General features: G+C 39.1%; 52 protein-coding genes (2 of these 52 running past the window's edge). 30 read left to right on the top strand and 22 right to left on the bottom strand.

From position 1 onward, the window contains the following. Window positions 1–891, bottom strand: the 5' portion of a protein-coding gene (locus C9J48_RS11615; RefSeq protein ID WP_006229612.1) for a chemotaxis protein CheV. 72 nt of this gene lie to the left of the window's left edge; 891 of the gene's 963 nt are visible here — the first part of the coding sequence; it begins with the start codon at window positions 889–891; the stop codon falls past the left edge of the window. Between the two features lie 403 nt (window positions 892–1,294). On the opposite strand from C9J48_RS11615, the gene fdhF reads away from it, so the two are divergent. Together fdhF and C9J48_RS11605 are read left to right on the top strand one after the other, a co-directional pair. After that, entirely contained in the window at window positions 1,295–5,452 is a 4,158-nt protein-coding gene (gene fdhF, locus C9J48_RS11610; RefSeq protein WP_006229613.1) for a formate dehydrogenase subunit alpha, read from the top strand. 501 nt (window positions 5,453–5,953) lie between these two features. Continuing rightward, a complete protein-coding gene (locus C9J48_RS11605; RefSeq protein ID WP_107281127.1) occupies window positions 5,954–6,325 on the top strand; it encodes an NADH:ubiquinone oxidoreductase in 372 nt (123 codons plus the stop codon). Window positions 6,326–6,407: 82 nt separating this feature from the next. Here the strand turns inward: C9J48_RS11605 and nagA are convergent, their stop codons facing one another. Both nagA and C9J48_RS11595 read right to left on the bottom strand, forming a co-directional pair. Then, entirely contained in the window at window positions 6,408–7,544 is a 1,137-nt protein-coding gene (gene nagA / locus C9J48_RS11600) for an N-acetylglucosamine-6-phosphate deacetylase (protein WP_107281126.1), read from the bottom strand. A gap of 334 nt (window positions 7,545–7,878) precedes the next feature. Then, window positions 7,879–8,766 (bottom strand): LysR family transcriptional regulator, encoded by an 888-nt coding sequence (locus tag C9J48_RS11595; RefSeq protein WP_006229616.1) that lies wholly within the window; start codon window positions 8,764–8,766, stop codon window positions 7,879–7,881. 99 nt (window positions 8,767–8,865) lie between these two features. On the opposite strand from C9J48_RS11595, the gene C9J48_RS11590 reads away from it, so the two are divergent. Together C9J48_RS11590 and C9J48_RS11585 are read left to right on the top strand one after the other, a co-directional pair. Next, window positions 8,866–10,263 carry an MDR family MFS transporter gene (locus tag C9J48_RS11590; RefSeq protein WP_006229617.1) on the top strand — a complete coding sequence of 466 codons (1,398 nt, stop codon included), beginning with the start codon at window positions 8,866–8,868 and terminating at the stop codon, window positions 10,261–10,263. 194 nt (window positions 10,264–10,457) lie between these two features. Then, window positions 10,458–11,228, top strand: coding sequence for a DmsC/YnfH family molybdoenzyme membrane anchor subunit (locus C9J48_RS11585; RefSeq protein WP_006229618.1), 771 nt, complete (start codon window positions 10,458–10,460; stop codon window positions 11,226–11,228). Window positions 11,229–11,313: 85 nt separating this feature from the next. On the opposite strand, the gene C9J48_RS11580 is transcribed toward C9J48_RS11585, so the two are convergent. Continuing rightward, a complete protein-coding gene (locus tag C9J48_RS11580; protein WP_006229619.1) occupies window positions 11,314–11,853 on the bottom strand; it encodes a hydrolase in 540 nt (179 codons plus the stop codon). A gap of 280 nt (window positions 11,854–12,133) precedes the next feature. On the opposite strand from C9J48_RS11580, the gene C9J48_RS11575 reads away from it, so the two are divergent. From C9J48_RS11575 to C9J48_RS11565, 3 genes are all read left to right on the top strand, one after another. Then, window positions 12,134–13,081 carry a LysR family transcriptional regulator gene (locus C9J48_RS11575; RefSeq protein ID WP_006229620.1) on the top strand — a complete coding sequence of 316 codons (948 nt, stop codon included), beginning with the start codon at window positions 12,134–12,136 and terminating at the stop codon, window positions 13,079–13,081. A gap of 182 nt (window positions 13,082–13,263) precedes the next feature. Further along, window positions 13,264–14,373 (top strand): NAD/NADP-dependent octopine/nopaline dehydrogenase family protein, encoded by a 1,110-nt coding sequence (locus C9J48_RS11570; RefSeq protein WP_006229621.1) that lies wholly within the window; start codon window positions 13,264–13,266, stop codon window positions 14,371–14,373. 63 nt (window positions 14,374–14,436) lie between these two features. Further along, window positions 14,437–15,843, top strand: coding sequence for a YfcC family protein (locus C9J48_RS11565; RefSeq protein WP_006229622.1), 1,407 nt, complete (start codon window positions 14,437–14,439; stop codon window positions 15,841–15,843). Window positions 15,844–15,968: 125 nt separating this feature from the next. On the opposite strand, the gene C9J48_RS11560 is transcribed toward C9J48_RS11565, so the two are convergent. The 3 genes from C9J48_RS11560 to C9J48_RS11550 all read right to left on the bottom strand — a co-directional run bounded on the left by C9J48_RS11560 (window position 15,969) and on the right by C9J48_RS11550 (window position 18,986). Beyond that, window positions 15,969–17,489 carry a PhnE/PtxC family ABC transporter permease gene (locus C9J48_RS11560; protein WP_006229623.1) on the bottom strand — a complete coding sequence of 507 codons (1,521 nt, stop codon included), beginning with the start codon at window positions 17,487–17,489 and terminating at the stop codon, window positions 15,969–15,971. Between the two features lie 109 nt (window positions 17,490–17,598). Then, entirely contained in the window at window positions 17,599–18,138 is a 540-nt protein-coding gene (locus C9J48_RS28355) for an ATP-binding cassette domain-containing protein (protein WP_006229625.1), read from the bottom strand. After that, window positions 18,138–18,986: a putative selenate ABC transporter substrate-binding protein gene (locus tag C9J48_RS11550; protein WP_006229626.1), complete on the bottom strand. Its 849-nt coding sequence runs from the start codon at window positions 18,984–18,986 to the stop codon at window positions 18,138–18,140. The genes C9J48_RS28355 and C9J48_RS11550 overlap by 1 nt, the downstream gene beginning before the upstream one ends. A gap of 176 nt (window positions 18,987–19,162) precedes the next feature. Between C9J48_RS11550 and cyaB the strand changes: the two genes are divergently transcribed. Continuing rightward, window positions 19,163–19,711 (top strand): class IV adenylate cyclase, encoded by a 549-nt coding sequence (gene cyaB / locus C9J48_RS11545; protein WP_006229627.1) that lies wholly within the window; start codon window positions 19,163–19,165, stop codon window positions 19,709–19,711. Window positions 19,712–19,817: 106 nt separating this feature from the next. Here the strand turns inward: cyaB and C9J48_RS11540 are convergent, their stop codons facing one another. Further along, window positions 19,818–20,924, bottom strand: coding sequence for a M20/M25/M40 family metallo-hydrolase (locus C9J48_RS11540; protein ID WP_006229628.1), 1,107 nt, complete (start codon window positions 20,922–20,924; stop codon window positions 19,818–19,820). A gap of 142 nt (window positions 20,925–21,066) precedes the next feature. Continuing rightward, the gene (locus tag C9J48_RS11535) at window positions 21,067–21,399 is read right to left on the bottom strand and encodes a DUF3392 domain-containing protein (RefSeq protein ID WP_006229629.1); all 333 of its coding nucleotides are present in this window, start codon (window positions 21,397–21,399) and stop codon (window positions 21,067–21,069) included. Between the two features lie 194 nt (window positions 21,400–21,593). On the opposite strand from C9J48_RS11535, the gene arfB reads away from it, so the two are divergent. The 6 genes from arfB (at window position 21,594) to C9J48_RS11505 (ending at window position 25,831) form a co-directional block, all read left to right on the top strand. Continuing rightward, window positions 21,594–22,007, top strand: coding sequence for an alternative ribosome rescue aminoacyl-tRNA hydrolase ArfB (arfB, locus tag C9J48_RS11530; RefSeq protein WP_006229630.1), 414 nt, complete (start codon window positions 21,594–21,596; stop codon window positions 22,005–22,007). A gap of 150 nt (window positions 22,008–22,157) precedes the next feature. Further along, on the top strand, window positions 22,158–22,607 hold the full coding sequence (locus tag C9J48_RS11525; protein ID WP_006229631.1) for a hypothetical protein: 450 nt from the start codon (window positions 22,158–22,160) through the stop codon (window positions 22,605–22,607). A gap of 98 nt (window positions 22,608–22,705) precedes the next feature. Continuing rightward, a complete protein-coding gene (locus tag C9J48_RS11520) occupies window positions 22,706–23,590 on the top strand; it encodes an aspartoacylase (protein WP_006229632.1) in 885 nt (294 codons plus the stop codon). A gap of 112 nt (window positions 23,591–23,702) precedes the next feature. Next, a complete protein-coding gene (locus C9J48_RS11515; RefSeq protein WP_006229633.1) occupies window positions 23,703–24,455 on the top strand; it encodes a PhzF family phenazine biosynthesis protein in 753 nt (250 codons plus the stop codon). Between the two features lie 60 nt (window positions 24,456–24,515). Continuing rightward, a complete protein-coding gene (locus C9J48_RS11510) occupies window positions 24,516–24,950 on the top strand; it encodes a VOC family protein (RefSeq protein ID WP_006229634.1) in 435 nt (144 codons plus the stop codon). Beyond that, window positions 24,944–25,831, top strand: coding sequence for a DMT family transporter (locus C9J48_RS11505; protein WP_107281123.1), 888 nt, complete (start codon window positions 24,944–24,946; stop codon window positions 25,829–25,831). The genes C9J48_RS11510 and C9J48_RS11505 overlap by 7 nt, the downstream gene beginning before the upstream one ends. A 37-nt stretch (window positions 25,832–25,868) precedes the next feature. On the opposite strand, the gene C9J48_RS11500 is transcribed toward C9J48_RS11505, so the two are convergent. Continuing rightward, complete coding sequence (locus tag C9J48_RS11500; protein ID WP_006229636.1) at window positions 25,869–26,186, bottom strand: DOPA 4,5-dioxygenase family protein; 318 nt, start codon at window positions 26,184–26,186, stop codon at window positions 25,869–25,871. A 207-nt stretch (window positions 26,187–26,393) separates the two neighbouring features. Between C9J48_RS11500 and C9J48_RS11495 the strand changes: the two genes are divergently transcribed. Further along, on the top strand, window positions 26,394–27,668 hold the full coding sequence (locus tag C9J48_RS11495) for a lipopolysaccharide biosynthesis protein (protein ID WP_006229637.1): 1,275 nt from the start codon (window positions 26,394–26,396) through the stop codon (window positions 27,666–27,668). A 336-nt stretch (window positions 27,669–28,004) separates the two neighbouring features. Here the strand turns inward: C9J48_RS11495 and C9J48_RS11490 are convergent, their stop codons facing one another. From C9J48_RS11490 to C9J48_RS11480, 3 genes are all read right to left on the bottom strand, one after another. Beyond that, the gene (locus C9J48_RS11490; RefSeq protein WP_036802664.1) at window positions 28,005–28,676 is read right to left on the bottom strand and encodes a hypothetical protein; all 672 of its coding nucleotides are present in this window, start codon (window positions 28,674–28,676) and stop codon (window positions 28,005–28,007) included. 320 nt (window positions 28,677–28,996) lie between these two features. Then, window positions 28,997–29,509 carry a hypothetical protein gene (locus tag C9J48_RS11485; RefSeq protein WP_006229640.1) on the bottom strand — a complete coding sequence of 171 codons (513 nt, stop codon included), beginning with the start codon at window positions 29,507–29,509 and terminating at the stop codon, window positions 28,997–28,999. A 93-nt stretch (window positions 29,510–29,602) separates the two neighbouring features. After that, window positions 29,603–30,298 carry a nitroreductase family protein gene (locus C9J48_RS11480; RefSeq protein ID WP_036803007.1) on the bottom strand — a complete coding sequence of 232 codons (696 nt, stop codon included), beginning with the start codon at window positions 30,296–30,298 and terminating at the stop codon, window positions 29,603–29,605. A 545-nt stretch (window positions 30,299–30,843) separates the two neighbouring features. Between C9J48_RS11480 and C9J48_RS11475 the strand changes: the two genes are divergently transcribed. Then, on the top strand, window positions 30,844–31,542 hold the full coding sequence (locus C9J48_RS11475) for a hypothetical protein (RefSeq protein WP_242610804.1): 699 nt from the start codon (window positions 30,844–30,846) through the stop codon (window positions 31,540–31,542). A gap of 230 nt (window positions 31,543–31,772) precedes the next feature. Here C9J48_RS11475 and sgrT read toward each other — a convergent pair whose 3' ends face one another. After that, window positions 31,773–31,925: a glucose uptake inhibitor SgrT gene (gene sgrT, locus C9J48_RS27895; protein ID WP_006229643.1), complete on the bottom strand. Its 153-nt coding sequence runs from the start codon at window positions 31,923–31,925 to the stop codon at window positions 31,773–31,775. A 92-nt stretch (window positions 31,926–32,017) separates the two neighbouring features. Here sgrT and sgrR point away from each other — a divergent pair, with 92 nt between their 5' ends. Further along, a complete protein-coding gene (gene sgrR, locus C9J48_RS11470; protein WP_006229644.1) occupies window positions 32,018–33,718 on the top strand; it encodes an HTH-type transcriptional regulator SgrR in 1,701 nt (566 codons plus the stop codon). A 19-nt stretch (window positions 33,719–33,737) separates the two neighbouring features. On the opposite strand, the gene C9J48_RS11465 is transcribed toward sgrR, so the two are convergent. Beyond that, window positions 33,738–34,340, bottom strand: coding sequence for a protein-tyrosine phosphatase family protein (locus tag C9J48_RS11465; protein WP_006229645.1), 603 nt, complete (start codon window positions 34,338–34,340; stop codon window positions 33,738–33,740). 269 nt (window positions 34,341–34,609) lie between these two features. Between C9J48_RS11465 and C9J48_RS28240 the strand changes: the two genes are divergently transcribed. Next, window positions 34,610–34,741 carry a hypothetical protein gene (locus C9J48_RS28240; RefSeq protein WP_006229646.1) on the top strand — a complete coding sequence of 44 codons (132 nt, stop codon included), beginning with the start codon at window positions 34,610–34,612 and terminating at the stop codon, window positions 34,739–34,741. A 97-nt stretch (window positions 34,742–34,838) separates the two neighbouring features. Here C9J48_RS28240 and C9J48_RS11460 read toward each other — a convergent pair whose 3' ends face one another. Further along, window positions 34,839–36,038, bottom strand: coding sequence for a D-alanyl-D-alanine carboxypeptidase family protein (locus C9J48_RS11460; RefSeq protein ID WP_006229647.1), 1,200 nt, complete (start codon window positions 36,036–36,038; stop codon window positions 34,839–34,841). An 89-nt stretch (window positions 36,039–36,127) separates the two neighbouring features. Then, window positions 36,128–36,586: a hypothetical protein gene (locus C9J48_RS11455; protein WP_006229648.1), complete on the bottom strand. Its 459-nt coding sequence runs from the start codon at window positions 36,584–36,586 to the stop codon at window positions 36,128–36,130. A gap of 247 nt (window positions 36,587–36,833) precedes the next feature. Between C9J48_RS11455 and nhaD the strand changes: the two genes are divergently transcribed. Then, complete coding sequence (nhaD, locus tag C9J48_RS11450; RefSeq protein ID WP_006229649.1) at window positions 36,834–38,264, top strand: sodium:proton antiporter NhaD; 1,431 nt, start codon at window positions 36,834–36,836, stop codon at window positions 38,262–38,264. Window positions 38,265–38,495: 231 nt separating this feature from the next. Continuing rightward, entirely contained in the window at window positions 38,496–39,143 is a 648-nt protein-coding gene (locus C9J48_RS11445) for a hypothetical protein (protein WP_006229650.1), read from the top strand. 55 nt (window positions 39,144–39,198) lie between these two features. Here the strand turns inward: C9J48_RS11445 and ltaE are convergent, their stop codons facing one another. Continuing rightward, window positions 39,199–40,206 carry a low-specificity L-threonine aldolase gene (ltaE, locus tag C9J48_RS11440; RefSeq protein WP_006229651.1) on the bottom strand — a complete coding sequence of 336 codons (1,008 nt, stop codon included), beginning with the start codon at window positions 40,204–40,206 and terminating at the stop codon, window positions 39,199–39,201. 220 nt (window positions 40,207–40,426) lie between these two features. On the opposite strand from ltaE, the gene C9J48_RS11435 reads away from it, so the two are divergent. Both C9J48_RS11435 and C9J48_RS11430 read left to right on the top strand, forming a co-directional pair. Continuing rightward, window positions 40,427–40,729: a hypothetical protein gene (locus C9J48_RS11435; protein ID WP_006229652.1), complete on the top strand. Its 303-nt coding sequence runs from the start codon at window positions 40,427–40,429 to the stop codon at window positions 40,727–40,729. A gap of 422 nt (window positions 40,730–41,151) precedes the next feature. Then, on the top strand, window positions 41,152–41,991 hold the full coding sequence (locus tag C9J48_RS11430) for an isopenicillin N synthase family dioxygenase (RefSeq protein ID WP_006229653.1): 840 nt from the start codon (window positions 41,152–41,154) through the stop codon (window positions 41,989–41,991). Between the two features lie 99 nt (window positions 41,992–42,090). Here C9J48_RS11430 and C9J48_RS11425 read toward each other — a convergent pair whose 3' ends face one another. Together C9J48_RS11425 and C9J48_RS11420 are read right to left on the bottom strand one after the other, a co-directional pair. Further along, window positions 42,091–43,497: an amidohydrolase gene (locus C9J48_RS11425; protein ID WP_006229654.1), complete on the bottom strand. Its 1,407-nt coding sequence runs from the start codon at window positions 43,495–43,497 to the stop codon at window positions 42,091–42,093. Window positions 43,498–43,702: 205 nt separating this feature from the next. Then, entirely contained in the window at window positions 43,703–45,040 is a 1,338-nt protein-coding gene (locus C9J48_RS11420) for an MATE family efflux transporter (RefSeq protein ID WP_006229655.1), read from the bottom strand. A 447-nt stretch (window positions 45,041–45,487) separates the two neighbouring features. Between C9J48_RS11420 and C9J48_RS11415 the strand changes: the two genes are divergently transcribed. The 5 genes from C9J48_RS11415 (at window position 45,488) to C9J48_RS11395 (ending at window position 51,076) form a co-directional block, all read left to right on the top strand. Further along, the gene (locus tag C9J48_RS11415) at window positions 45,488–46,174 is read left to right on the top strand and encodes a VC0807 family protein (protein ID WP_006229656.1); all 687 of its coding nucleotides are present in this window, start codon (window positions 45,488–45,490) and stop codon (window positions 46,172–46,174) included. 305 nt (window positions 46,175–46,479) lie between these two features. After that, window positions 46,480–46,935: a hypothetical protein gene (locus C9J48_RS11410; RefSeq protein ID WP_006229657.1), complete on the top strand. Its 456-nt coding sequence runs from the start codon at window positions 46,480–46,482 to the stop codon at window positions 46,933–46,935. 94 nt (window positions 46,936–47,029) lie between these two features. Next, on the top strand, window positions 47,030–47,464 hold the full coding sequence (trxC, locus tag C9J48_RS11405; protein ID WP_006229658.1) for a thioredoxin TrxC: 435 nt from the start codon (window positions 47,030–47,032) through the stop codon (window positions 47,462–47,464). A 164-nt stretch (window positions 47,465–47,628) separates the two neighbouring features. After that, window positions 47,629–48,543 (top strand): cation diffusion facilitator family transporter, encoded by a 915-nt coding sequence (locus tag C9J48_RS11400; RefSeq protein ID WP_006229659.1) that lies wholly within the window; start codon window positions 47,629–47,631, stop codon window positions 48,541–48,543. A gap of 991 nt (window positions 48,544–49,534) precedes the next feature. Next, window positions 49,535–51,076, top strand: a complete 1,542-nt coding sequence (locus C9J48_RS11395; protein ID WP_006229661.1) for an EAL domain-containing protein — start codon at window positions 49,535–49,537, stop codon at window positions 51,074–51,076. 286 nt (window positions 51,077–51,362) lie between these two features. On the opposite strand, the gene nagZ is transcribed toward C9J48_RS11395, so the two are convergent. After that, a complete protein-coding gene (gene nagZ / locus C9J48_RS11390) occupies window positions 51,363–52,367 on the bottom strand; it encodes a beta-N-acetylhexosaminidase (protein ID WP_006229662.1) in 1,005 nt (334 codons plus the stop codon). Window positions 52,368–52,763: 396 nt separating this feature from the next. On the opposite strand from nagZ, the gene C9J48_RS11385 reads away from it, so the two are divergent. Then, window positions 52,764–53,249 carry a DUF1097 domain-containing protein gene (locus tag C9J48_RS11385; protein WP_006229663.1) on the top strand — a complete coding sequence of 162 codons (486 nt, stop codon included), beginning with the start codon at window positions 52,764–52,766 and terminating at the stop codon, window positions 53,247–53,249. A gap of 118 nt (window positions 53,250–53,367) precedes the next feature. On the opposite strand, the gene C9J48_RS11380 is transcribed toward C9J48_RS11385, so the two are convergent. Continuing rightward, window positions 53,368–54,303 (bottom strand): precorrin-2 dehydrogenase/sirohydrochlorin ferrochelatase family protein, encoded by a 936-nt coding sequence (locus C9J48_RS11380; protein ID WP_006229664.1) that lies wholly within the window; start codon window positions 54,301–54,303, stop codon window positions 53,368–53,370. A 286-nt stretch (window positions 54,304–54,589) separates the two neighbouring features. On the opposite strand from C9J48_RS11380, the gene C9J48_RS11375 reads away from it, so the two are divergent. Beyond that, complete coding sequence (locus C9J48_RS11375) at window positions 54,590–55,714, top strand: efflux RND transporter periplasmic adaptor subunit (protein WP_006229665.1); 1,125 nt, start codon at window positions 54,590–54,592, stop codon at window positions 55,712–55,714. Further along, window positions 55,714–57,671 carry the 5' portion of an efflux RND transporter permease subunit gene (locus C9J48_RS11370; RefSeq protein WP_006229666.1) on the top strand. It continues 1,198 nt past the right edge of the window, so 1,958 of the gene's 3,156 nt are visible here — the first part of the coding sequence; it begins with the start codon at window positions 55,714–55,716; the stop codon falls past the right edge of the window. The genes C9J48_RS11375 and C9J48_RS11370 overlap by 1 nt, the downstream gene beginning before the upstream one ends.

Raw genomic sequence — 57,671 nt, 5'->3', positions numbered from 1 at the left:
AGGCTGAAATTTAGAGATAAACCGATTACAACCGACTTTTTCAACCATGGCCTCATTGAAGCTGCCACTCAGCGATGTATTCAGTGCGATAAATAAATCACTCATGCGTGGGTCATTACGCACTTCATGTGTCAGTTTATAGCCGTCCATTTCTGGCATCTCTGCGTCGGTGAACATCATAAGAATTTCGTCTGTGATTGTTTTACCTTCATCACACCAACCTTTTAATAAGGTTAGGGCTTTCATACCGTCGTTAGCTTCGATGACTTCAATACCCAGTTGAGACAAGGTATCGCGAATTTGACCACGAGCAGTTGATGAGTCATCAACAATCAAAATCTTACGACCATGAAGTTGATTTACAATAGTTTGATCTAAGACTTCATCCGATATTTGGATGTTGTAATCGATGATTTCAGCTAGCACTTTTTCGACATCCAAAATACTCACTAAACGTTGCATACCATCACGTTCAATTTTAGTGATCGCTGTTAGGTAATTATTTGGTCCTACTTGTTCTGGTGGTGCTTGAATATCTTTCCATGTCATATTAACAATGTTCATTACCTGACCGACAAGAAATGCCTGAATAGTACGGTTGTACTCAGTAATAATGATATTGCACTCGTTATTCTTTTCCATACCACGCATGCCTATTGCACTGCGTAGATCTATAACAGGAATAGATGTACCTCGAATATTGGCGACACCACACACGCTGGGATGTGACCCAGGTAAAATATTCAAATGAGGAAGTTTAACGACTTCTTTTACCTTGAAGACGTTGATAGCAAAAAATTGAGACGTATTAAGTTGAAAGATTAAAAGCTCAAGTCGGTTTTGGCCAACAAGTTGAGTGCGTTGATCAACTGAATCTAAAATATTGGCCATAGTCTGCTTTAATCCAAATAATTATCAAATTTATCAGTAAATTATAAAGTAGCGATTAGGTAAAAGTCACGTTCTAAGTACAAAAATATGAATCGTTTATTTTTTATTACATTCGTTAATAAAGAAAACAGCTTTAAGCGAGAGATAGCTCTCATTCTGGTAAATATTCAAAATATAAAAGCCGACAGTGTTCCAAATCAAAGAATTTTATTCTGCTTTTGATACGTTGGGGGAATAAGTAAAAATTGATGATTTTTCACCCGTCATCCTTGAGCTACTGCCATTCGTAAATACGAACAGTAATAAATGTTCGGTCATTACTATAGTACATATCAATTTGATAAATATGATTACGGTCAATGATTAATTAGATGCAGTGCCGAGAACCATAAAGAGGCAATCAATGATAAATGTCACAATAGATGGACAAATATTCCCCGTAAATGCGCAACAAACCCTACTTGACGCTGCAGCTGACTGTAATATTGAGATACCGTCACTTTGTGGCCTTAATAAAAATGGCGAGAAAGTGCCTTGTGAACTTTGTGTCGTCGATGTGGCAGGACAGGGTATTCAACGTGCCTGTGAAATTTTACCCGTTGAAAACATGATTGTGACCACTGTTTCTGAAGAACTGTCTTCACTACGTCAAACCGCGCTAAACCGTATTCTTTCTGATCACTATGCTGATTGTGAAGCGCCGTGCCAAACAGCATGTCCTGCTGGTGTAGATATTCAATCTTATCTTTACCATATTTCTCAAGATGATCATGCTAAAGCAGTAGAAGTGATTAAACGAACACTGCCTATGCCGTTATCCATTGGTCGTGTTTGCCCTGCATTTTGTGAAACTGAATGCCGTCGTGGGTTAGTCGATGAGCCAATCGCTATTCGTCAACTTAAACGACATGCCGCCGATATTGATCTTGCTGCACAAGAGAATTATGTACCACCAAAGAAAATATCAAAAGGTATGTCGATTGCTGTAGTCGGTAGTGGCCCCGGTGGTTTAACGTGTGGCTATTATCTAACAAACGAAGGTTACGATGTAACGGTATTTGAATCGATGCCTGAAGCGGGTGGCTGGTTACGTTACGGTATACCTGAATACCGATTGCCAAAGGCGATTTTGGCTAAAGAAATTGAACTAATGTGCCGAAATGGCATGCATGTGTTGACATCTAAGAAGTTAGGCGATGATTTTACACTCACGCAACTCACTGAAGATTATGATGCGGTATGCTTAGCAGTTGGTGCTTCGCAAGCCGTAGAAATGAATTATACCGGCAGTGACCTTAATGGCTGCTATCTAGGTGTCGATTACCTAAAAGATTACGTCACTGAAGGTCGTTATATTACAGGTAAAAAAGTAGCCGTTATTGGTGGTGGTAATACTGCTATTGACTGTGCACGAACAGCTGTACGTGACGGTGCCGATACCACGCTTATTTACCGTCGTACACGTGATGAAATGCCTGCTGAAGATTATGAAATCGAAGAAGCTGAGCATGAAGGTGTTAAATTTCACTTTTTAACAAACCCTGTTGAAAATATTGCTGACGCGAATGGTCACGTTTGTGACGTTAAGCTAGAAAAAATGGCACTGGGTGAGGCTGATGCATCTGGTCGTCGTCGACCGGAACCGACAGGTCAATACTTTACCGAAGCGTTTGATACCGTTATTGCTGCTGTTTCGCAAAAGCCTGATTTAAGCTTCATGGATAAAGAAGAATTAGACCTGCCATTAACGCGCTGGAATACTCAAGATGCTAATCCGAATACCATGCACTCTGGTTTAGGAAATGTATTCAGTATTGGTGATTTCCGTCGTGGCCCCGCAACAGCCATTGAGGCGGTTGCAGATGGACGTATTGCTGCAGAGGCGATTGATCGCTTCTTCGACGGTGATATGGAAAACATTCCAGTTAAGCTTTTTAATTCTCAAAAAGAGCGCAAGTTAAAGCAGGTTGCTCCTGAGCAGTTTGTAGAGATTAAAAAAGTAATGCGTTCTGTAATGCCAGAGTTGAGCACGAAAGAGCGAGAGTTAAGCTTTAGTGAAGTTGAAACGGGTTTTAACAATGACGAAGCAATGCGCGAAGCGGCACGTTGTTTAGAATGTGGTTGCCAAGCAAATACCGATTGTAAGTTACGTGACTATGCGACCGAATATGATGTGGCTGAAACTGAATTAACCAATGAGAGTTGCCAAAAATTCCATGTAGATGATAGCTCTGAATTCATCGTATTCGACGCTAACCGTTGCATTAGTTGTGGTCAGTGCGTTGAAGCCTGTAATGAAAAAGCGGTGCACGGTACATTGAGTTTCGCTAAGAATGCTGATGGTTCAAGCGCAAGTCGCCCTGAATGCCGACCTGGTTTCGATAAAGGTTACAGCATGGGTGATTCGAACTGTGTGCAATGCGGGGCATGTGTTCAAGTGTGCCCCACTGGCGCACTGGTCGATAAGCGAGATAAGTCGCAAGGTCGAATCGAAATGCTGAAGCCGGTTGAGACGATTTGTACCTATTGCGGTGTGGGTTGTAAGCTGACGATGTATGTCGATGAATCATTAAATCAGATTCGTTATGTGCAAGGCGTAAAAGACTCGCCAGTAAACCAAGGAATGTTATGTGTTAAAGGACGCTTTGGTTTTGATTTTGTAAATAGCAAAGAGCGTTTAACAACCCCGTTAATTCGTAAAAATGGTGAATTGCAGCCAGCTAGTTGGGAAGAGGCTATCTCGTTAGTTGCAGACAAATTCAATGCGATTAAAGCAGAAAGAGGCGGTAATGCGTTAGCGGGTTTCTCGTCGGCTAAAACCACCAACGAAGATAACTTTGCATTCCAAAAGTTTATTCGTCGTGAATTAGAAACGAATAATGTCGATCACTGTGCGCGTTTGTGTCATGCATCCACAGTTACAGGGTTAGAAGCGTCAATTGGTAGTGGCGCAATGACCAATGACATTCCAAGCATTAAATTCTCTGATGTGGTGTTTATCATTGGCTCTGATACGACATCGGCTCACCCGATCATTGCATCACATATCAAGCAAGCGATTCGCACGGGTAAAACACGCTTAATTGTGGCAGATCCTAAGCGTATTGATATTGCTGAACATTCTGAATTGTATGTTGCACATCGCCCAGGTACCGATGTGATGCTAATGAACGGTATCATGCAGCAAATCATCAAAAACGGCTGGCATGACCAAACGTATATTAATGAGCGAACAGAAGGCTTTGAAGCATTAAAAGCAGAAGTCATGCTCGATAGCTATGCCCCAGATAAAGTTGAATTGATCACGGGCGTGAAAGCGCAAGACGTTATCAAAATGGCGCAGATGATTGGTACAGCTAATCGTACTGCAGTGTATTACTCGATGGGTATTACGCAGCATACAACGGGCCATGATAATGTACGCTCTGTAGCTAACTTGCAGATGTTGTGCGGAAACATTGGTATTGAAGGTGGTGGTATTAACCCATTACGTGGTCAATCTAATGTACAAGGTGCTTGTGATATGGGGGCACTACCAAACAACTTCCCTGGTTACCAGAAAGTACATGTGCCAGAAATTCATGCCAAGTTTGCCAAAGCATGGAATAAACCCAACTTACCGAAAGAGGATGGGTTAACCCTAACCGAGATTATCGATGCAGCATGTCATGATCAGGTGAAAGGTTTATATGTAATGGGTGAAAATCCAGTTCTGAGTGATCCTAACCAAGCGCATGTACTAGAAGGCTTAGAGAAATTAGATTTCTTAGTGGTACAAGATATTTTCTTAACTGAAACTGCGCAATATGCGGATGTCGTTTTACCGTCATGTTCTTTCGCCGAAAAAGCCGGTCATTTCACGAATACTGAACGCCGTGTTCAACGTATTACTCCTGCGGTTAATCCTCCAGGTGAAGCGAAGGAAGATTGGTGGATTATTCAAAGCATTGCAAATGCAATGGGGAGTGATTGGGCGTATCAATCGGTAAAAGACATTACTGAAGAGATCACCCAATTAACGCCACAATATGCGGGCATTCACTGGGATCGTGTCGGTAGAGATGGTCTTCAATGGCCGTGTAACGACAACGCACCTGACGGTACGCGTGTTATGCATACCTCTCAATTTACCCGTGGAAAAGGGGAGATGGCTGCTATCCCATTCCGTTACGCGGCTGAGTTACCTGATGCAGAATATCCACTTATTTTGACAACAGGCCGTTTATTAGAACAATTCCACACTGGCACCATGACAAGAAAAACCCGAGGGTTGGATAACTTGGCTGGACCTCGTGCAATGATTTCGGTTGTTGATGCAGAGCGTCTGGGTGTACGTAATGGTGAGATGCTAAAAGTGTCGACACGTCGTGGCAGTATTGAAACTCCCGCATTTGTTACCAAGCGTATGCAAGAAGGTGTGGTATTTGTACCGTTCCATTTTGCTGAAGCGCCTGCAAACCGTTTAACGACGACAGCAACGGATCCTCATGCGAAGATCCCTGAGTTCAAAGTGGCAGCGGTTAAAATTGAAAAGGTACGTGTGTCAGTAGAAATCTGCTGATGCTGTGAATTTGTAGCTGTTAAATCATTCAATTTATAAATGAATGGTTTAGCATTACAGAAAGACTGAGAATCTGAAACCATCAATAGCACCTGTTATTGATGGTTTTTTTATATGTAATACATGAATAGTACGTTTTTTGTTCTGTTGAATGTGAAAACTTAAATTCCATATTTAATAGCGTAATGAAGATAATTTCACACACTATAAAAGTGCGTAAAGGAATAAAAGAACAGTCTATTAGAGTTTTTAAATCTAAAAGCTTACTTTGTAACTATTTCTTACAATTAACGTTGAGATTAACAATTTGGCAACAGTTGATAGTTAAGTGTCCATATTGCAGGTGGTTATAATGTTACAGGATGTAAAATTGTGAAAAATTAAGTAATTAAGGGTAACGGCCTTCATGGTGGCTAGTATGAAAATGAACCAGAAAGTGGGAAAATACCCCTGTCAACGCGGTTTTATCTTGAAGGGATGCTTTCTATTAATGAGGTTGTTATGAAATTTGGTTTTATTCTGCTTTTATCAATTGTAGCTGGTGTACTTTCAGGTGAGCATTTCCATTCATTCATGGTTGGCTTTGGAATTGCGGCAGTCGCTGTGGGCACAGGCTACTGGTTAGCTTTTCGCTCGACACGTTATCCTCAATTAGCGGCTTTACTTCTTTTAATGGGAGTGGCGGCGAAAATGGGCGTGACAGTGGTAGGTGTGATGTGGAGCCTTGAAGCAAACTTGATCAATTCACCGTTTGTATTTTCTTTATCGTACTTATTCTTCTCGATTGTTGCGACTTACTTGTATTTTACACTTCGTGAATTCCAAATGAATCGTACTGCTAAAATGAATGTATTGGAAACTCAGGCAGCATAATTAGTTATAATAATATTCCATAGAAAAGGGGCTGATTAACTATCAGCCCCTTTTTTGTGTTTGCTCGTATTTCGTCGTGAGATTAGCGAGAAGTAAAGTCGTGTTGTTTACCCATCTGAATAACATGCTGTACTTGATTATCATCAGTTAGCAATGTGATATTCGCTTTATAGCCCGCCTTTAACTGACCGTATTCGTGGTCAAGTTTTAATGCTTTTGCAGGGTAGAGGTTAGCCATTCGCAATGCTTCATCACGCGTAAGCCCAACATGATCAATAAGGTTTCTTACACCTTCAATCATGGTAATTGCAGCACCTGCGATAGTACCGTCTGCATAATGGCATTTACCACCTGTCACGTAAGCCGTTGTGCCTGCCATGTCATATTCAGTTAAGTCTGTGCCTGCTGGATTAACAGCATCTGTTACCATAAACAGCTTTTCACCCATCAGTTGGTGGGCAATGCGAACAGAAGCGTATGAAGAGTGAATTCCATCAACAATGATGCCAGCATGTGGCTTTTTATCGAAAACATAACCGACTGTACCTGGTTCACGTGAACCAAGTGGCGTCATCGCATTATATAAATGCGTCGCCATTGTGATGCCATCTTTTTCAGCAAGTTCTTCATATGTTGAGTTAGTGTGACCAAGTGACACTGTAATGCCTGCTTGTGTCAGAATATCGATAACGTGCTGTGAGGTGTTTTCTGGTGCTAGTGTAATCACACTAATTTTATCTGCATTATCAGCAAGGTAATGCGCTGTTATTTCGTCAAGTTCACGAATTAAGTGTTCTTGGTGAGCACCCTTTTTAGCTTTATTAATAAAGGGACCTTCAAGATGTAGACCCAATACGCCTTCTTTGCTTGGCTCATTAATATCAGCAACCATATCAATAGCTTGCTTCATTGATTTAGCTTGGCTAGTAATAAGGGTTGGTAAATACTGCGTCGTACCGCTTTTAAGGTTGGTTGCGTTCATTACATCAAGTGTTTCTTTTCTGATGTCCGTATTAAGTAATACGCCGCCACAACCATTTAATTGGATATCAATAAAGCCAGCTGTTGCTAATAAGCCATTAGCATTGAAGGTTGTTGCAGGTAACTCTGCGTCTTTCATCGGAACGATAGACGTTATAGTGTCTTGATCAATGATAATCGCTTGGTCTAGAAGGGTCGTGTGACCATCAAAAACATTAACATGCGTTAGTGCAAACATAAGTATCTCGTTATTATCCGCTAGTAACTGCCTTCTGCTTATTGTGTATAAACGCAATAACTCAGTTGCAGAGATATGCTGAAGATGAACTCCGCATAATTATAGTTAAAGATGGGATTGCATTGTTACAACAGCACGCCCGCTCAAATTTGTTAGATTTAAGATTTAATCTTAATTCTCGATAGAAAATAAGATATATGAAAAAGGGCGCTGTAGTCAATAATACGAGTTGATTTAAAGGCATATATTTAGCTTTATATCAAATTACTGGTTCTAAAATGTCACATTGCGTATGTTTAATGAGCAATCATGCTCGTTAGCTTTTTGTTTGTTTCTATAGTGACTCAAAAGGTTTCCAATGCTCAAAAATAAAGTCGATCAGTGCTTGAGTGCGTTCTGACAGTAGCTTTCTTTGTGGATATAGCAGTGCAACGTCAGATCCTTCCATTTGCCAGTCAGGAAATAATTGAATCAACTCGCCATTCTCAAAGGATTTTTTTGTATACCATTCAGGAAGGCGTGCAATGCCCAACCCTGCAACGGCAGCACGATGGATAGTGTCTAGCTCGTCAGATTGAATGCGTGCATTTGGGATGAACTTTACACTTTCGCCACTAATATGGTTGAACACCCATCGTTGCTGAGGGCTTGGTGATAACAGGTCGTAACGTACTAATTGGTTAGGGTGGGTTAGGTCTGGTTTATCATTTAGATAGTCAGGGGTCGTACATATTACTGATGGGTTATGTGATAAACGTTTTGCGACCCAATCGGAAGCAGGCTGATGACCAAAGCGTAAGGCAATATCAATATCACCGCGAAGATGGTAATTATTTTGATTTCCTAACTGGAAGCGTATTTGTACTTTAGGGTGTAGCTTTGCAAACTCTAGGGCTAAGGGGCCAATTTGGTGCTTGAGTGGAATAATGGGAGCATTGATAACAATAACGCCAGAAAAGTCTTCTTTTTCTTTATCGACGCTTTCAAGTCGAAGGTGAATATCATCAAATACCGTCGAAAATTGCTGAACAAGTAGCTGCCCATCTTTCGTTAAACTCATGTCTTTTGCATGGCGCACTAATAACTTGCGGCCAGTATCGGTCTCAAGTTGTTGTATTCTTCTGCTTAGCGTACTGGTCGGAATGGCTCTTTGTCTGGCGGCTGATGCGAAACTTCCTGCTTTTACGACGGTAAGGAAAAGGTCTAAATCATCCAGTTTCATTTAAGATCCCATTTATGAAATGATGAGGTTCATTATATCCTGTTTTCGTAACGGCAAACTTGTTTTATTTTAGGCTCCGTTTTAGTTATGGGGGAATGTATGTCACCTAAAACAATTTTTACCAGCGTAGCACTTGTTATTGCATTGGGTTCATTAGAAAAAAGTATTGTTACCACACCTTTGCCTATTATTGGGGCGGAATTAAATGCAGGGCAGGCACTCACATGGGTGATTACGGCTTATCTACTTGCAGCGACGGCTGTTTTGCCTGTTTATGGCAAATTAAGTGATATTTTTGGACGCGTAAAAATGCTGAACATCAGTATTTTACTGTTTATTCTTGGCTCTGTTGCTTGTGCATTATCGCAAGACTTAACACAGTTAATTGCCTCACGGGTATTACAAGGCATTGGTGGTGGTGGTTTAATTGCCTTAGCATTCACTGTGATCGCAGATAGTATTCCTGCCCGTGAAGTAGGGAAATACCAAGGCTATATTTCAATCGTTTATGCTGTATCCAGTATTGCAGGACCTTTGTTAGGTGGGTATTTTTCTGAGCAGTTATCATGGCGTTGGATTTTCTGGATCAATATTCCATTAGGCGCTATTGCGGTATGGATGATAAACAAAAACCTAAGGCACCTAAGTGTTAAACGCGCATCAAAGTTTGATTGGAAGGGCGCAGGTTTATTAATGACAGCAACCACATTGTTATTGTTATTAATATCACCAGAAGCCAGCCTTGATGCAACGATTGCCAGCATTGCGTTATTTACCGTTATGTTGCTATTAGTGTGGGTTGAACGAAAAGCGGCAGACCCTATTTTACCAGTAAGATTGGTATCGTTACCGGGCTATGTTATTAGCGTGCTTTTGATTTTATGTTCCCAGTTATTGATGTTTGCAGTATTGGTTTACCTTCCGCTTCAAATGCAATGGCAAAAAGGGATGACAGCGTCAGGCAGTGGCCTGTTGATGATGATCTTTATGTTTAGCATCACAACAGGTGCCTATTTTGGTGGTAAGCAAATTGCTAGAAAAGGTTACTATAAGCGCTTTGTTGTTGTCGGATTTTTACTCTCGGCAATTGCGTTATGGCTATTACACTTTGACCTGTATTTATCAGCGGCATTGGCGGCGGCAGGACTTGGCTTAGGGCTTACTCTGCCTGCATTAAGTGTCGTTGTTCAAAACGTATTACCAGCAGAAGATCGTGGTATAGGTATGTCATTGTTTGGCTTTGGGCGAGAACTTGGTGGCGCTATTGGTGTCGCGATTTGTGCCACTATATTTCACAGTCAGGTGCCAGTAGTCGTTGCTGAAGGTAGCGAGAATACACTTGCTCATTTTGACCCAGAGGCGCTAGCACAGGGTTTTAGTATGACTTATGCCGGTATGGCTGTTGTTGCTGTTATTGCCTTTTTGCTCGCTGTGTTTGCAATGAAAGGGCAAGCGTTATCATCAGACATAAAACCACATGCAGTAAAAGACAAATAGCCTAACAGTTGATGATTTGTATGTTGCAGCATAACGGCTAATCACTCATGTCTTAAGGCATGAGTGTTATTCTCGCATCTCTTATCATAATCAGGCAGAATGCTTGGCTTTATTTCTAGTACTCATTTTCAATGTATGCAGTCTTAATGTGTATATTGTAATGATCTGCCTATTGCACAATGACGAGGTGTGTCATGTATTGGTCTGATTGGCCGTTTCTCTTATCTAGCGCGTTAACACAATTAACAATAGGCGCCTTTATTGTGTTGGCATTTGTCATTCTTAGCGGAAAGTTATGCTTTGGGCAAAGCGATCGTGTACATAAAACTATGCCTGTGTTTTGGCTTCTGTTATTCGTTGCTTTAACATTACGTGAAGCAAGCTTAATGGTAGACCAAGTTTACTCAGTCTATACGTTTGGCACTGAAGTACTCATGGTAACGGTATTTTTTATACTAGCCAATGTGTATTGGTTTGCTGAAAAAAACTTATTTAGCTCTGATCGATTCAGATCTCTGCTATTGATTGTGGCATTAGTGAGTGGTTTGGCTTATTTAGCACATGGTTTAATTGTAAGAACTGAGCAATGGTTAATTGCCAGTCATTTCATTGCCACGACATTGTGCGGCGGAACGCTGTTTGCTCATACCTTGTTGGTGAAGGCTGAACATAAAGTTGAAGAGGTTAATCGCTATCTTCCTATTACTGGTGCTGTGATTGCGGTGATTTGCTTACTAACAGGGTTGCCGCAAGTGGGGGAGCTAGCAGCACGTGTCGACAGCCACAGTGAGTTAGGTCCATTTATTGCACAGGTTATGAGTTTAGGCTTGTTATTAGCAGCAGTGGGTGTATGGCTAATGCCGTTACTAACGCGTAGTAAACCTGTGTTAGGTATCATGACTTTTGCACTTACCTTAATGCTATTATCATCATATTTAGCAGCTGTAGGTTATACGCTGGTTTGATATTTTAATTAAGCGACTTAATGAACGGTTCGTCTTGATGGTGAACCGTTCGTTTTGTTCTTACATCCAATAACAAGATAAAGCGTTACTTTATAATCTTCAATATTTGCTTGAATCGCTCACCTTGTGCTACTGCTTGTAATTCAAATAGCACCATTTCAGTACAAGATAGCTGTGCGCCTGCTTGCTGCATTTTGTTCAATGCAATCGTCTTATTTTGTACATTTCTTGATGATACAGCATCGGTAATCACTTCTACGCCATAACCGGCATCTAATAAATTTATCACCGTTTGATACACACAAATATGTGCTTCAATACCAACAACAAGCACATTTTTACAACCCGTTGCTTCTAATGCAGAGACAAATTCAGCCGTTTGGTATGCGCTGAATGTATTTTTCACAATAGGTTCTTTATTGGGAAGGTTATCTGAAACTTCTGCAATAGTACCACCGAGCTTATCGGGTAGCTGTTCAACCCAAAGAGTGGGTAAATCGAGAATAGCAGCACCTTTAACCATGGTTTCTAAATTACTGAATAGGGCATTTTTATCAGCCATGATTTGAGCCAGCTTGCCTTGAACATCAATGATCACGAGTGCGGTATTGTTAGCATCAAGCATAGTATTGTCCTTATTGAAGCGTTGTAATTCAGATCCTTAAATCTGTTTTAATATTTATCATACTACTATTTTTATGATTGACTATTAGACTTTAGCTAAATATATAACCCGTTGAATTTAAATTGAGCTATGAATCGTTCACTCAGAATAAACGGTGTTATTCGGTTCACCTTTTCAGTATGAATAAATTAATCAATACGCTAAATCTATTGGTTGCTTCAATGTAATTATAGTCTTGTTCTGTTAGCGTTAGTCACCCAAAAATTACAGCCCGCTTCTTATGAAATTAACGCAATTAAATGCATTTAAAGCTGTTATTGAATGCCAAACAGTTACTGCCGCCGCAGAGCGACTCAATTTAAGCCAACCCGCTGTAAGTCGCCTGCTTTCAGGGCTTGAACAACGTTTGGGTTTTAATTTATTTATCCGTAAGGGTAACCGGTTAGTCTTGAGTGACGAAGGTGAGGCGTTTTACTTAGAAGTCGCAAAAGTCTTTGAGGCTGTGTCAGGTCTTGATAGCGCAGCGGATTCTATTCGAGCACATCGTTTTGGTAGCTTAAATATTGCCGCGATGCCCTTGTTATCAAATGCTTTCCTTCCGCGTATCTTAGCGACTTTTTTAAAGCAATCGTCACGGATGAAAGTCGGTTTTAAAACGTATCGTTCTGAAGATGTGGTTCGTCGGGTACAAAGTCAAACAACGGATATTGGTTTTGCATTTATTGATGAGCAGCTCGCGGGTGTTAAAGCACAAAAAGTAGAAAGTGAATGCGTGTGTTTGTTACCTGCATCATCACCTTTAGCCAATAAAATGTCGATCGATATCCATGATATTGCAGATCAGGTACTTATCCGTCATGAGAAAGACATTACGCAGCGGCGTATTGATCAGTTATTACGCCGTTATAATTTATCGACTATCGAGCATATAGAGGTGTCATTAGCGAGTACCGCTGCTGCATTGGTGCGTGAAGGTGTTGGTATCGCCATCACTGATCCCTTTACGGCTCATATGGCAAGCGAGCATTGTGATGTTGTAATGCGTCCGCTTACGTTCTTACTGCCTTTTGAATTCGATATCTTATATCCCGCCCTTAAGCCGATTCATCGTCATGCAGAGTTGTTCATAGAACAGTTTATGTTGCTAGCCGATGAAATGAATATCTACCTAAAAATTGGCTCTATGCGCGATTTAAACAATGATGATACGGAGATACATCACAGTTAACCTTGTGTTGTGTGTTAGAACTATTTACTTTTAAATTTGATAATTATCATGCCTTTATGCTTATTGTGTTTGTAGAGTATTACATTTTTGCATAGTGCTGAAAGGGTTTAGCATTGGTCAATATTCATTGTCTTTCTTAGTCTGATTTCAATATCACACAAACAGAAAAATAAGGAAGAATGATGTCCAATCGAGTCTCTATCATTGGGTCTGGTAATGCAGGGTTAACCGCGGCGTATCACTTTTCATTACATGGCGCGAAGGTGTGTTTATACGGGGCAATAGGTTTTGATCAACCGCTTACTGATATCGAACAACGTGGCGGTATTGAAGCATTAAGTTCATTTAATGATGTGTCATTGGCTTATGCTGGTTTCCAAGCCATTGATACCATTAGCCGTGATTTGGCTGAAACCGTTGCGTATTCTGATTTACTGATTTTACCTGTTCCTTCATTTGCACAAGAACCGTTATTCATTGAAATGTTACCGCACTTGCGTGACGGTCAAATAGTGATGTTAATGCCGGGTAATTATGGTTCATTGGTGCTTAATCGTATTAAAGCAGAGCAGGGTTATGGTGATCTCGATATCACTTTTGTGGATGCAATCTCAATTCCATGGGCAACTCGTATTGTTGGTCCTGCAGAGCTTGCGATTCTGGGAATGAAAGAGTTTCTACCTGTTGCCGCTTTTCCTGCCTCTAAAACAGATGACGCTATCGCTAAATTGCAACCTGTGATGCCATTACCATTAAAAAAACTCGATAATGTCATTAATGCTGGTTTAGAGAACATCAACTTTGGTGGGCATCCACTGCTTACAACTTTGAGTATGGGGTTACTTGAAAATTTTGATGGGCAGTTTAACTATTACAAAGATTGCTGTTCTATTTCAACAGCGAAAGCGGCAGCAGTAATGGAAAGTGAGCGTATTCAGATTGGTAAAGCATTAGGACTTGAATTAATCCCTGAGCTTGATGCTATGAATGCGTTGTATGCAATGGAATGTGACAATGTGTATGAAGTGAACCGTACATCAGAAACACATGGAAAACTGAATAGTGCCCCTAATTCAGCGTCTAACCGTTATATCACGGAAGATGCTGCTTACCTTTTAGTGCCTTGTTACGAATTAGGACAGTTGACAGGAGTGAATACACCGCTCGTGACATCATGTCTGCATATTGATAATGCCTATAACGACACTGACTATTTTAAAGAGGGTCGCACCTTAGAAAAAATGGGATTATCAGACATGTCAGTAAAAGAAATCATGGACTTTGTTGCATAAATAAGAAGGTGGAATACCACCCACAATATGGGGCTCTGAGCCCCATTAAATAAGGACATCCTAATGACGAAATTTAAGTTTCCCTCTGCCTACACAATTTTAATGATCTTAACCGTTTTAATGGCCGCGCTGACTTGGATAATTCCAGCAGGGCAATACCAAATGGTGATGAATGAAACCCTCGGTAAAATGGTACCGTTAGTGGGTTCATTCGAAACCGTTGCTGCTAATCCGCAGGGTATTGTTGAAGTATTGATGGCTCCTATTCAGGGTTTTTACGATCCAGCTAGCTATGCAGCTCGTGCTGTTGATGTTGCACTATTTGTATTGGTAATTGGCGGGTTTCTTGCCGTTGTGACCCGTACCGGTGCTATTGATGCAGGTATTGCTGGCACAATGAAGCGTTTAGATGGACGTGAAAAGTGGATGATTCCTATTCTTATGGGATTATTCGCAATGGGTGGGACTGTTTATGGCATGGCGGAGGAAACTATTCCTTTCTATGCTTTGTTAATTCCAGTAATGATCGCTGCGGGCTATGACAGTATCGTCGGTGTTGCCATTATTATGGTGGGAGCAGGCATTGGTTGCTTAGGTTCAACCATTAACCCATTTGCAACGGTTATTGCATCGAATGCGGCCGAAATCAATTTTATGGAAGGCATTGTTTTACGCGCCGTTATTCTCGCATTAGGCTGGATCGTTTGTGTGGTTTATGTAATGCGTTATGCCGCGAAGGTAAAGCATGACCCATCAGCGTCACTTGTTGCTCATCAAAAAGAAGACAATGAACGTCATTTTTTACACAGTAAAGAACAACAAGCGCCAGAGCTTACTGGTATTCGTAAAGCCGTATTAGCAATATTCGGTTTAACGTTTGCCGTCATGATGTGGGGTGTTTCTATCGCAGGCTGGTGGATGGCAGAACTATCTGCGCTATTTATCGGTGCAAGTATTATTGTCGGTTTTGTTGGCCGATTATCTGAAGTTGAAATTACCGATAGTTTCATTGAAGGTGCACGAGATTTACTGGGTGTCGCCTTAATCATCGCCATTGCTCGCGGTTTAGTGGTCGTAATGGATAATGGCAATATCACACATACTATTTTGAATTATGCTGAAGGTCTTCTAGGTGGTTTACATGAAATCGCCTTCATTAATGCGATTTATTGGATTGAAGCGGTACTTTGTCTTGTTGTTCCATCATCTTCTGGTCTGGCTGTTCTTTCTATGCCAGTACTTGCACCGTTAGCTGACTTTGCAGGGGTTGGACGCGAGCTTGTTGTAACGGCTTTTCAGTCAGCATCTGGTTTACCTAATTTAGTAACGCCAACATCGGGCGTGGTAATGGGGGGCTTAGCTATTGGTCGTGTAGCATACTCATCTTGGCTTAAATTCATTGGCCCTCTAATTGGAATACTGAGCTTGATGGTAATGGCGTTGCTAAGCTTGGGTGTTGTAATTAGTTAAGTGATTAATTGTGTACTGAACTGAATAAAGTTGGTCCAATACTGTAGTGGCGTAACCTTATCGGGTTACGCCCTTTGCTATTAAGAAGGGGGCGCTTAAACTTTTACGCTGCTTTTACGCTGCTTTTACGCTGCTTTTACGTTTAGCTTTTTACGAATATGGCGTGAAAAGGAATCAATGCCAATGCAGAGTAATGCAGTGATGACAATGTAAAACATAGCCCGATCAAAGCGCATCTCTTCAAAAGCAGAGTCGATATAAAAACCGAGTGTTGTTACCCCTAGTATTCCTAATATCGCAGTTTCCCGCATGATGACTTCCCATCGATAGAAGATAAAAGCAAGAAAGCTACTGTATATTCTGGGTAGTACTTCATAGAAATACAGTGAAATTGCGTGCCCTTTGATGACTCTGCCACTATTGATTCCGTTATGTTGGAGTGGAGCATCTGGGCGTAATTTTAGGGCATTGGCTAGTTCCGCAAGTAAAAAGCCAATTAAGCCTCCGTTATGAATAGCAAGCGCTAATACGGCAGGTAGCATTGAAGGGCCAAGCAATAATAGAAAAATAAACGCAAGGATCATTTCTGGGGTCGAACGTAATACAACTAATATTCCTTGCCCCATTATTCGACCGGTAAATCCAACAAAGAGTTTGACGGTTAAAGGGAATACGAGCAGTGCGATAATGCCAGTAGTAACCAGTGCAAGCTGCGTCAGAATCAGCGTATTCACGATACCTTCAAATACTTCACCTGTTAATAATGACCAATACCAATTCAGGGTTTGGTTTATCACATTAAGATCAATATCTGCTGCATAGCGCAGAGGCGATGGCCAAATATCTGAGCCAAAGAACCGAGTAAAGTTGTCCCAATTAACTTGTCCGAATGCCGGTAAATAAAACCATGCAGCGGCAATATAGATGGGTAACAGTTTTGCTTTTAACCAGACGTTAATAGAGATAATTAAGAGATAGAACAGCAATAGCAAAGCACCAGCTTGAGAATAATTCCCTTGGCTGAACGCACTTTCTAAATGAAAGCCTAAAGTCGGTATGCCAACGAATCCGAGTATGGTGCTAGAACGCAATGCACATTCAAAACGGTAGCGGGTATAGCTAATCAAATGGCTTTTAACCAGTGAAAGCTTTGTATAAACAAATACACTGAGAATATCTGCTTTTTTGGAAACGGTTTTGGCTGGCGTTGTGTCTGCTTGTTCAAATATCTCGGCGTAAACTTTGGCAAATGTGCAAGCATAAGGAAGCGATATAGCACACAAGGCTGTTAGAGGGTCTAATCCAAACAGCTGTAAAAAGATCAGTGCCCAGAACAATTCATGAATGGAACGAAAGAAAGCACAAAATATCCGTACAATCCGGTATTTAAAAACCAAAGCAAGAAAAAAGCCAAAGAAAGCCCCAAATGTAACTCCTAGCAATGCGATGCTTACCGTAAAAAATAGCGCGTCAAGGATATATTCGGTTGCAAAGAAATCGGGTGTAATAAAACCGACAAACATCCTACCCATTTCTGTCCATGGGTCGATAGTTGAGATTTCTAAATCGGCTGATAGCGTTAATGCTAACGCGATAATAACAAAGATGAAACTCAGTTTACCCTGAGCATAACCAGAGCTATTCATTATGATTGGTATAGAACATTCAGTGCTGCAATATCGAGCTGGCTGGTGGGTTTATCAAACTCAATTTTACCGTCTTTAAGACCAATAATACGGTCGAAGCAGCTTAGTGCTAGGTGTCTGTCATGAATAGCGACGACAAGGGTATGGTGAGATTCACAAATATGCGAAAGCAGTGATTGTGCTTGTAACGGGTCAAGGCTTGAGACGGGTTCATCACCCATAAATACAGGCTTATTCCGATATAACGCCCGCCCAATTGCGACACGCTGGCGTGACCTCCTGATAATTTATCGATAGATGTTCTCATTTTATCGCGTAAGCCTAACGTGTCTGCAATTGCTGCTACCTCGTTCCATTGCTGAGGTTTGATAAGGTTCCATACATTTTGGAATACGTTGAATTGTTCTAACCGTGCCATATAAATATTGTTATAGAGACTTAGTGGTCCTACTAGGCCATGGCTTTGCGGGCATAGGGCGGTTTCTTCGTAAATAAGAGAATGTAACTGGTTGAGTAATGTTGATTTACCCGCACCACTAGGGCCAATAAGTGCGACTTTTTCACCGCTTTCAATGGATAACGATATATCGTGAAGAACTGGGTTATGTTCATAACCCAGTTCTGCATTTTTAAGTTCTAATAGCGCCATTAATCTATAATACCAATAGAACGTGCAACATTTTCAACGGGTTCAAAATCTTTGTTACTGGCAGGAATGAAACTTTGGCGAGGAAAGCTAGCTAATAGCTCTGGGTCGTTCATTTCAAGTAGTGCTTGTGTAACTTTTTGTTTGAAGTCGGCACCAAATTGCTCGTTAACGTCACCTCGGATCGTCCATTGATAATCAGGATAAGTAGGGGTTTCCCAAATAATGGCGATTTTACTGCTATCTATTTTTCCGGCTTTCAGTTCATTTTCCCATACTTTATAGTTCACAGCGCCAACGAGGTAAGCACCAGATTGTACTTGGGCAATTGTACGGCTGTGGTCGCCAGAGAAACCAACACGTTTAAATACTTTCTGAGGTGATGTTTTGAAAAACTCACGGAGGTAATATTCTGGCATTAAACGACCCGACGTCGAACCTTTAGAGCCAAAAGTGAAAGTTTTTCCTGCTATATCTGCTGGGAAGTCGTCTGATTGTTTTAATCCAGTCGAAGTATGCGCAATAAAGTATGTTTTAAAAAATTGATCTTCATATCCTTGTGCTATCGCTTCAGAGCCGGGTACGAGTTGGCGAGCGTGCACACCAGAAAGACCACCAAACCATGCTAATTGTACTTGGTTGTTTCTAAAGGCGGTTACTGCCGCAGCATAAGACTTGACTGGAATATACTTAATTTCGACGCCGGTTTCTTCACTTAAATAGGCGGCAACTTTATCAAAGCGTTCACGCAATCGGCTTTCGTCTTCATCAGGAATCGCTGTAAATGTAAACGTTTGTGCATAGCTTACACAACTGATGCCTAATAAAAACAGAGCCATAAGGGCTTTCATTATTCAATCCTTTAAATATAAAATTGTTGATCATACACAAAGAGCTATTCACCACATAGCTTTAATCATATTTCTATGCCTCATCGTGTTTTCAAGTGAGGCTTCACGTCATAAATCAGACTTCACGCTATAATCATCACGCTATATTACTAATGTTATTTTCAATGGATCGCAGCATGACAGAGCACTTTAAAGGCAAATACGAAGTAGAGTTGAAATACAAATTAACTTCAAAAATACAGTTCTTATCATATTTACAGGCCATGAATCCAGAGATTATGTTGGAAGATAACCTTGAACATGATTGCTATTTTGACTTTGTAGGCGGCAGCCCGCTAAAAGAGCAAAACAAGAGTGTTTGTATTCGTAATATGCAGCCATCTGGCATTAAATTATGGATTGTAAAAGGCCCTGAAGCCGATAGGTGTGAGGCGGTAAATATTACCGATAGCGATAAAGCAAAAAGCATGTTGCTAACGATGGGGTTTAACCTAGTTTTGGAATTACAGAAGACCCGCAGCATCTATTTTATAGGTAAATTTCACGCAACTGTTGATCATTTAAAAGGGCTGGGGGATTTTGCTGAACTTGCTATCATGACTGACGATGAATCAATGCTAGATCAATATAAGCAAGAATTACTCGAGTTGGCAGCCAAGCTAGGATTGACGGATGCACAATTGGAAAGCCGCTCTTACCGCGAGATGCAAACACTGCAAGGTTAGAAGTATTAGATAATATATTCATTGCAAAGAAAAACCGGACAGCTAGTTTTATTCTAGTTTGTCCGGTTTATTCATTTCTGTTTACTTATGTCAATATAACGGCAAGTTAGCGCGTTAAATAGGTATACATAAAGTCAGTGATGCTCACCATATCGGCAATGGCAATATATTCTTCAGTGGTATGTACCTTTGCCATACCTGTTGAAAGGTTAACTGTTTTTAACCCTTTTTCATTGAAGATGTTTGCATCGCTTCCGCCACCAGTAGAGTTGGTTTTAGGCTCAACACCATTAGCAGAGAAAGCCGCTTTTATATCATCAATAAATACGTCGTTATCATCAATGTTATAAGCGTTATATGCACGAGTTGATACGATATCGATTTGTGCACCGTGTTTTTCAGCCGCTGCTTCAAATGTTGTTACCATGTGTTCAACTTGGTTCGCTAATTTCACATCATTCAAAGAACGCGCTTCTGCTTCGATATATAGAGCAGGCATAACTATGTTAGTTGCTTGGCCGCCTTGAACAACACCAATGTTTGCTGTTGTTTCTGCATCAATACGAGATAGCTTCATTTGGCCAATTGCATCAGCAGCAACGGTTAGCGCATTGATCCCCGTTTCTGGTGCTAAACCAGCGTGGGCAGGCTTGCCTGTGATATTGATCTTTAGATTTTGCTGACCAGGTGCTGTTGTAATAATAGTGCCGATAGCGCCGCCTGAATCAAGCACAATAGCTTCTGTCGATTTAACGAATGACATGTCGAAGTGTTTTGAACCGTGCAAACCACCTTCTTCATAGACAGTGAAGGCGATCTCGATAGTCTTATGGGGTAAATTGTTAGCTTTGATACAACGAACCGCTTCCATTATCGCGGCAATACCTGATTTATCATCACCACCAAGAATTGTGTCACCCTTCGAGCTGATAATACCATCGACGATAATTGGCTCTATGTCATTACCTGGTGCAACGGTATCCATATGGCAACTTAGTACAATACTACCTTCAAGCGAGCCTGGTAGCGTTGCGTAAATATTGAAGCCATTTGAAATATTTTCAGGTACTGGTAATTTAGTAACGTCGAAGCCAATACCACCCAGTTGCTCTGCAAGGGTTTCAGCGATAGCTTTCTCGTTTTGGGATTCACTGTTGATCTTAATAAGCTCGATGAAATGTTCGATCAATCTTTCTTGGTTAATGTTAGTCATGATTATGCTTTTTTAGGAACAGGAGTTAGTACTTTAAACTGAAGTAACCCTGTTTTTAGCTGTTTGAGGTCAATAAAACGGTCGATCATACCGATAATTGGTAACAAATTGAGACGTAAATATGTTTTTTAATGAGCGGCGCTTAATAGTGGCGTGTTTTTTGTGCCCATAATCCGATGACAATGAATGTTGTTATTACTGAAGTAAACATCCATTGGCTTGGCATTGTGCTCAATTGGCGGGTTAACCAAGGAGAAACTTTAATGAGAAGCAAACCGTAACCAAATGAATTAACAAGTATAAAAGCACTGGTGCGAAGGAAAATATTTTTACCTGACAAAAGACGACGTAGGAAGTGATTAATATCTGAACCAAAAATAATTAATGAACAAGCGACAATAGTGAGCGAAATCTCACCTAACCAAGGTTTCAAGGTGTGCCCAGCTTGAGCGAGTAGTGAAATAAGAGTATCCATTTATGTTCTCGTAATCCATTGGTTTGAATGATGCGCTACCTTACTGATTTATGATGATAAGTTAAATAATGGTCATGTCGACCTGTACACAAGATCACAGTAAGGTGATATTTGTTTAATTTCTGCAAGAAAGGTTATTTGAAAGCCGTTAACGATTATACTAACCCTGTATTTGAATTGATTATTGAACAACTATGCTTACCATTTCTAATAATGTAGAACTTGCCGATTGGGAAATCGAAATTACGGCTATTCGCTCGCAAGGGGCGGGTGGTCAAAATGTAAACAAGGTATCAAGTGCCATACACTTACGTTTTGATATTAAGCGATCAACATTGCCTGATTTCTATAAAGAACGTTTGTTGAGAATCTCGGATCATCGCATAACGAAAGACGGTGTTATCGTGATTAAAGCTCAGCAATTTCGTACTCAAGAAAAAAATCGGGAAGACGCGTTACAGCGCCTAAAAGAGTTTATTCAAGCGGCCGTTGTTCAACAAAAGGCACGACGTGCAACTAGACCTACTATGGGGTCAAAGCGACGCCGCATGGATAAGAAAACCCAGCGTGGAAATACGAAGTCATTACGCGGAAAAGTGGATCATTAAATCGAAATGAGTATTTATCATGAACACATTTATTATTGTGATAAATACTACAATTTCTTCTTTCATTCAGTAACACTTTTCGCAATTCGGCATGTTTAGGGTTATACATATCTAACTATGTTTATGATTTCGTTGCGTAAGGTAAGCTGAATGTTTGAAAAGAAAACCCTTCAATTGTTACAGCTGTTTTATCGTGAAACGGGCCGTGTACGTTTACTTGATATTGATGCACTGCCCGAACTCGATACGGAACAGCAACAATTGATGCATCAATGGTTAGAAACTAAACGAAACTTTACAATCGCTGATGTTACAACTCAACATTGGATCAAAACATGTAGTGCAGGTTATATCACCGAAGTTATTCTGCACTCAGACGGGCGATTAGAGGAATACACTTTATTTACACGAGTGAAAACAGTGGGTAGTTGGAAGTTAGAGGATGGTGTTATTGAATTGACGATCACAAAAGAGGATAACGATTACAACTGTTCTATTATTGCTAATCGTAATGTGAATATTCATTCAGCCATTGAGTATAAAAATAACGAATTACACTCGTATCTTAAATTAGCCCAGACACTACCGTTATCAGTGTGAATTTATTACTTTAAGGTTAACTTTCGTTGGTATCCAGATTGAAATTGAGTACACTGAAATTATGCTCAATTTTGAATAACTAGTTAAGAGTAACAAGGATGACTAAAATTAACAGTGTTGCCGTTGTTGGCGGTACGCATGGTAATGAATTTAGCGGTATCTACTTACTACGTAAGTGGCAAAATAACCTTAATTTGATATCTCGTGGCAGCTTTTCAGTTCAAACAGTATTCGCTAACCCTAAAGCGCACGAAGAGAATAAACGTTACGTTGATAGTGATTTAAACCGACAATTTGATATTGCTGATCTCGCTAATCTCGATCTGGCTAACTATGAACAAAGTCGCGCTAAGGTTATTAATAGGCAGCTTGGCCCTAAGGGTGATGCTAAAACAGACTTCATTATCGATTTGCATAATACGACCAGTAATATGGGACCATCGTTGATTCTGCTTCAATCTGATGAGTTTAACTGCAAAATGGGTGCTTATGTGAAATCTCGCATGCCTGAAGTAGTTGTTGTATTTGAAGATCATGCCTCTGTCGAAGAACATTACTTTTTAAGCTCTATTACGCCACAAGGTGTGATTGTCGAGATTGGTCCACAACCTCAGTCCGTTATCCGTCAAGATGTACTTGACTGGATGGAAGACATGACGCGTCATATATTGGATTATGTTGATCTACATAACACCAACGCATTGCCAGAATTGTCATCGAGCTATGAAGCATTTGAATATACCGAAACGCTAAAATTACCAGAAAATGAAAACGGCGAGCGAATTGGCATGGTCCACAAAAATGTTCAAGATGGTGACTTTAAACAATTGAATTCTGGCGATCCTATATTCACGCTATTTGATGGCTCTGAAATCTGCTGGGAAGGTGATTATGAAGCCTATCCACATTTCATTAATGAAGCCGCTTATTATGATAATAATTTAGCCATGTCATTAGCGAAAAAGCGAATAGTGGAAATTTAAACCACCAACTTCAAACCCGTATTTAAAAAGGCTCACTAATTTGTGAGTCTTTTGCTTTTTACATGCACTCAATTGATAGTATTTATTGAGTATCTGGCATATAGGAATAGTGATGAGAAAATATATTGTTTTTGGTGCAAGCGTAACATCTGGTGGTAACCTTATGGGCCTTGTTACTCAGCCAGAGAATGCACTCAATTCAGGCGTGCCAGTTACCGTCTTAATTTCAAAGAGTGATATTGCTGATACACACTTTCGTTTCTTTTATCCAAATCATAAAGAATCCCTTCTTTGTGGGCATGCGTTACTGGGGGCAAGTGCAAGCATTGATGCTGAACACTTTTTTGTAGAAACAGGGGCGGGTATTTGTGAAGTAAGAAAAAGATCTGAAACCATCTTTGTGAAACTCGAGAAACCACACCCTGTCGTTTCAACGTTCGACGATACTCTTGATGCTAAATGGTTAGGGCTGGACGGCGGTGACATTGTAACTTATGGGGTGTTTAGTGCTGGTAAGCCAAAGTTATGTATCGAAGTAGCGAGCGTTTCTGTATTGAAAAAAGCAGTTTTCGATTTAGCAATATTAGCCCAATGGAATAAGAGCAAAAACTTCAGCGGTTACGTGCTTTACGTACAAGAAAAAGATGAATTAGGTAATACTCAATACTATGCCCGTGCAACTAACCCTTTGCTCAATATTGATGAAGATTCCGCTTGTGCGGTGTGTTGTGCTGCTTTGCCTATAGAGCAGAAATCCATGTTGCCATTTACAGTCTTAATGGGGTCGCCTGAATTTTGTAATGTGCTTCACCTAGAACACGTCAAACAAGGTATTTGGGTCGGTGGTAAAGTGTTTGCAATATAAAGGTATTGTCCTATCTTCTTTAAACGTTAAGTTCAAAAAGTAATAACAAGGAATGAAGTTATGAAACCAAGAATTAGCATGATTACTCTCGGTGTTAAAGATTTTGAAAAGTCAGTCGCATTCTATCGTGATGGGTTAGGGTTTCCTCAAAAAGAATCGCCACCATCGGTTGCCTTTTTTACTCTAAATGGTACCTGGTTAGGTTTGTATGATCGTGATGCCTTAGCAGAAGATGCCCAAGTGGCTTCTAGTGATAATACTGACCAATCTTTCTCTGGTTTTGCACTTGCGCATAATGTGAAATCGGAAGCTGAAGTCGATCAAGTTTTGGCTGAAGTAGAAGTCGCGGGCGCGACGATTACCAAGTACGGTCAGAAAGTGTTTTGGGGGGGATATTCTGGTTATTTCAAAGATCTTGATGGCTACTTGTGGGAGGTTGCTTATAACCCCTTTTGTTGGATAGGTCCTGAAGATTCAATTGATATCAGATGGTGAAGAGCAATGCTAAAATGCCCAGCCAGCAGGTGTTCATACTCACTGTTATAGCTATGATTGCCTTTGCAGGTAATTCATTATTGAGTCGAGCTGCTTTCTTAGAAACGACGATAGATCCAGCCAGTTTTACTTCGCTTCGATTGCTCTCTGGTTTTATTATGTTGTGGTTGATTTCATTTGTTAATCATCAACCGTACAAAGGTGAGGGCAGTTGGATATCTGCTTGTGCTTTATTTATGTATGCCGCAGGTTTTTCTTTTGCTTATGTCAGCCTGTCGACCGGGATGGGTGCATTGCTATTGTTTGGCGCAGTGCAAGCAACAATGATTGGGCACGGTATATATAAAGGCGAGCGATTAAGTAAGCAACAAGGGGCTGGATTAACTTTGGCGCTAGCAGGGCTTATTGGGTTGTTGTTTCCAGGGCTATCCTCACCACCATTATTCGGCGCTATTTTAATGATGGGAGCAGGCGTGGCTTGGGGGATCTATTCACTACGTGGTAGAGGGGTTGGTAACCCAACGCTTGTTACTACGGGAAATTTTTTAAGATCAATACCGATAGCGCTAGTGTTGAGTGCTCTTTCATTTAAAAATGCTGATATTGAACTGAGTGGACTTTGGTATGCCATAGCTTCTGGTGCGTTAACATCAGGTGTCGGTTACGCGTTGTGGTATTCAGTTTTGCCTTTTTTAAAAGCAACAAACGCCGCTACGATTCAGCTAAGTGTGCCTGTTTTAGCTGCTGTCGCTGGTATTCTTTTTTTGGGTGAAGCGTTATCTTTTCGTTTTATTTTTGCATCTATTGCGATTCTTGGTGGAATCGCGTTAGTACTGATAAAAACATCAAGCAGCACCCTAAAAAATGAAGACAGTAATTGAAAACGGTAAATGTTTTAAAGAGTCGTCTATTTCTGTTCTATTTGAATATATCGACGCGCACTGGGAGTTCTTCACCGAGCCATACAGCGTTATCAGTATGATCTTGTAAATCATTACCTGTATTAGGATGAATAAGTACAGATAACCCCTTACGGTGTTGATCTAACCAGTTAACAAACCCCAGTTGATTATCATTGAAATGTATTTCAAACATTGGCTTATCATGAGGCCCTACTTTATGCATGACGAGTGGGAATATTCTCAAAATATCATCGCGGTTAGCTGTGATTTTATGGTGAAGGTGCGTGGCTAATGATTCTTGGGATAACTCAAAGTAAACATGGGCGTGATACATGCTGCTTTCCTTTTGAATATTTTATAGGGTATATATGTATTTTAACTCTCTGAGGCTCTACATCCAGTAGGCTGAGTTGGTGTTCTTCATCAATTTTGTTGATGTTGATATATCACAAAGAAAAGAGAGTTTATGAAGTAAATACGTTTCAAATGAGAATTAATTTCATTACTATGCAATGGAAGTTAACCCAAAGATGGCACTACCATGGAAAATGATTCACTCTCTCGTCTAAAAAAAGCATTCATTACTGGAGTGTGGGCAACGCTTGCCAGTATTTTAGTTGGTTTCTCGTTTAAGATTTGGTTAGCACAATGGGTGCCTAAAGCTGATTTAGCCCTGTATCACAGTGTTGTTGATATCATTTCCCTCTCTTTAATATTGATGACAGGCTTCCGCTCATCGATGGTAGTGAGTTATTCACAAACGAATAATGATCGAGACATCATCAATATCTTCCGATATAGCTTAATTGCTATGGTATTAATTACATGGGGAGTCGTTATTCCCTATATAAAGCATGAGTTAAATATCAATGTGAGCTACATACAGTTGGTGGGTATCATTTTTGGTATGGGGTTAAAAGTCTATTTTACTAATTTAATTGCGATGTATCGCTTGTACAGTATTTCTAATAAGGTGACTTGGATTGAGCCCATTAGCAATGTGGTAATGTTTGTTACTTGCTATTATGGTTTAGGCTTTGATGCTCTTACTTCTCTCTTTTATGGGTTAACGCTGTCATCTTTAGGTACGGCAGCGTATATGTTTATAAGCCGTCGAAAAGAAATCTCTACACGCCCTTTAGCTGCAGTGCAGCTTGATCCTATGCTAATCAGTTATGTGAAAAAGAGTGTTACAGCATCGCTTGAAGCTGGTGCAAGTATCCTTATGATCTACATCACCGTGTTATTAACGATCAGTCACTTTAGTATCGATGAGTTAGGGGACTTCCAAGTGGTTGTTCGGCCAATATTTACCTATCTTACGATGCTATTCGTTTTTCCTATTTACCGCTTCGTTTTACCTGAGTTAGCTGTATGCGTTCGCGAAGGCAAACATGATCAAATACGGAAAATTAAAAAATGGATCTATAAATTGAGCTTTATCGTTGGGTCTATTTTCTTTTTAAGCATGTTATTTTTCGGAAAAGACATTGTTTTGTTCGTCTTCCCTGATGAATATAAAGGTGCGATTCCTGTATTATTCCATTTCTCAATGTTTTTTGTGTTTTTAATGCTCAATGCTTATCAGTTGGCCTATATTAAAGCGCATGGCTGCTTTACCGAAAGTTTAATTATTCGTTTGAGCGGTATTGTGACCCTTGTTGTTTCTTATTACTTGTTTGCACAATTTACAGCTAACGTTGTGGCGATAATTATTGCACTGTGTACAGGGTATGTTGTGATGTTTATCCTTTCGAGTTTTATTGAAAATAAAATTTTAGCAAGGTATAAAAAAGAAACGTACATACTCGATTAAGTGTGAATTCAACAATATGCTAATTAATGGGTTTGGTATAATCACATGAACATTAATGCGATTAAGCGAAGTATGCAGAAAAAGTAATTTTTTTACGCATGTTATGGATTCACGGTATATACTAGTATTTATAAAATATGAAGTGAGTATGACGATTATGTGAATGTTGTATATCGTCGATTTATTAGTATAGAAAGGTGATGAAGTATGAATGATAGAATATATTCTGCACCAAAAGTAAAAAAGTTAGTGAAAGATATATCAGAAAAAACAAAACAGAAACACCTAAAACGCCAAGGTGAAGCGCCCGAATCAGAGTAGAGTCGGGTCTATGTTTTACTCGGGTTTATTTATTTTGGTATAAATTAGACGGTTTTTAATCGTAGCTAACGTTTTAACATCAAATTGAATATCTGTTAGCTGTGGGTTTAACTCGTAGAAAAGGACTTCGTCACGGGCTTTATTATAGCTATGTAAGAAGTAACCGTAACCGCTGGGGAATTTCAGATTCCATAATTGACTTTCAGCAACACGACTTTTTGCAATAAACTCGCCAATGTAGCTGGCACTAGCCGCAGTTATTTCAAATGTTAGTGAAAGATCATCATCTGTTTTTTGTGTAAACGTTTGATTACCATTTGAACCTTTAATTGTGACTTGAAATATTTCATACTCGCCAACCGGCAATGGTAAGGTAAACAGCTGTCCTATTTCCTTTTCATTTTTAAAATCAAAGTTTTTATTTTCATTCGTTAACGTTATTACTTCATTTTCAATATCATCGTCACTCATTAGAATTGGGCTTCTAATGCTGGTTTCTCGAATATGTAACGTTGTAATTAAGGTCTCGCCAGTTGATGGCCAAACGGTTGTTGCGCCAAGAGTACCGACAAGAAACCCTATAGATTGATTCTGTGTATCAGTATATTTATCAGGTATAGAGACCTTCAAACCAGAACTACATCCAAGCAGCATTAAACTACAAAAATAAATAAACAAATATCTCATGACACATTCCTTGTTGTGCTGATTTTACTTTCCTAACCGTAATTATACTTTTTCTTGGGCGTACACGAATACTTGACATTTTACTGGCTCAGTAATAAGTATTCCATAACTTATTATTGAATATATGCTACAGAAGTGTTTTTTAGTTAATGATATTTATGAGATATACGTTTAAACGGGGGATGCTTTGCACTAAAAACAAAATAATAGTCGAAATATTGGTGTTCTGAATGGGGAAAGAGAGTAATAGGAGGAGGAAAAGCGCGATCTATATATGATTATTCGCGACTTTTACTCAATAAAATGTGTATAAGAGAACGCTATTTTTGTGTGACGAAAAACTGACTATCTTGATCCGCAAGCGCTAACAGGTGATTTTCCATCATCTGCATTAAATTAGCTTTATTCGAAAGAGGAAAGGCCATGACATCAGAAACTAGAGTGCACAGACCTTGCTCTGTTTCTTGGCGGAAAATCATTCCGCATGCTGCTGGTTTACCTTTATGGAAACCTACATACAGATGTGCAGGTGAATCATTTTCAAACATAATTTGTGTTAGATATTCAAAAACGGCCTCTTTTTCACTCTCATCTTCCCACTGACTAGCAAGAATCATTGAAAATCGTATAGTAAGAGGGTGGCAGTCAACACGATAATAGGTTAGTTCTGAGTCTGAATTGCTTGGAATCGTTGATAATAATTGGGTTGATAGTTGTTTTAATCGGCTCTGATAAAGATCTAACCCTTTTTCACTTAAAGGTGTTGGGAACTCAGCATCTGTAATGTGACTTGCCATCCAACTATTCTTTAACTCGGTGATTTGTTCAATCATAAACTGCTTATCATAGATTCTTAAACATAGAGAATCATACCTTACCGTAAATAAATTCAATAAGGTATGGATATTTATATAAAGGGTAACTTCTTAATGGTTAATGATGACATCTTGATTATTAACCCGGTGACGCTCACCATAGATCCCTTCCTCAAGGCGTTTACCGCAGCTTATTATCATTGTTATCTCTGCTGCTTTAGGTAAGCCTAATAGCTGCTTTGCACGTATTGAATCAAAGCCTTCCATTGGGCACGTGTCATAACCTTCTGCGCGCATTGCCGTCATAAAGGTCATAGCGGCTAATGAACTACTTTTATGAAGGCATACACGTACATCTGCTTTACTGACTTCTCGTACCATTGGTTTATTGCGACCAAGGAAGTAACTGATGGCTTTACGGACTAATCCAAACAGGCCAAAGCGATCGTTGTTATATACAAATGGGATTAGTTTTTCATAATATTTAAGGGCGCGTTTCGATGTTTCATCTTCTCTACCATCGAATGCCTCGCGTATTTGATTGGCATTCATCGCTGCTCTTTTTTTCCATTTGTACGGCGTAACAACAAAGGCTACTAATTCATTCGCTGTTTTTGCTGCATTTTGTCCCATGCAATATGATGCGAGTGTCATACGTTTATCATCACTGACAACGCGATGAAATTCCCAAAGTTGCATGTTAGAGCTATTGGGCGAAAGCGTTGTGAGGGTTAAGGCTCGAGCAACGGCATCATGATCAAAATTAGCTGTTTGATCATACTTTCGAACAGAACGACGGCTATGCATTAGCGTTGAAAAAACATCAGCTTGTTGGTTTTGAATTTGTTGACTTTGGTTGAGTGAGTTATTCATTTTAAGCGTGTCAGTATTTAATGTATTTTGGGTATTTATCGTTGCATCAGCATGGGTACAGTCAGTCATATTCTTTCTGTCGTTTTAAAGCATAAAGGGCTTTCTACCGAGTATGGCGTGAGAAATCAAGTAAATCAGCGATTAATGTACAGCTCCAATGATCGGTAATTTATCTACATCCATGTGAGTAACAATATGCAAAGAATGACATAACGTTCGTCTTGATAACGAAAGTGTAGCGTGACTATTTAAAAAATTAATGACCATTTACTTACCAATATTGATGTAAGAAAGACTAAATATAGAGTTTTAGCTTTAATTTTATGTCTATAAATCGTCATAGAAAGGGTTTAGCATGTAACGTTAAGGTATTAGTTGCATAATCTGTTTGATGGCGTGCTGCAGAGTGCTATTTTGATATTTTATGCCGAGTACGCTGTGTTAGTTCTATTTTTATGCAATGTAGTTACGTATTTTAGTTGTTAGAAATATTATTGATATTGCCAGTTATTTTATTAGGGAATTCTTACATGGATGCAGAATTGAAAGATCAAACATTTATAAATTCATTATCAAATAATCCATTTTTGAGTAGCTACAACAATACTCTTTCTGTGCTGAAAGAGTTTGAGGTTGCTATGGCTGAAAAAAGTATGGCTCCTAAAAGCGGATTAATATTTCCGTTTGATGCGATGAATCACGCTCACAATACAATGTTTGATGCATGGCGTGTTGTGATGGGGCTAGGTACTCAGGCTGAAGTGAAATTAGTTAAACAGTATGAAGCTGAAAAGCAGCAAGTCAGTAGTGAAGATGCGATTTACCAAGAATCAATTAAGATCTTAAAAAAGAAAATTATAGAAAATAGAAATCAATTTGAAGCACACAATTTAACATTGGATAAAGCTGTAAAAGCAAAGCAAGCTGCGCAACGTAATGCTCGAAAGCAAAAAGCAGAATTTGAAGAAAGTGCAAAAAAAGTGCAACAGCTTAATAGTGAATTAAGTGATTCGTTAACACATGGAAAAGAACTTGAAGGGGCTAACAGTGCATTGCAAGCACAGGTTAATACGCTAACTGAGGCACTTAATCATGTTCAGAATACAGAACAACAGCAAAATGAAGAGATTATTCGACTGCAAGCTGTTTGTGATGAATTAACAAAAGACAAAGTATAATGTAATGGCACTGCCGTTATTTGAGCTTATTGATTAATCATCATTGCAACATATCTAAAGTGTCTTTAACTCACATTAACTGAGTTAAAGGCGCTTTACTTTTAGCATGGAATAAAATAGCCAGCTACAAGAGCTGGCTGAAAGGTGTGAGTTATACAGAATGATTTACAGTCTCTAACCGCTCAGGAGTAACAGCTTTTGGGGGAAAGGTTACTGTGTATTGTTATTCGTTAGAAATGCGACTGGTATTCTTTAGCATCAATTTTATCAATATCCCATTGGCATACCGAGCGAAGTATCGCTAAGCGGTGTTCTTGTTTCGGTAAGTATTTATGATCGAACTTTTTACTGTTCATGAAAAACTTCCAGAAAAAACTTTTCATAATTTATGTCCTATTGTTTTTATTCGGGTCTATTTTTACGTTAAAATAGGAAGGTTAAAACAGAAGAAAACCATAAAGAAGGTTCCCCTTTTATGACAGGTCAACGCCTCAAGTTACAATTTCAACGTTTGTACAATCACTTCTCTGGTGAGGATAGTGAAACGAACTTACAGGTAATAGCTGAAGTTCTATTTTGTACTCGACGTAATGTGCGTATGGTCATGAATAAAATGGTCGAAAAGGGCTGGATTGATTGGGAACCAGCAGTAGGGCGTGGGAAAAAGTCACGCTTAAAATTTCATAGCAGTGACAGTGAGTTACAGGTTTTACATGCAAGAAAACTTGTCGCGGAAGGCAAGTTAGAACCTGCTTTGGCTGCACTTGATCACAATGCAGATAAACTCGTACTGTTGATTCAAGAGCAATTGGGTGTAACAACTCAAAAGGGTAAGCAGATTGTCCGGCTTCCTTATTACCGCCCCTTTAATAATATTAACCCTCTTTTGCCATTACGACGGTCTGAACAGCACCTTGTTCGTCAGATTTTTAATGGGTTAACTCGGATTAATGAGGAAAAAGAGGAAGTCGAAGGGGATTTAGCGCATCACTGGGAGGCGTTAACACCTAGGCATTGGCGTTTTTATATTCGCCCAGCAGTTCGGTTTCATGATGGCAAGCTTTTGGAAAGTAAAGATATTATATCAACGCTTGAGCAAGTTAAAACTCATCGACTTTTCAAGCATATAAAAGGGATAGATTCACCGTTCCTTAATGTGATTGATATTCACCTCAGTAAAGATGATTTTCGTTTAGCCGATTTACTCACGAATATACTTGCAATGATTCAACCTTCTGATGCGTTACAACGCCCAGATTATAAACTTTATCCTGTTGGTACCGGCGCTTATAAAGTGGCGATGAATGATAAACAACGTCTTAAATTAGAAGCGTTTGATCAATATTTTGGGCTTCGTGCGTTAATTGATATGGTTGATATCTGGATTTTATCCGATTTTACTGCTTGTTATCTTAAACCAACAACGGACGTGAATACTTTTGAGTTAACCAATGTATCTTCACGCCTAAAGCTAGATGAAGGGTGTAACTATTTATTGTTTAACCGTAATTGCGGGTTGGCGAATAACCGTGAATGGGCTGAGTATTTTCAATCTCGTTTAGCGCCTATTAATATTTTACGGCTACTTGAGCTGGAAAAAATTGGTGACTTTCGATTAAACAACGCTTACGGCTTATTGCCAGGGTGGATGCACGTATTATCAGTACCTGTTGTTGAATCGGCACCAACAAAACGTACTGTAACGCTGGCTTATCCTCAAGAGCATCCGGTTTATCCTCATGTAGCAGAAACAATAGGAAAGCTATTCGCTGAAGATGGAGTTAAGCTGAAAGTTATCGAACAAACATCAACGGATATATTATTGGGTAAGCATACCGATAAGATTGATATTTGGTTGGGGGGGATGAGCCTGAGCAATTACCGTAACGATGCAATACTACCCTGGATCTATAATTTCGGTCATATATCGCGTGTAATGCCAAAAGAAGAGTTTGATACAATTGAGCGGGATATAATGGCATGGAGAGCAGATAAAGATGGTGAATTTCCTGCCCAGCAAATAGGGACAAAGCTCGTTCACAGCGGACAAATACTCCCTTTATTCCATAATTGGTTAGGTGTCGATAGTTCGGGGACCATCCAAGGAATGACATCTAATTCGATGGGGTGGTTTGATTTTAAATCAGTATGGATGCGACCAGAACTTGATGAATAGGCAATAAGCTTTAAGCTAATTATGTCAAAGTGGTTAGTGTGTTTTTATCGCTTACCGAAGTATCTGATGTGGCCTTCTGCAAAATACCTTTTGAAATATTTAGTAAAAGGTTTTCGTGTAAATAATTGATATATGCTAAGTGTGCTTGTGGTTCAAGTGCACTTGGTCTTACCGAAATTACTTCTTCTGTAGCCTTTTCAAAGGTGACACCGCGTTCTAGCTGTAGTCGTATTGCAACCAAGCTTGTACGAGAGGAGCCGCGTTGACAATGAATAATCACCGACTTGTTATTATCTAACTGTTGATGAATAAAAGGGCTGATTGCCTGCCAGCGTTCTTCAACGTTATTTTCTACTAATTCTTGTTGTGAGTAATTGTCTTGTAATGACAAATGAAACCAAGCCATACCAGCCTTTATCACATGAGACTCAATTGCGTCTGTATCCAATTTTTCCATTTCTTCCTTAGACAATAAAGAAAGAATGGCAGAAGCACCCCAGCGTCTGAACTCTACTAATGATTCAATAACATCAGCATCTTTAGTACCAGGGCAAGGCGTTAAACCAATTTTTGCTTGTGAACGACCTGCTGTAATTGACCATATTGGGTGTACTATTACCATGATATTTCCTTTGTACTTTTAGGTTGTAAATAAATAGTGATGTATTGTTCTTTTCTTGCGGGCAATAGTTGCATTGCAATAAGGCATTTTTATTACATAGATTTTATTTGGTGGCCTTTCATACAGAAATCACATTTCATCAAACTACCATTCTTCATTCACGTAATCGTCACTTTTACTGCTTATAACAATAATGAAGACGACATTCAGTAGCACTTGTTGTTTTATATTCAGCAATAAGCCATATTCAGTATTAGTAAGGAAATATTATGTTTGATGATGAAGCTAATTTTAATTATGTTGAAGATAATGCATGGGAAGCTCTAGATTCTGATTTTAGTGGGTCAGATTTTGATGATTGGGCTGATTATGATGAAGCAGATATAACGTTTGATGATTAAGTAATAATAACGGATTCAAGTACTGTGATATTTCTATGCCACCCAGTAAACTAATAACACTGGATGGCATTCGTTATTTTAAGTGAGCAGCGTTAGGCTATTTCTCTGGTTCCCAGTCTTGACTGGAAAACCATTGGCTAATTGGCCGCCAGATTGTATCAACGGCAGCACCATACCAAGGGGCTTCTTCAACATTTTCAATCGCGATAATAGGTTGAACAATGAGTATTTCTTCATCTAAGTACCATTCGATTTTACCAACTTGCTCGCCTTTAGAGATCGGAGCTTCAAGGTTATTATTATAAAATACCTTATGTTCAAGGTTCTTACGTTGTCGGCGAGGAACGGTGATTATGCCACCATCACCTAGTTCTACCGACACTTTTGATGGCGATCCGTACCATACTTTTATTGGTTCTAGTTCTTTACCATCAAACGTTGGGGTAAGGTCTTGATAGAAGCGGAAACCCCAAGTGAGTAATTTTTTACTTTCTGAGCGTCTAGTTCCTGTACTTTTAGTTCCCATTACGACGGCAATGAATCGTTGGCCGCTTTGTTCCGCTGATGATACTAAACTATAACCAGCTTTCGATGTATGGCCTGTTTTTACACCGTCTACATTTAAGGTGGTATCCCATAATAGTCCATTTCTATTTCCTTGTTTTATATCCTGAAAGGTGAATGACTTTTCCTTAAATAGCCCGTACATTTCAGGTAATTCTTTGATTAATGCTCTGGTTAAAATCGCCATGTCGTAGGCGGTTGTAAATTGTTCGTCAGCATCTAAACCATGTGGGTTAGTGAAATAGGTGTTTTGCATGCCAATGACTTCAGCCTGACGATTCATCATTTCAATAAAAGCTGCTTGGTGACCCGCAACATGCTCGGCTAACGCGACTGTAGCATCATTACCCGACGAAATAATCACACCTTTATTGAGTTGGTCGACAGTTACATTATCACCAATGTTTAAAAACATCTTAGATGAACCAGGAAACTTTTTACCCCAAGCATTCTCACTGATGATCACAAGATCATCATTATTGATATGCCCTGCGTTTATTTCTTTACCCACCACGTACGACGTCATTATTTTCGTTAAGCTGGCAGGGGCCAATGGTTCGTTTTCATTAAAACTAGCGATGACTTGGCCTGATTCATAGCTCATTAATAACCAAGCTTTTGCGTCAATTACGGGAGGTGAAGGTAAAACATCAGCGCTTGCCGAGAACGGTAGGCTGGCCATAGTGACAAGAGTAAATAGAGAGAGATGTTTTAAAATAGTTGTTTTTATCATTGCTCTATTTTCCTTAAGTAGCAATTAATTAGTGCTACTTTTAGCTTAGTAAAAACTTGCGAACTGTATGAAAAATTTACTCAATTGATTTAATCATTACGATAGACAAGATTTAAATTGTTTTGCCCTTCCATAAAAGTAACGTGCAGATTAATGAGTTGAATACTTTCTTGCTGCCATTTTTTTTCTTGCTGAACTTGGCAAAATTCCACCATTACTACAATAATGCGATCTATTTTTTTAAGGCTCCATCGTTTTATATCATCACTGTGTGAGGGGTGACATAGCATTCCTTGTAACTTTGCATATGCAAATTGTAGGTAGGAAAATGCTTTTTCTGGCTCGCCTTGATCTTGGTAATAGAGACTTAAACGTTGGCAAGCGTCAAACCAGTATGCAAGAGCCTCACTGTTCATATCTGAATCAACATTATCAAAAAGAGCGCTAGGTGCTAGATTTACATGATCGATAAGTATTTTAATATTTTGACTTTGATTAGGCTGAAACCAAATTTTAATCCCATCTAACCAATAGCTTATTTCTGTCATAAACTTGTCCTTTCTTACGTCATTTAATTATTCCCTCTGATAAATAGTTTGGCTCAAATTTTGATAAACAGTTAAGCCTTAAGGGGAGATTTATCATAATGGCGCTCGAAAGCCATACAAAGCTACCGTGTTTGATGTGGTGGATGTGTAAGTGTTTTTGTGGCTTGTAGGTTTACCTCACGTTAATGAAATGTATATTTATGTAGAATTTAACCAGTTACTATTTCTCAGGGAGTTGAGAGCAGATATGAAAATCCGAGCTTTTATATTTATCATTTTAGGGATAGCTTTTGCACCTCCGGCATTTGCGGTTGACTCTTCTATTGATTTAACACAATCAACAATTGGTTATGCTTCACTGATTATTTTTGGTTTGGCTTATTGTTTGGTTATGGGGGAAGAGTATTTACAATTACGTAAATCAAAACCTGTTTTACTTGCCGCTGGCTTAATCTGGATGTTGATTGGTTATGTATTTCAACAACAAGGGCAAATTGATGTCGCAAAAGCAGCGTTAGAGCATAACTTACTTGAATACTCAGAATTACTGTTGTTCCTTTTAGTGGCAATGACGTATATCAGTGCAATGGAGGAACGCCGTTTATTCGATGCTTTACAGGCTTGGATGGTGAGCAAAGGATTTAATCTTCGCACTTTATTTTGGCTTACCGGTATTCTCTCTTTCTTTATTTCACCGATAGCAGATAACTTAACGACTGCGCTGTTAATGTGTGCGGTAGTGATGAAAGTCGGTGGAACCAATACGAAGTTTATTAACCTCGCGTGTATTAATATTGTTGTCGCTGCTAATGCTGGTGGTGCGTTTAGTCCATTTGGTGATATTACAACCTTAATGGTTTGGCAAGCTGGGTTGGTGTCTTTCAATGAATTTTTAGCGTTGTTTATCCCTTCTGTTGTGAACTACGTTATTCCTGCATTTATTATGTCTTTCTTCGTGCCTAAAATTCAACCTGACGCATTAAGTGAACATGTTGAATTGAAACGTGGTGCGCGTCGTATTGTATTTTTATTCTTATTAACCATTGCAACGGCTGTTGCCTTCCATGGTGTACTACATTTCCCACCAGTAATAGGCATGATGATGGGATTAGCGTATTTACAGTTTTTTGGTTTTTTCTTGCGCAAAACGCTACCAAGTTCACTAGCAAAGAAAAAAGCCCATGCGTTAGAAGTACATGATGAAGCGGCACTTAAACGATTAGGATCAGTGGTTCCATTTGATGTCTTTAAGCGTGTTTCTCATGCCGAGTGGGATACACTACTGTTTTTCTATGGCGTTGTAATGTGTGTTGGTGGCTTAAGCTTACTAGGGTATTTAGGGTCAGTATCTGAAGTTATGTATTCAGAATGGAATCCAATTTGGGCGAATATTGTTGTTGGTATTCTGTCGGCAATTGTTGATAACATTCCTGTTATGTTTGCGGTTTTAACTATGATGCCAGATATGTCGATAGGTAATTGGTTATTAGTAACATTAACCGCTGGTGTGGGGGGGAGTTTACTGTCAATTGGTTCGGCGGCTGGTGTGGCTTTAATGGGCGCAGCTCATGGTAAATATACCTTTTTTGGACATTTGAAATGGATGCCTGTTATTGCAATAGGGTATGTGCTCAGTATTGTTGCGCACCTTATGATTAATGGTGCGTTATTTACCTAATACCTCGTTGTGTTCGAGTGTTTAACATCGAAAAGCTGGGTAATTTGACTCAGCTTTTTTTAATTGTTACCACTGGTAAATTTGGGTTGTCTATCACTTTTTCGCATTAAGACTATAATTGATTAGGGATTTTTGTTTTCTTGTATGTCATGTTCTATTAAATGATCGGTATCAGCTGGTTATTCTTACATTTGAATTGTGCCGCAAGTTTTTATGCTGAAGGAATTGCATATGAAAAAATTGGAATTGTTATGTGTTGGTACTATTCTACTCAGCCCGTTACAGTCAGTTGCCGCAATGGATCTTGCGACAATATTCCGTATGCCAACGTTTAAGCTTGGTATAGCAAGTGGGACGGGAAGTGTTGAAATCTCAGATGGGAATACGCTAGAAGACGTTAAATTTAAATCTTCATCTTCAATATCACCATTAATTACGTTGATTCAATCGCCTTATTATTTTAATGATAAAACGCGTTGGGGATACCACACTGAAATAAATGCTCGTTATTTCAAGTTAGATTATGATGATAAAAGCAGTGACTTTGTTGATGGTGAACTTGAAGGTTATTCCGCATCTTTAACGCCCGTATTATTTTATCAATGGGGCCATAAAAAATTGTGTGGCTCATGTCGAAGCTGGCGAGTAGAGATTGGGGCAGGTGTTAACTATTTATATTCAGATGGCGATGTAAAGAATATAAATGGAGATAAAACAGACTTTTCAAGTTCTGGCTTCGGTTTTAATTCACATGTGGGTACGGTGGTGAATTATCATCAATGGGAGTTGGGTTTAAGGCTTGTAGTTCCAACGCGAATTGATGATGAAGTAAAAGCACGGCACGCTTTATCAAACGTGAGTGTTGCATACCGATTTTAATTAAATACCAAAGAGATGAGCATTAAAACTATGTCTCATCTCTTAGTTAATTATATTATAAAGCGCGCTTTAACGCCGTTATAAAGGTATCGATGTCTGCTCGGCTTATATCTAAATGAGTGACTAAACGCATAGGGTTCCCCGCGCTAAATAAGATACCTTGCTCTTTTAAGTTATCAACTAACTGCTGTTGATTGATAGTTGAGTCAACCTTAGCAAAAAGCATATTCGTTTGAACATGTTCAAGGTTAACTGAAAAACCGTTAACCTTTGCTAATTCTTGTGCAAGATAACGGGCGTTGGCATGATCATCAGCTAAACGAGTAACATTTTCTGTAAGGGCTATTTTTCCTGCTGCCGCTAAAATACCAGCTTGGCGCATACCGCCACCCAATACTTTTCTCCAACGACGTGCTTTGGCTATTAACTCATGGCTGCCTAGTAGCAATGACCCAATCGGTGCTCCTAACCCTTTTGATAAACAGATTGTCATTGAATCGAAGTGTTGCGAGATCTCTTTAATGTCGACATCTAATGCTACCGATGCGTTATATACGCGAGCGCCATCTAAATGCAATTTTAAGCCGTGCAGATTTACAAATTCACGTGCTTCTTTCAAATATGATAACGGCAGTACTTTACCATTAATGGTATTTTCAAGGCTGAGTAGGGTAGTGCGTGCAAAGTGAGGATCTATTGGTTTAATTGCAGCTTTTAGTTTATCAATAGAAATTGAACCGTCTTTTTCATTTTCAATAGGTTGTGGCTGAATAGAACCTAATACTGCTGCACCACCACCTTCAAACTTATAATTGTGTGCTTGCTGGCCGCAAAGGTACTCATCACCACGTTCACAATGTGCCATTAAACCTAATAGGTTTGCTTGCGTACCTGAACTACAAAAAATAGCCGCTTCAAAGCCATGGCGTTCTGCTGTCCACTGTTCCAAATCATTTACTGTAGGGTCATCACCATATACATCGTCGCCGACAGGGGCTTTCATCATTGTTTCCAGCATTGAAGCTGATGGGCGTGTTACTGTGTCTGAGCGAAAATCAATCATAATATTTACTTCCTTTTATATTCTTCTGACTATATCACTCAAACATAGAATTTTACTACGGAATAAAAAGTCTTGGATTCTTGTCTTACAGTGTAATTGCAGTCCATTTTTGTGAGGAATATATGTGTATTTATTGTGAATATTTATTGAGCATGCCTGATTTTCACTACACTTAAGGAGCCTTGATAGGTTAGGTATAACTCAATTTGGAGAGAGGAATATGTTAGCTGAATATCGAGAATTTATTTTACTTGATAGCAGAGCCCGTCACGCCAATATATGTATCATTCCCACAGGTGTGCTAGAAGTCAGTATTCAAGATGAAGATGATAAGATGCAGGCAGAATTTGCTCAACTGTTGTTCAGCTCTACGGGGGAAAAAACAGAGCTTGTTTGTCGAAATAGTGTGAGTAGTGATGATGTTAACTGGCATTTGGAACTATCAAATGCTGATGCAAGAGAACTATCAATGCTAATTGAACTCGCTGAAGAAGAGTTTGAAATTTTAATGCGAGATTTGTAAGTGTTAAGACATTCTACATTGGTTTTATCATTGTGATTTGGATGTAATTCTATGGCTATTGGCTATTGGCTATTGGCTATTGGCTATTTGCTATTGTGCCCTACGTATTATGTAGGGTTTTTTCATTTTACATACATATTGGTGGTATGAAAGGCATCCATTTTGTCTAAACATTACTTAACATAATGATTTGTCAGATTTAATGTTTATTCACTTCAGTGATGTGGCGTAAAGCAAACGTTTGGCTGTTAGAAGTGTTTGTTTCTTGATGTAAACAGACTGTTTCCTGAGATCTTGCTTATTTAACCTTGTTAGTCTGCTTGTTAGCCAATAGAATTCATTTAATTAAAAAATTGTGTAATATTTGTTGTATGTAAAATGTACGCATATACCTATAAAGTCAGCCAAAGAAAGAACATACTATGAAATTGGAAGCGGTAGATTATACGGCAGATAATGCCGAAGAACTTTTTGTTGAGTCTTTACGAAATACTGGGTTTGGTGTGTTGAAAAACCATCCTATTCAACAGAAACTTGTTAGTGCTATTTATGAAAACTGGTATAACTTTTTCGCTAGTGAAAACAAAGATGCTTTTCGTTTCAATGTAGAAACTCAAGATGGTTTCTTCCCTTCCGAAATTTCTGAAACGGCAAAAGGTCATACCCAAAAAGATATAAAGGAATACTTCCATTACTATCCTTGGGGTCAGTGTCCTGAAGCGTTAAAAGAAGAGCTTCAAAACTATTACGATGAAGCGAATAAACTTGCTGGTGAGCTATTGTCTTGGGTAGAAAAGCACTCTCCAGAAGATGTAGCTAATAAATATTCTCAGCCTCTTTCAAGTATGGTTGAAGATAGCTCTCAAACGTTATTGCGTGTACTTCATTATCCACCATTAAAAGGGGATGAAGAATTGGGTGCAATTCGTGCTGGTGCACATGAAGATATTAACTTATTAACTATCTTACCTGCTGCAAATGAGCCTGGCCTTCAAGTTAAATCTAAAGAAGGTGATTGGTTAGACGTGCCGTGTGATTTTGGTAATTTGATCATTAATATTGGTGACATGCTGCAAGAAGCTTCTGGTGGTTACTTCCCGTCTACAACACACCGTGTTGTGAATCCAGATGGTGCAGATAAAACCAAATCACGTATTTCTTTACCTTTGTTCCTTCACCCTAAGCCAGAAGTTGTTCTATCTGAGCGCTACACAGCGAATGAATACTTGATGGAGCGTTTACGTGAGTTAGGTGTTATTTAAGTTCTTGTGTATTATATAAAAAAAGAGCCAATAGGCTCTTTTTTATTTTGAGTCATTATTCGATGACCATTTGTTCTTAAAGAGTGTTAAAGAAGGGGATTACTGAACCACTTCACCACTTTCTACAACTGTTTTACGTACCTTATCGGCAAATTCTAATGCTTCTTTACGGATAGCCGTTTCGTCAACAGTCAGCATATTACGGTCTTCCATCAGTAATTTACCGTCAACGATAGTGTGTTTTACGTTAGTCGCATACGCAGAGTAAACTAGAGCAGAATATGGATTGTAAACAGGGACCATATTAGGTGCTTTAGTATCAATTACGATAATATCTGCAAGCTTACCATTTTCAAGAGATCCAATGGTGTCTTCCATATGCAATGCACGGGCTGCACCAATTGTTGCCATTTCGATAACGTTTAATGGTGGCATCGCTGCGCGATCATGATTAACCAATTTATGCACTTTTGCTACTTGGTTGAATTCATCAATCGTACTTAATGTGTTACCAGACATCGGGCCATCAGTACCTAAACCAACACGAATACCTTGCTCTTGCATTTTAATAACGGGTGCAACGCCTTTAGCTGATTTGATATTTGCACTCATATTATGTGCAACACCTACATCATGTTTTTTGAGTAAAGCAATATCATTGTCGTCGACATTGATTACATGCGCACCAATAAGGTTGGGCGTTAAAGCGCCAATGTCAGCCATGTAAGCAACAGGTGATTTACCACCACTGCGTTCTGCAATCACTTCATTTTCACGGTCAGATTCAGCTAAATGAATCATTACAGGTACATCATGTTCTAATGATAGCTTTGTGATTTTTTGAAGTATTTCAGTAGTATTTGTATAAGGTGCGTGAGGGGCAAAAGCCGGTGTAATACGAGGATGGTCTTTATATTCTTCAATAAAGTTCAGTGCGTACTGAATGCCTTCTTCAGCATTCGCCGCATCAGCAACAGGGAACTTAATGACGGATTCACCTAAGATAGCGCGCATGCCAATTTTATCGACAGTTTTTGCTACTTCATCTTCAAAATAGTACATGTCAGCGTATGTGGTTACGCCACCTTTTACCATTTCAACGTTACCCAGTTGTGCGCCAATACGTACCATATCACGCGACACTAGTTTCTTTTCTAATGGGAATATATAACGGTGTAGACGATCTGGCACATCATCGGCTAGCGAGCGAAATACCGTCATCGAAACGTGTGTATGTGTATTAATTAGCCCTGGCATTACGATATCGCCATCAGCATCAATTATTGTTTTTGCTTGATAGTCTTCTATATCTTTACCATCAGTTACCGCAACGATTTTATTACCTTTAACCGCAACAAGGCCTTGGTCAAATACAGTTCTGTCTTCGTTCATGGTTAGTACAGTTGCATTTTTAATTAATAAATCTACTTTTTCTAGAGCCAAAGCAGATGTGCTAGCAAGGGTTGTAGCTGCCAGTGATACAGCAATAAGCGTTTTTTTAAACATCGATAACTACTCAGAGTCGACAAAGATGACGCTGATAATACGCATTCAGTCGTCGTTGAAAATTAGTATTTTGTAGCTTACTAATAAAACGTGAGCAATATCATATTTTTGTTGCGTCAAATTCAGTTTTACGAAAGACTTTACCGATATTACGAACAGCGAAACGATTGCTTCGGTATATTGTTCGTAATATCGGCATTTGTTCTTATTGCTTCTTTAACGCGTAAATCATCCAACTTGTCAGTATTGCGCTGCAAATGGGTAAGGCAACCCAAACACCATTTACGCCAAAATACTTAGCGAGTACGAAGATAAAAACTGAAATGAAAATTAGCTTTCCACCTGTGAGTATCGATGCTTCTTTCGCTTTGTTAATTGATTGGAAGTACGTAGCACCAACGAGTAATAACCCTTCCATTGGCAATCCCCAGAAATAACGGTACATACCATTAATTGCTTCAGGTTTAAGCGTAGGGTTATCCCCCGCAAACAGGTATACCACCCAATCGGATAAACCATAAATAACCAAGAGACCAATTAACGCAATAAAGAGTGTTACGCCGAATGCGATATTGCGCGCTTGAATTACGCGAGCATGAAGTCCTGCACCTGTGTTGTAACTGGTGATGGGTTGAATGCCGAGCGCAATGCCTTCAAAAATCAAATAGAAGAAAGCTTCCGTATAGCTAACGATGCCATAAGCAGCAACATGAATTGCATCACCAACCCATAGAAATGCTTTATTGTGCAGAACCAGTACAACCGATAGGTATAAGTACATTAGTAAGCTTGAAGTACCCAGTCGTAATATCTGAATTACGGTATCAAGCTTTAAGTAAATACTGTCCCAGCCAATGCGTAGCGTGCTTTTATCGCTAAAAAAGTGTTGTAAGCAGAGTAGGCAAGTTGCTGCTTGAGAGAGCATAGTCGCAATAGCAGCACCCGTTAAGGCGTAAGGAAAAACAACGATAAGCAACCAATCTAAAACGATGTTAAATATACCACCGAATATCATAATATAGGTGACACGCTTGGGTTGGCCGTCGTTTCGCAAAAGTGATGAAAACGCCATAGAGATAACGGCAAATGATCCCATCAAGAAATACCAGAATAGATAATCAGACGCCATTTCAAGAATCAGACCCTCGGCACCGACCCAAAGTAGAATATCTCGGCCATACAACAGACCGATAACACAGAGTAACGCTGAAGCCAAAATGCTGAGAATGAGCGCATTCCCAACGATTTTTCGTGCTTGGGCGGTATCATTTTGTCCTAACTTTATAGATACAAGCGCTGACGCCCCCATACCAATCATTGCACCAACGGCATAAAGCGTTGAACCAATAGGGTAGCCAAGCATAATAGCCGCTAGCCCTTGTTCACCAATAAAATGCCCAACAAACATCCCATCAATGGCAACATAGATGCCCGTAACAAGCATTGCGGCGATGGTTGGCAAGGTATAACGCCAAAACAAACTAAAAATGGATGCATCGCGAAGTGATAATGGTTGCGAGTTATTAGATGCTGTAATTGACATAAAGTACTTCTATGTTGAGCCGAATAATAGTTTGTATAAACAGACATCCCAGTTTGTAACTTGGGTATAGTCTAATGCTTACTTAACAGATTGATATTATTGAGCACGGTAGTGAATGTGACTTAAGATGTCGATTGTTTTTGTTAAAAAAGGCCGTTTAGTCGAGTATTTACCACATGGTTCAGCATTATGAATGAGGCGTTTTATTCTTTAGGCATTGTTATACCTTCATAAAGTTGCTGCTGACGTTTTGTGGTATTTACAACTACAATGCTTAAAGAGCAACAGATCTTAGCTATAGACTAGCGTTCATGCTGTGTTTTGCTTCATTTTATGACTCGTTTAAAGAGGTGCTTCATGCTTTGTAACGCTCTTCTTCTTTACAGCGCGTAAAAATAGCGGAACAATGGGCAAGAATTAATGTTTAAGTAATGTTAGAAAGAGATTATGGCTGAAAAAAAAGCAAACCCATTTAGTGATTTAATCTTTAACATTATCATTCCCTCTGTGGTTTTGATGAAGTTGAGTGGTGATGAATACCTTGGATCTGTAGGTGCACTGGTTGTAGCATTAGCATTTCCAATTATATTTGGTGGTTATGAACTCATTAGATATAAGAAATTCAATTTCATTTCGTTACTTGGCTTCGTTAGCGTGTTACTCACGGGTGGTATTGGACTGCTAGAGCTTGATACCAAGTGGCTAGCGATTAAAGAAGCATTTATCCCTGGGCTAATTGGTCTTGGTGTGTTCATTTCAACTTTTACTAAATATCCAGTAGTGAGTAAGTTACTGTTAAATGAGAAAGTACTTAATTTACCGACCATCAAAGAACGTCTTGCTGAAACAAACCAGCAAGCTAAGTTTGATCGTTGTTTAATGCAATCAAACTACTTGTTTGCGAGTACATTTGTTTTTTCATCAGTTATGAATTACATACTTGCAACCGTTATCGTCACTAGCCCTGCAGGTACAGCAGGCTTTAATGAAGAGTTAGGTCGTTTAACATTGATGAGTTATCCCGTAATTGCGATTCCATCAATGTTGATGATGATGGGGATTTTCTATTTTGTTTGGCGTCAGATTCGCCAAATGACACAGCTTGAAACAGAGCAAATATTCAATACAAAATAGTAGAAACGACACAGTAGCTCTATTGTTTAAACGAGATAACCGGAATCGAAAGGTTCCGGTTTTTTTGTGCGAGCAAATTGAAGCTTAAAATAGAAGGTGAAAAATCGTTACTTATTAGTAAGGGGAGAGTAATAACGTGTTCAATAACATATGATTATGATAAATAATGAGTCACTCAATATTTAAATTTCTTGCCCCAAAAGTAAGAATTATTAAGGGAAATCATACTTTTTAGTGGAAATCGTCGATACTTATTAAATCAGTTTGGTTTGGCATTGGATGCTCTTAACTTTTTGTGGTGTGTTATGAAAGCGTATTCTTTTTTTTTCTCATTTTTTCTGGTTGCTTGCAGCTCTCAACCTCATGAAAATAATCGTTTAAGCCAACAGAGTCAGTTTATAGAAGAGGAATGCAATAGCCATTCTGTCTCCAATCTTTCCGTTTCCTTTGATAAATTTATTAATGAAAGGCAACGTGAATTGGTGATATTAAAACCAGAAATAACGACAGAAAATTATAACCAGCTCAATTTTGCTTTAAAGGATTTCTCTAATCATTGGGCTCTACTTCGAACAGAAAGAGATATGGCATGTGAGCAGTTAGCGACTTGTGTCTACGACAAAACCAAAAATTATAAAAACCAAGATTATTCCGTCGACGTTTGTGAAAGCAATAATTTTAAATATAATGTTAGTCGAGCAAAACTGCTCACCTTCTACAACGACCTTGAGCGGATAGAATTGCAAAGGCTGGAGGAATAAAGACTTGATGCGCTTGTGCAAGGTCAGTATTGTTTAGGCATTAAAAATGAATAAGCACTTATACCCAGCGATGGCGAGTGCGATGGAAATATAAATGAAATTAATTACTGTTGATTGCCCACACTGTAATAAAGCAAATGCGATCTCACCGCAATCACTGTCTAATACGGTCTCTTGTGAATATTGCCGAAAGCCGTTACTTGACGGGAAACCTGTTGAGGCTAATACACAAAATTTCGACAAATTGGTTTTAAGCCCAAAGCCTGTCGTTGTCGCATTTTGGGGGCCTAATTGTTCTCCGTGTAATACATTTAAACCAATTTTCGAAAAAGTAGCCTCTGAACGTCAGTCAAAACTACGTTTTTTACGTGTTAATAGTGTACAAAATAAAGCGATTGCGACTAAATATAGAGTCCGCGGTGTACCTACCGTTATAGTGTTTAAAAAGGGTAGGCAGCAAGCAGTATTGAATACGGGATTAAGAAAGAAGGAGTTCTGCCAATGGCTAGACGATGCACTACAGTTGTAATGGCCCACAGTCATACCTAAAAAGATGATGCTTCTAACGTTTTAATGGTACAAATGCCATATTCAGTTACATTTTACTAACAAGCAAAATTAGTGTTACTGTGGAGTAACACTATGAACAACAACTCTTCTTTAATCAATGAAGAGAGTTAGCTGGAGGAATTTATGACTATTAGTCGTAAAATTAGTAAAGAGCGAATGGCATTAAAGTTATCTTTAGCTGGCACTGTTTTAGTGGCAAGCTTAGGTATTGGCTACGGACTTTATGTAGATTCAAATGCAATTTTACTTGATGGTATGTTTTCACTTTTAAGTATGGGGATGACTGGATTAAGCCTTTATACTGCATATCTAGTAACAAAACCTGATGACAAACAATTTCAATTTGGTTATGCCCATATAGAGCCACTTATTAATGTAATTAATGGCTTACTTATTTTAATTACTTGTCTATTTGCATTTTTAAGTGGTGTAAAGACTATCATTGATGGTGGGCATGAGATCGTCTTAGAGCATGCATTGATATATGCGGTGCTTTCTACAATCTGCTGTTTTGGTATTTATTTTGTTGAAACATCTATCGCTAAAAGTGTTGATTCAGAGCTTGTTAAAGTCGATTCTCAGGAATGGCTAGTTGATGGTATTTTGAGTGCAGCCATTTTAGTGGGTTTTATTTTAGTACTCACATTCGATTCTATGGGGTATACCCGCTGGAACGCTTATATCGATCCGATTTTAGTTTCAACTCTTTCTATCGCTGCTTCAATATTGCCGATCAAAGTATTACGCCGTAACTTTAAAGAGGTGCTATTAGTCGCACCACAAAACAAAGCACAACGTCATGTAGATCGTACAATAGAAAGGCTCTCAAAAGCATACCGTTTTGATGGATATACACATCACCTTGCTAAGACGGGTCGGCAGTATGATCTTGAGATTAATATCTTAGTGAAAGATGACTCGTTATGGACGACAAAGCGCCAAGACCATATACGTCAAATCATCTGGGATGAGTTATCTGATGATCTGGGCGAAACATGGTTATCTGTTAGCTTTACAGGTCAAGAGCGGTGGTTGTAATATTGGTCGGTGAGGTAACCTAGACAACTGCAAAATACGGCGAAAGCCGTATTTTAGTTTTCAGTATGATATTTTATGTAACGATAAGTTACAGTTCACGGCGTGGCAAATAAAACAAAAAAAGATATAACAATCAAATGTTATGCAGGTCTATTAACGTTATAAAAATGAGATTGTTTGTTCTAGATCATTAATATATTTAATGTACTTAAAAAAGTTTTTCTTTTGCTATAATTATATTGATATTTAATATGATAGAATAGGTATTGTAAGTCATTTAATATGATTGAATTAAAGTTCTGTATTCGAGATGTTAAAATTAGTGGCTTTGAATTGATATTTTTTCGTGCAAATATCAATGAAATGGGGTATCTTCCCCTGCCTCTTTAAAATGTTTTGTTACAAATGACTTTGAGGCAACGTAAATAAATTTAACTAACAGCCATGTTAGTGACTTATAACTGCGACCTTATAGGTGTTTTATGGAAATCATTTTAGTTTTAGCCTTTATCATCGGTGCTGCTTTCATCATCGTAAAAGAAAAAAAGTGTACTAAAGGAATTGATCGTTCTCGTGATGCCCTTTAAAAGATAAGGCGCTGCTCTAAGCGCTTTCTATTCCTTTCTCGTATGATTTATCGTCAATTAATTCGCTGCATTCCTTTCTGTTATTCCTCTATAGAATTATTTAACTGTTATATTTATCAAACGGTTACGATAAATTTGACACTTTTTTTTCGTTGAGAATTTTATTGTTAGAGTCGTGATCTATATCGCATACATATTCAAGTAATCGCTTGTTTCTCAGCGCGGGAGTGAATAAAGTGAGTCAATTATTATGATTGAACTCAATAGTTATTCGTTAACAAGTTATTGAGACGATGGTGCTTTGCTAAGTAAGGCATGATTACGAAGGTTCAAGAGCTATGTGTGTTAGTAATAAGTTGAGGGTTAAAGGTGTTAAAAAGGATGATTGGTTTAAAAAATGTAGAATGGAATTTTTATCACTCTCTCTCGTGGTAGGGTTAGCTTTTCTCTTCTCGTTATCTGCAAGCTTCTTTTCTCGTGTACAACTTTCTTATGTGATCAGCTCTGATTCTAAAGATCTTCTTAATACATATATGCTTAGAATTGATAATTATCATCCAATGATGAAAGGAATTTCTGATAATTTTCAATTTAATTGTAAAGCTTTAGATGACAATAAAATTCAACAAGTTGTTTATAACGATTACTTTATTCGCCGTATTACATTAACAACAAATGATGGCGAGCAGTGCACAAGCTTTAAAGGGGCTGGTGCAGAAAGTAAATTGTTACCATTAATTGATCAGCTGAGTACAAATCTTTCTTTGTGGGTAACCTCTGAATTAGGTGATATGGAAAACCTGCTGGTTGTAGAGTGGAAAGATAAACGAGGCTCAATGCTGGTCCATATGGAACCGTTGATTTTCGATATATTGACAAATAAATATTGTGATAATTGCGTGCTAAGTTCAATAACTTCAACTGATCACCCGGCAACATCGTTTTGGCGTGGTGATGCTTCTTTATTAGAGATAAAGCCATTAATGAGCTCTGAGTTTGCGAATAATCTTCGTATTGATACTTTTGTAAAACCTGAACTATTAGCAAAATATAGAGATGCACTATGGTTACCTTTATTTCTATTGGGCGGGGGGGTTGGTATTCTATTTATTGCGATACACCGACTATTTGATCGACGAAGAATGTCATTACATTCAATGGTTGAGCAAGGTTTAGTTAATAAAGAGTTTGTTCCTTACTATCAACCTATTGTGAATGTAACGAGCCAATCATTGTATGGTTGCGAAATGCTTGCTCGTTGGAAGCGACCGGGGCAAGAATTGATTTCCCCGATGGAATTCATTCCATATGTCGAAAAAAGTGGTCAAATATTACCCATAACAGAACAATTAATTAAAAAAGCAATTGATGAAATTGGTAAGCTGAATTGGCAAAACACAAAGCAGATTATTAGTATTAATGTGGTACCTGAACAATTAGAAAGTATTGAAATCATTGATCGTTCACTCGATTTATTAAGATTCTCAAAATTAGAGGCCACACAGTTAGCTTTTGAAGTGACCGAGCGTAAACCGTTTAACAATTTAACGATGGCATTTGATGTCATCGAATATCTAAGAGATAAAGGTATTGATGTGAAGCTAGATGATGCTGGTACGGGTTATGGTGGGTTCAGTTATATACAAGAGCTAAATATTAGAAGTCTTAAAATTGATAAAATGTTCGTTGAAAATATAGGCACGTCAGATATCAAATTATCTCTATTGGATTCGATTATTGCATTTGGTAGACAAGCCGGAATGGAAATGATTGCCGAAGGTGTTGAAACAAAAGAGCAGTCTGAATATTTAGCTGAACAAGGTGTGTATTTACAACAAGGTTACTACTTTGGGCGACCGATGGTATTTCGCGATTTTGCTTATTTCTGTAAAGGGATTGCCTCGCACCTCCCTTTAGCAGAGGAAGAGATACTACGTGTTGGGTAAGGAGTAGCGATGATTAATATATACCCAAGTCACCTCAAGATGCAGGATTCAGAGTGATATCAGCGTATTTAATTCAAGGAAAATGTGTGTAGAAGTGGCATTCCCTTTCAAGCACGTTTGACACAGAAGTAGATACGTTGAGTCACTCCCGAAGGGCGAGTTTTGTTGGGCTCTATGCGGTTCCAACGTAGAACGACTAGGTCTATAAATAAGTGCCTTGCCTAGAGTCCAACAAATCCTCGCCTTCAACTTTTTTATGCGAAAGTCTTTTTATCAAAATATGCAATTAACTGTGCTTTTCAAGCCACTCTACACTTAAGCGACTAATTTCTCGTTCAGTCTCCTTCCACATACTTGTTTTAATAAGTTCTTGATATTCACCTGTTGGTCGTTTTAACAGTGTATCCAGAATGGGTACATTAATTTGGGGCAGACCGTCTAAAGCCTGAATGGCACCATCTCGATTATTGCATAGCATTACCATGTCACAGCCAGCTTGCTGAGCCGCTATAGCGCGTTCGCTGTAACTGCCCATGACATCAGCACCTTTCATATTTAGATCGTCAGAAAATACGACACCTTTAAATTGTAAATCTTGGCGTAATACTTGTTTTAACCAGTAATCAGAACCACTTGCTGGTTTGTTATCATAAGCATCGAATACAACGTGCGCAGGCATCATTGCATCTAATAAGTTATTCTCAATAAGGTATTTAAACACGATCATATCGTGCTCTTTAATGTTCTCTCTTGAGTCAAACGGTGTTTCGAGATGAGAATCAGCAATAACACCGCCATGACCTGGGAAATGTTTCCCCGTTGTTGCCATGCCTGCTTGTTTCATTCCTTTAATAAATTGGCTAGCATATTTGATGATTTTCTTTGGGTCGTCAGAAAAAGCACGATCACCAATTGCCTTACAATCAAAGCCAAGATCCAATACAGGGGCAAGGCTTAGGTCGATATCCATAGCAAGTAATTCAGCAGCCATTAACCAACCCCCTTTTTTAGCGAGCTCAACGCCATTGTTATGTTGTTCGAATGCGCGAGCAGGAGGCAGCTGCGTGAATTCTTCACGAAAACGTTGTACTCGTCCGCCTTCTTGATCAACGGCAATAAGAAGGGGCTTAGCTGCCGTTTTACGAATGTCTTTGGTGAGAGCACGTAATTGAGCACGATCGTGATAGTTACGGGCGAAGAAGATGATTCCTCCCACTGTTGGGTGTTGGATTATTTCACGTTCTTCTGCATTAAGTTCATAACCTAATACGTCAAGCATTAATGGACCCATGGATGTGCTCCGAAATAGGGGGATATCAAAGATATGGGTAAATTACCACAGCCCGAGATATCCGCAATTTGAATTATGATTTACTGTGAAATAATTATTACTGAAAAGGTGTTAAATACAGTATTGATCTAAAGGTAAACATTGCCCTCACAGGTAATTATTGTGCTCACAGGTAAACACTGTGTTTATTGGTATAATTATGGTACCTTCTGGATTTTTACTGATTTGGTACGTTCCTGTTGATAAATACCGGCAAAGTGAGACTTACGTCAAATTAGCTCGAGATCATGTGTAACTAAAAGTCTATATGTGTGATCTTGATCTTATGTGGTTTTGGTCTTAAGGCTTACACTGTTTACAGATTAAGACTATTTTCTTTTGATATGAGATTACATCATGACGGTATTAGTAGCGATTGCGTTAACAACAGGTATTTTGTCTGGTATCTGGGGCTGGGTCGCCATTTCGCTCGGTTTGCTAAGCTGGGCAGGGTTTTTAGGCTGCACGACTTACTTTGCATCACCGAAAGATGGCGTGAAAGGCTTAGGGCTAAGTATTGTTACTAATCTGAGTGGTGTGTTTTGGGCAATGGTAATAATCCATCTCTCAAGTATGTTTAGTCTTGAAATTATTGGTTACGTTGTAACTGCTGTTGTTGCATTCATGATGTGTGTTCAGGCTAAGAAATCATGGTTAAATTTTATTCCTGGTACTTTTATTGGTTCTTGTGCAACATTTGCATCAAACGGTGATTGGCAGTTAGTTATTCCATCATTAATTTTGGGCGCTTTATTTGGTTATACCATGAAAACGTCGGGGTTATGGCTACATGAGAAGCTACAACATCCAAATTCCAATCTAACGGCAGCGAAAGCCGAGTAGATGTTCGAAACTTCCCCAATATAATTCAAAAAAATCCACTGAGTGTAACTGTTGCCGCATTTACGTTATTTAAATAATGTAAATGCGGTTTTTTTTATCGTTTTTTAGAAATAGACGGCTATAAGCAAGGCACAAACTGACCACCAAAGCTTGTGTTTAATGCTTTTAGTGATTCAATGTGGGTGCCTTTGGGGGCGAGTACACATACTCTTAAATCTTCATTCAGTAAGTGTTGCACTTTATTAACAACCATTTCATTAGAATAGCTTTCACGTTCAGCATCACGGCGACATAGGTCGACGAAAATATCATCTTTAGTTTCAGGAAATAGTACATATTCTGATTGTTGCATGAGTCGAAGGGCTTTTAATGACAGCATTTCTGCGTCATTACCCGTTTCAATAAGATACAAGTTACCTGTTTGCGAGGTATTGTTTTTAAGCAGCGAGGTAAACGCTGTTTCTAAATCACTTTCTGTCGCTGCATTCTCAACGGCTGGTAGTCGAAAATAAGCTTCCCAAAACTTACGTCTTTCATCTACGGTACCAAAGTATTGCTTAATGCGACTGCGTTGCTTTCCAGAATATGTTGCTAGCAGGCTCAAATTCTGAGGTAGTTGAGTTTCTAGTTTTTCTCGTATAAAACGCACCAAAACAGGTGAAGCACCACCACTAGAAACAGCCACCTGAATAGGGGTTCTATCGATCATTGATGGCGTAATGAAATTACAATAGTTTGGGTCGTCGACAACGTTGGTCCAGATGCCTAATGCGTTAGCGTCATTAAATACTTGGTGATTCAGTTCTCGCACATCTGTTGTTGCCCACACTTGATGAAAACCTATTACATCATTCGATTGATATTCTCTGCTTATGTAATTGAGCTTTTTGTTATCGACTAAGCGGGATAAGTGAGGATGCAACTTGGGCGATACAAGCGTGATATCTGCTTTTGCTTTCAGTAATAGGTCAGTTTTTCTACAAGCAACTTCACCGCCGCCAATAACTAAGATTTTTTTACTCTTCAAATTCAAAAAAATCGGGAAAAAATCCATTATATCTATGCTTCCTAAGTATTGTTTATGCTGATTGCGGCTAATGTTTGTGGCTATTTAAACCATTATTAAGCTATTTGTTATATATATCCAATTTTGAAATATTTTGAAACAAATTACTTTCAAAAGGTGTGTATTATTTCCTACCATTCAGCTTTCATTAAAGCCAAATTGTTACTTTATTCTTATTAAAAAAGTATATGTTTTCTCAATGTTATTTTAATTTGAACGCACTTTTATTGTGTTCGTTTTTTGTATGTTTTATTTAAATCAATGGTCAGCATAAATGAATAAAAAACTTATTATCGCAACGCTGGTAAGCGCGAGCCTACTTGCTGGGTGTGGCGATAAAGTCTCGGGACAAAAATCTCCACAAGGTCCTTTAGTTGTTGTAGAGCCCGTTACAGTTATTGATTATCAGCAAGGTAAGCAATATGTGGGTCGTACAGAAGCACTTGAAGATGTGTTAATTACAGCACAAGTATCTGGGTATTTAAAAGAGCGCTTTTTCACTGAAGGGCAATTAGTAGAAAAAGGACAACTGTTATTTCAAATTGAACCGGCAGCTTATGAGGCTAAATTGGCGAGTGCACAAGCGGCCATTTCTCAAGCAGAAGCAAATTTAAAAAAAGCAGACCTCGATTTTAAACGTGGTCAAAATCTATTACCAAAAGGCAGTATTAGTGAATCGGAATTTGACCGATTAACGGCTGAAAACTTAAGTGCAATTGCCCAATTAAAAGCGGCGAAGGCACAATATCATTCTGCTGAAGTCGACTTATCATATACAAGTATTTCTGCTCCTTTCAGTGGTCGAATCAGTGATAGTAAAGTGAGCCTTGGTGATTTAGTGTCGCCTTCTTCGGGTGTACTTACTACCTTGGTTAGCCTAAACCCAATGCAAACCACATTTAACCTAAGTGAACGTGAACGTCTTGATTTAGGTATTGATTACTTAGATGGCAGTGGTGAAGGCAAGGGTAATGTTGAAGTACTGCTTACATTAAACAATGGCGAAGAATATGAACACCTAGGTGAGGTCGATTTTATTGGTAATCGTATTGATTTGAATACGGGGACGATTGCAATGCGCGCTAAATTCGATAACCCAGAACAACGCCTACTTCCAGGTCAGCACGTACAAGTCTTTTTACGTGAGAAAATTCCAGTTCAAAAAATGGTGATTCCTCGTCGTGCAGTACAAAGTGATCTTGAAGGTGATTTTGTGATGGTATTAAAAGAAGACAATGTAGCTGAGCGTCGTAACGTGATTATGGGCCCTCAAACAGTGCAGGGCATCATCATTGCTGATGGTATTGATGCGACTGATATTGTGATGACTAAAGGCTTACAGCGTGTACGTAACGGTATCACGGTTCGTGTTGAAGCAACTGAAGCGAAGGATAAATAATGCTAAGTCGCTTTTTTATCCAACGCCCAAAGTTTGCGTTGGTTATATCTATTATTCTTACACTAGCAGGGGCAATTGCTGCCTTAAGCCTGCCTGTGGCGGAATACCCGAAAATTAGTCCACCTTCAGTTGGTGTGACTGCTTATTACTCAGGTGCAAGTGCTGAGGTTGTTGAAGAGGCAATTGCAGATCCGATTGAAGCATCGGTGAATGGCGTAGAAAACATGATTTACATGTCTTCTAAAAGTGCCAACGATGGTTCATACAGCCTAAATGTGACTTTTGATATTGGTACTGACCCAGATATGGCTCAGGTTAACGTCCAAAACCGTATTTCTCAAATCGAATCTAAGCTTCCGGCTGAAGTTCGTATGGTGGGTGTGACGGTTAAAAAGCGTTCTCCTGATTTATTGATGGTGCTGAATTTCTATTCACCTGATGGTAAGTATGGCGACCAATTTTTGGTTAACTACATTAACTTAAATGTAAAAGATCAGCTTGCTCGTGTTAAGGGGATCAGTGAGGTTAACGTTCTTGGTGGCGGCGAATATGCAATGCGTGTTTGGCTTGATCCTGAAAAAATGGCGAATCTTGGTCTTACAACATCTGATGTAAATGCGGCTCTTGCTGAACAAAACGTTCAGGTTGCTGCGGGTCAGGTAGGTGCTCCTCCATACAATAATGCACAAGAAGTTCAGTTTAACCTTGTAACAAAAGGACGCTTGGAAACCGTTGAAGAATTTGAAGATGTTGTACTTCGTGCTAACAACGATGGTTCGATTGTCTTCTTAAAAGACGTTGCACGTGTAGAGCTAGGAAAGAAATTCTACACTGGTAATGGCATGTTCCGTGGTCAACCTGCAGCCATTGTTACGCTAAACCTACAGTCTGATGCAAACGCATTGGAAAGTGGTGACGCGGTAATGAGTTTACTGGATGGGATGAATAAAAATTTTCCTGAAGGAATGGCATACGAAACAAGCTATGACACAACCTTATTCGTTGCAGAATCAATTAAAGGGGTAGTTGTTACTCTGATTCAAGCCATTATATTGGTTATCGCAGTTACTTATATGTTCTTAGGTAGTATGCGATCGACATTAATCCCTGTAGTAGCCATACCTGTATCGCTGATTGGTACGTTTGCCATAATGCTAGCTGCTGGGTTTACAATAAATACCGTAACGCTATTTGGCTTAATCCTTGCCATTGGTATTGTGGTCGATGATGCTATTTTGGTTATCGAGAATGTTGATACCAACATGGCGCGAGATCCAAGCCTGTCACCTCGTCAAGCAACCTTGATTGCAATGAAAGAAGTAACAGGTCCGATTATTACCTCTACGATGGTTTTGTTGGCTGTATTCATACCGGTTGCAATGCTTCCTGGTATTACCGGTATTATGTACCGTCAGTTTGCATTAACCATTTGTATTTCTGTTGTAATCTCATCTATTAACGCATTAACGCTTTCACCTGCTCTATGTTCTTTAGTGCTAAAACAAGGTGATGGTAATAAGTCGCGTTGGTTTAAAACGTTCAACAAAGGTCTTGATAAAGTTACGTTGAAATATGGTTCGATTGCAGGCTACCTTGTTCGCAAATCTGTACTGTTAGTCACATTCTTTATTTTGGCTGTGGGGGCGGTAACCTACCTATCTAAGACGACATCAACTGCGTTTGTACCAACAGAAGATAAAGGTATTTTACTTGTTAACGTTCAGTTGCCAGATTCCGCCTCTTTATCACGTACTGAAGAAACAACCATCAAGCTTCAAGATATTCTTGCAGAAGAACCCGGTATTGAAGGTATTACTGTTGCAAATGGTTATGCTTTCTTAACGGGTGCCGCAGCATCAAACGGTGCATCACTATTTATTAAGTTAAAAGAGTGGGGCGTAAGAAATGAAATGGAAGGTGATCATTCATCTTTTGCTATTTCTAATCGTATTAATGC

Origin of the sequence: Photobacterium profundum, assembly GCF_003026285.1 — a bacterium.
In the GTDB taxonomy this organism is placed as follows: domain Bacteria; phylum Pseudomonadota; class Gammaproteobacteria; order Enterobacterales; family Vibrionaceae; genus Photobacterium; species Photobacterium profundum.
Note: the sequence above shows the minus strand (reverse complement) of the source record. Positions and strands in the feature narration are given on the sequence as shown.

Coding starts and splice junctions, on each gene's coding strand:
- C9J48_RS11460 (WP_006229647.1), bottom strand. CDS start 36,038: ATGATAAAAACAACTATTTTAAAACATCTCTCTCTATTTACTCTTGTC.
- arfB (WP_006229630.1), top strand. CDS start 21,594: ATGCTTACCATTTCTAATAATGTAGAACTTGCCGATTGGGAAATCGAA.
- C9J48_RS11535 (WP_006229629.1), bottom strand. CDS start 21,399: ATGGATACTCTTATTTCACTACTCGCTCAAGCTGGGCACACCTTGAAA.
- fdhF (WP_006229613.1), top strand. CDS start 1,295: ATGATAAATGTCACAATAGATGGACAAATATTCCCCGTAAATGCGCAA.
- C9J48_RS11410 (WP_006229657.1), top strand. CDS start 46,480: ATGAAAGCGTATTCTTTTTTTTTCTCATTTTTTCTGGTTGCTTGCAGC.
- ltaE (WP_006229651.1), bottom strand. CDS start 40,206: ATGATTGATTTTCGCTCAGACACAGTAACACGCCCATCAGCTTCAATG.
- C9J48_RS28240 (WP_006229646.1), top strand. CDS start 34,610: ATGTTTGATGATGAAGCTAATTTTAATTATGTTGAAGATAATGCATGG.
- C9J48_RS11395 (WP_006229661.1), top strand. CDS start 49,535: ATGGAATTTTTATCACTCTCTCTCGTGGTAGGGTTAGCTTTTCTCTTC.
- C9J48_RS11525 (WP_006229631.1), top strand. CDS start 22,158: ATGTTTGAAAAGAAAACCCTTCAATTGTTACAGCTGTTTTATCGTGAA.
- C9J48_RS11560 (WP_006229623.1), bottom strand. CDS start 17,489: ATGAATAGCTCTGGTTATGCTCAGGGTAAACTGAGTTTCATCTTTGTT.
- C9J48_RS11400 (WP_006229659.1), top strand. CDS start 47,629: ATGACTATTAGTCGTAAAATTAGTAAAGAGCGAATGGCATTAAAGTTA.
- C9J48_RS11505 (WP_107281123.1), top strand. CDS start 24,944: ATGGTGAAGAGCAATGCTAAAATGCCCAGCCAGCAGGTGTTCATACTC.
- C9J48_RS11435 (WP_006229652.1), top strand. CDS start 40,427: ATGTTAGCTGAATATCGAGAATTTATTTTACTTGATAGCAGAGCCCGT.
- nagA (WP_107281126.1), bottom strand. CDS start 7,544: ATGTTTGCACTAACGCATGTTAATGTTTTTGATGGTCACACGACCCTT.
- C9J48_RS11385 (WP_006229663.1), top strand. CDS start 52,764: ATGACGGTATTAGTAGCGATTGCGTTAACAACAGGTATTTTGTCTGGT.
- C9J48_RS11590 (WP_006229617.1), top strand. CDS start 8,866: ATGTCACCTAAAACAATTTTTACCAGCGTAGCACTTGTTATTGCATTG.
- C9J48_RS11445 (WP_006229650.1), top strand. CDS start 38,496: ATGAAAAAATTGGAATTGTTATGTGTTGGTACTATTCTACTCAGCCCG.
- C9J48_RS11515 (WP_006229633.1), top strand. CDS start 23,703: ATGAGAAAATATATTGTTTTTGGTGCAAGCGTAACATCTGGTGGTAAC.
- C9J48_RS11375 (WP_006229665.1), top strand. CDS start 54,590: ATGAATAAAAAACTTATTATCGCAACGCTGGTAAGCGCGAGCCTACTT.
- C9J48_RS11465 (WP_006229645.1), bottom strand. CDS start 34,340: ATGGTAATAGTACACCCAATATGGTCAATTACAGCAGGTCGTTCACAA.
- C9J48_RS11455 (WP_006229648.1), bottom strand. CDS start 36,586: ATGACAGAAATAAGCTATTGGTTAGATGGGATTAAAATTTGGTTTCAG.
- C9J48_RS11430 (WP_006229653.1), top strand. CDS start 41,152: ATGAAATTGGAAGCGGTAGATTATACGGCAGATAATGCCGAAGAACTT.
- C9J48_RS28355 (WP_006229625.1), bottom strand. CDS start 18,138: ATGGCGCTATTAGAACTTAAAAATGCAGAACTGGGTTATGAACATAAC.
- cyaB (WP_006229627.1), top strand. CDS start 19,163: ATGACAGAGCACTTTAAAGGCAAATACGAAGTAGAGTTGAAATACAAA.
- sgrR (WP_006229644.1), top strand. CDS start 32,018: ATGACAGGTCAACGCCTCAAGTTACAATTTCAACGTTTGTACAATCAC.
- C9J48_RS11425 (WP_006229654.1), bottom strand. CDS start 43,497: ATGTTTAAAAAAACGCTTATTGCTGTATCACTGGCAGCTACAACCCTT.
- C9J48_RS11570 (WP_006229621.1), top strand. CDS start 13,264: ATGTCCAATCGAGTCTCTATCATTGGGTCTGGTAATGCAGGGTTAACC.
- C9J48_RS11540 (WP_006229628.1), bottom strand. CDS start 20,924: ATGACTAACATTAACCAAGAAAGATTGATCGAACATTTCATCGAGCTT.
- C9J48_RS11500 (WP_006229636.1), bottom strand. CDS start 26,186: ATGTATCACGCCCATGTTTACTTTGAGTTATCCCAAGAATCATTAGCC.
- C9J48_RS11490 (WP_036802664.1), bottom strand. CDS start 28,676: ATGAGATATTTGTTTATTTATTTTTGTAGTTTAATGCTGCTTGGATGT.
- C9J48_RS11520 (WP_006229632.1), top strand. CDS start 22,706: ATGACTAAAATTAACAGTGTTGCCGTTGTTGGCGGTACGCATGGTAAT.
- C9J48_RS11580 (WP_006229619.1), bottom strand. CDS start 11,853: ATGCTTGATGCTAACAATACCGCACTCGTGATCATTGATGTTCAAGGC.
- C9J48_RS11380 (WP_006229664.1), bottom strand. CDS start 54,303: ATGGATTTTTTCCCGATTTTTTTGAATTTGAAGAGTAAAAAAATCTTA.
- C9J48_RS11415 (WP_006229656.1), top strand. CDS start 45,488: ATGGCTGAAAAAAAAGCAAACCCATTTAGTGATTTAATCTTTAACATT.
- nhaD (WP_006229649.1), top strand. CDS start 36,834: ATGAAAATCCGAGCTTTTATATTTATCATTTTAGGGATAGCTTTTGCA.
- nagZ (WP_006229662.1), bottom strand. CDS start 52,367: ATGGGTCCATTAATGCTTGACGTATTAGGTTATGAACTTAATGCAGAA.
- C9J48_RS11420 (WP_006229655.1), bottom strand. CDS start 45,040: ATGTCAATTACAGCATCTAATAACTCGCAACCATTATCACTTCGCGAT.
- C9J48_RS11595 (WP_006229616.1), bottom strand. CDS start 8,766: ATGAAACTGGATGATTTAGACCTTTTCCTTACCGTCGTAAAAGCAGGA.
- C9J48_RS11565 (WP_006229622.1), top strand. CDS start 14,437: ATGACGAAATTTAAGTTTCCCTCTGCCTACACAATTTTAATGATCTTA.
- C9J48_RS11550 (WP_006229626.1), bottom strand. CDS start 18,986: ATGAAAGCCCTTATGGCTCTGTTTTTATTAGGCATCAGTTGTGTAAGC.
- C9J48_RS11585 (WP_006229618.1), top strand. CDS start 10,458: ATGTATTGGTCTGATTGGCCGTTTCTCTTATCTAGCGCGTTAACACAA.
- C9J48_RS11510 (WP_006229634.1), top strand. CDS start 24,516: ATGAAACCAAGAATTAGCATGATTACTCTCGGTGTTAAAGATTTTGAA.
- C9J48_RS11480 (WP_036803007.1), bottom strand. CDS start 30,298: ATGCATAGCCGTCGTTCTGTTCGAAAGTATGATCAAACAGCTAATTTT.
- C9J48_RS11605 (WP_107281127.1), top strand. CDS start 5,954: ATGAAATTTGGTTTTATTCTGCTTTTATCAATTGTAGCTGGTGTACTT.
- sgrT (WP_006229643.1), bottom strand. CDS start 31,925: ATGAAAAGTTTTTTCTGGAAGTTTTTCATGAACAGTAAAAAGTTCGAT.
- C9J48_RS11575 (WP_006229620.1), top strand. CDS start 12,134: ATGAAATTAACGCAATTAAATGCATTTAAAGCTGTTATTGAATGCCAA.
- C9J48_RS11485 (WP_006229640.1), bottom strand. CDS start 29,509: ATGATTGAACAAATCACCGAGTTAAAGAATAGTTGGATGGCAAGTCAC.
- trxC (WP_006229658.1), top strand. CDS start 47,030: ATGAAATTAATTACTGTTGATTGCCCACACTGTAATAAAGCAAATGCG.
- C9J48_RS11495 (WP_006229637.1), top strand. CDS start 26,394: ATGGAAAATGATTCACTCTCTCGTCTAAAAAAAGCATTCATTACTGGA.